Below are 57508 nucleotides of genomic sequence, written 5' to 3'. Positions count from 1 at the left end.
GGGTCACCGGCCACCCCGAGTGGGAGGGGGTCCCGCTGCGGGACGAGCTCACGCGGCGGCTCGGGCTGCCGGTCGAACTCGACAAGGACACCAACGCCGCCGCCCTCGGGCTCGCCCTCCGCGCCCCGGTCGCCGACTCGTTCGCGTACCTCCACCTCGGTACGGGGCTGGGTGCCGGCCTCGTCCTGGGCGGCGCGCTCCACCGGGGGGCCAGGACCGGAGCCGGGGAGTTCGGGCACCAGACCGTCCAGCTCGACGGGCCGCCCTGCGAGTGCGGCGGGCGCGGCTGCCTGGAGGTCCTCTGCCTGGCGGCCGTGGCCCGCGGCGACCTCCCCGAGGCGGCCCGGATCCTCGGCGCCGGTGCCGTGAACCTCGTACGGCTCCTCGACATCGACCGGGTCGTCCTCGGCGGCCGGGCCGTCAGCGCGGCGCCCGAGGTCTTCGCGCACGGCGTCGGCACGGTCCTCGCCGGGGCGGGCATGGGCACCCCGGTCGCGGGCACCCCCACCCCGCACGCCGTCGCGGAGGGAGCGGCGCAGCTGATCCTCGCTCCGGTCTTCGGAAAATAGGGTCGTCGGACCATGGGCTGATCGGGCGGAACGTGCGGCCCGTCCAGGGGCATGCGCCGCGTCGCTCCCCGGCTCCGCCGGGCCCGCGTGGCAGCGTCGCGGCGTCCCGTACGCCCGCGAGCAGCAAAGGCACCCGCCCATGCGACTGCGCAACGCCCTCGCCCTCGGTGTGACCGCGGCGACGACCGGAACCGCCGTCCTCGCGCTCGCCGTCGCCCCCTCGGCGGCGGAGCCCGGTTCCGGCTCCGGCGCGACCTCCGGCCCGAGCACCGCCCCCAGCTCCGGCCCGAGCACCGCCCCCAGCTCCGGCCCGACCCTCGCCCCCAGCTCCGGTCCCAGCACCGGCCCGGGCCGCGGATCCGGTGTGGACCCCGATGCCGACTCCCGTGCCGACTCCCGTGTCGACTCAGGATCCGAACGCCGGGGAAAGCCGCCCACCTGCGGCAAGGCGACCGACCCGGACTTCCCCCTCGACACCCGGATCCACGGCGGCCCGAACACCTACGTCCCCGGCGGCGACTTCCGCACCTTCGATCTCGACCTCACCAACACCACCGCCGGGCCCTGCCACGGCGTCCACCCGGTCCTGGTCCTCACGGACCGCGAGCGGGCCCTCCGGCCCGACCAGATCCGGCTCGACTTCTACGACTCCGAGGCGAAGCGCTGGCGGCCGGTCGCGTTCGAGGAGACGGAGGAGGACGAGAACATCGGGGTGTTCACCGGGTTTCCCGGCTTCGCCGTCCCCGCCGGCCGCACGGTCACGGTCGGCGTCCGCCTCGCGTTCCGTGCCGGCACCGGCCCCAACGAGGTCGTCGCCAACGCGGCGATCGTGCAGCGCCGGGGCGACGACGGTGACTGGGTCGGCGAGTCGGGCGACCACCGTCTGACCATCGCGCCGGAAGGTACGGAGACCGGCGGGGACACCGAGGACATCGAGGACACGGACAGCGGGACGGACACGTTCCCGGACACGTTCCCGGACCCGGACGCGTCCCCGTCCCCGGTCCCGCCGAAGGGCGAGACGGGCCGCCCGCCCGTCCCCGGCCGTCCCGAACTCGCCCTGACGGGCCCCGGGTCCACCTCCGTCCTCACCCCCGCCTCCGGTGCGCTGCTCCTCGCGGGCGCGGCCCTGATCGTCCTCGCCCGCCGTCGGCGCCGACAGGACTGACCCCCCTGCGCGCCCCGTGCCTCCGCGCCACCCGCCGTACACCCTCCCGTTCATTCCCATCTGCGAGCATCGCCCCGTGGACTACCCGAACGACCAGGCACCTGGCGCCCCCATCCGCTCCGGCATCCCCGAGCACGGCCGTATCCCCAAGTACTACGCGGTGAAGGCGAAAGTCGCCGTGCTGATAGACGAGTTGGGGGAAGGCGGGCTCCTGCCCACCGAGCGGGATCTCGCCCTCCGGTACGAGGTCTCCCGGGAGACCGTCCGTCAGGCCCTGCGCGAGCTGTTGCTGGAGGGGCGGCTGCGCCGCCAGGGGCGGGGGACCGTCGTCGCCGGGCCCAAGCTGGAGCAGCCGCTCTCGCTCGCCAGTTACACCGAAGGCGTACGCCGCCAGGGCCGCCGCCCCGGCCGTACGCTCATCTCCCTCGACCGCTTCCCCTGCCCCGACGCCCTCGCGTCCGAGATCGGGGTCCAACGCGGTGAGACCGTCTGGCACATGGAGCGCGTGCTGCTCGCCGACGACGAGCGGGTCGGCCTGGAGAGCACGTACGTCTCCGAGGCCCGTGCCCCGCGCCTCGACAGCGACTTCGACCCCGACTCCTCCTTCTACGCCTATCTCCACGACAAGCTCGGCATCGCGTTCGGCGACGCGGACGAGCGGATCGAGACGGTCCTCGCCACGCCTCGCGAGGCCCTGCTCATCGGCACCCCGCCCGCGCTCCCGATGCTGCTGATCCACCGGATCTCCCGGGACGCCGCCGGCCGGCCCCTGGAGCGCGTCCGCACCCTCTACCGCGGCGACCGCTTCAGCTTCACCGCCCACCTGGGCGCGCGGGCCTGACCCGAACTCCCGTCGCCCGCCACGCAGATCACGATAAGGTAACGGGTCTAGGCCATCCTTGTCGGGCCGTTCACCGTCCCGTTGCCCGCCGGATCCGCCCGGGTCACCCACCGCCAGGACCGTGAACGGCATGAAGGTGATCGTCGTAGGAGCCGGCGTGGTGGGAACCATGCACGCCTGGCACGCAGTGGAACGCGGCCACGAGGTCGTACACATCGAGCGCGAGGCCGAGGCGCGCGGGGCCTCGCTCCGCAACTTCGGCCAGATATGGGTGAGCGGCCGCGCGGGCGGAGAGGAGCTGGACGCCGCGCTGCGCGCCCGCGAGCTCTGGGAGGGCATCGGCGGCCGCGTCCCCCGCCTCGGCTTCCGGGCGATCGGCTCGCTCACCCCCGTACGCAACGCGCTCGAACTCGCCGTCGCGGAGGCGGCCCTGGCCCGTCCCGACGCCGCCGCCCGCGGCTACAAGCTGCTGACCGCCGACGAGGCCCGGCACATCAACCCCGCCCTGCGCGGGGAGTTCACCGCCGCCCTCTTCTGCGAGCGGGACGCGGCGGTCGAGCCGCGCACCGCCCAACTCGCGCTGCGCGAGGCCCTCCTGGCCACGGGGAAGTACACCTTCCTGCCGAACCGCGAGGTGCGCGACGTCATCGGCGAGCACTCCGTACGCGACGACCGCGGCGAGCTCCACACCGGTGACGCCGTCGTGCTCTGCACCGGCGCCGCGCTCTCCGGCCTCGTCCGCGAGGTCGCCGGGGAGATCCCGGTCCGCCGCGTCCGGCTGCAGATGATGCAGACCGACCCGCTCGGCGAGCCGCTCACCACCTCCGTCGCCGACGCCGACTCCTTCCGTTACTACCCGGCGTACGCCTCCGAGGCGCTCGAAGCCCTCAACGCCGGGCAGGCGCAGGACCCGACCGCCGCCGCGCACAAGATGCAGCTCCTGATGGTGCAGCGCCTCGACGGCGGACTGACCATCGGCGACACCCACGAGTACGAGCACCCCTTCGCCTTCGACACGCTCGAAGACCCCTACGAGCACCTCACCCGGGTCGTCGAGTCCTTCCTCGGCCGCCCGCTGCCGACGATCCGGCGCCGCTGGGCGGGCGTGTACGCGCAGTGCACCGACACCAGCCGCGTCGTGCACCGCCAGCGGGTCCGCGAGGGCGTGTGGCTGGTGACCGGGCCCGGCGGACGCGGCATGACCTGCTCGCCCGCCATCGCCGAGACGACCGCGAACGAACTGGGCTGGTGACAACCGTGAGCGAACAGCAGCAGCACCTCGTCGTCCTGGACATGGCCGGCACCACCGTCGCCGACGGCGGCCTCGTCGAGCGGGCCTTCACCGCCGCCGCCGAGCGCCTCGGCGAGGACCCGGCCACGATGATCGACTACGTGCGCGCCACGATGGGCGAGTCCAAGATCTCCGTCTTCCGCCACCTCTTCGGCGGCGACGAGGCCCGCGCCCAGCAGGCCAACCTCGCCTTCGAGGAGGCGTACGGCGAGCTGGTCGCCGGCGGTCTCATCGCCCCGGTACCCGGCGCGGCGGAGGCGATCGCCGAACTGCGGGACCAGGGCCGTACGGTCGTCCTCACCACCGGGTTCGCCCGGGTCACGCAGGACGCCATCCTCGACGTGCTCGGCTGGCGGGACCTGGTCGAGCTCACCCTCTGCCCGGCGGACGCGGGAGGCCGGGGGCGCCCGTATCCGGACATGGTCCTCGCGGCCCTCCTCCGTACCGGTGCCGTGGACGACGTCCGGCGGCTCGTGGTCGCGGGCGACACCTCGTACGACATGCTCAGCGGCGTCCGGGCCGGGGCCGGGATCGTGGCGGGCGTCCTGACGGGCGCGCACGACCGGGCGGCGCTCACCGAGCACGGGGCCACGCACGTCCTCGCCTCGGTCGCGGAGCTGCCCGGACTGCTCGCCGGGGACGCGATATGACCAGCGGCATCCGCTTCGACGCCGTCGCCGTCACGTACGGGAGCAACACCGTCCTCGACGCGCTCGACCTGACCGTCGAGCCCGGCGAGGTGATGGCTCTCCTCGGGCCCTCCGGCTCCGGCAAGACGACCGCCCTGCGCGCCGTCGCCGGGTTTGTGCGGCCCGCTTCCGGGCGGGTGTTCATCGGCGACCGCGACGTCACCGGCCTCCCGCCGTACGAGCGGGGGATCGGGATGGTCGTCCAGCAGTACGCGCTCTTCCCGCACATGCGGGTCGAGGAGAACGTGGCCTTCGGCCTGAAGGCGCGGAAGGTTCCGAAGGGTGAGGTGGCTTGGCGGGTCGCCGAGGCGCTGGAGATGACCGGGATGGCGGCCTACGCGAAGCGCCATCCGCGCGAGCTGTCCGGCGGGCAGCAGCAGCGCGTCGCCATCGCCCGGGCGCTGGCCATCAGGCCGAACGTGCTGCTGCTCGACGAGCCGCTGTCCGCGCTGGACGCGCAGCTGCGCTCGGGCATGCTGGCGGAACTGGCGCGGCTGCACCGGGAGTTGCCGGACGTGTCGATCCTGTACGTCACCCACGACCAGGTCGAGGCGCTGACCCTCGCCGACCGGATCGCCGTCATGGACAGGGCCCGGCTCCAGGACTGCGGCACGCCGCAGGACCTGTACCGGCGGCCGCGTACGGAGTTCACGGCGTCGTTCGTCGGCAACGCGAACCTGCTGCCGGTGACGGTCGGAGCGGACGGGGTCTCCTTCGGGGGCGCCGCGCTCAAGGTCCCGGTCGCCGACGCGGCACCGGGCGCGAGCGCGACCCTGTGCGTCCGCCCGCACCTCGTCGGCCTCGGCGAGGGCCCGAACGCGCTGCGGGGCCGCATCGCCGAGGTGCAATGGCGGGGGTCGACGCATCGGCTGTACGTCGACATCGACGGCCATCGCGTCAAGGCGGACGTCCGCGAACTGCGGGAGACCCCGGCGCTCGGCGACGAGGTACTGCTGCACTTCGCGCCCGAGGACGCGGTGCTGCTGGGGGCAGGGGTGACCGATGGGTGACTCGTCCGCGCCGGTCATGGCAGCTGAGCGCCGTCGTGGCGGGGCGCCTGAGGCGGACGCGCCCGCTGGGGCGCCGTCCGTTGTGCCCACCCTCCCCCAGACTCCGTCCGGGGGTGCCCCCATCGCCCTGCGGGACGATTGCCCACAACGGGCAGTAAGGCGCACCACGCCCGCCTGGGTGTGGGCCCTTCCGCCCGGCCTTGCCCTCGGGCTCGTCTTTCTCTATCCCCTCGCCCTCGTCGTCCAGGAGTCCCTCGCTCCCGGCGCCTACGCCGACGTGTTCTCCTCCGGCGCCTTCCGCGAGGCCCTCCTCACCACCGTCTGGCTGGCCGTCGGGGCCACCGTCGGGTGTCTCGTCCTCGGGTTCGTGCTGGCCCTCGTCATCGCGTTCGTGCCGTTCCCCGGTGGGAAGGCGGTGTCGAAGTTCATCGACGTCTTCCTCTCCTTCCCCTCCTTCCTGATCACGCTCGCGCTGCTGTTCCTCTACGGCACCGTCGGCATGGCCAACGGAGTCTGGACGGACGTCACCGGCGCCGCCACCGGCCCCTTCCAGTTCCTGACCACCCCCTTGGGCGTCCTCCTCGCCGAGATCACGTACTTCACGCCCTTCGTGATGCGCCCCCTCCTCGCCGCGTTCTCGCAGATGGAGACCGCCCAGCTGGAGGCGGCCTCCTCCCTCGGCGCGAAGCCGCTCCGCATCGTCCGGCGGGTGATCCTGCCCGAGGCGCTGCCCGCGCTCGCCGCCGGCGGGAGCCTCGTGCTGGTCATGTGCCTCAACGAGTTCGGGATCGTCCTCTTCACCGGCGCCAAGGGCGTCACGACCCTCCCGATGCTCGTCTACGGCAAGGCCATCCTCGAGTCCGACTACGCCGCCGCCTGCGTCGTCGCCGTCGTCAACGTCGCGATCTCCGTCGGCCTCTACGGCCTCTACCGGGTGGTGAGCCGTCGTGTTGGTGCATAGCCGTACGGGCAGGTGGACGGCCTGGACCCTGTTCGCCGTCCTCTTCGTGCCGCTCTTCGCCCTGCCCCTCCTCGTCATCCTCGCCGCCTCGTTCTCCACCAACTGGTCCGGCGCCTTCCCCTCCGGGCCGACCGCCGAGCACTACACGGCCGCCGTACGAGGAGAGTCCCTCCAGGCGCTGACCACCAGCCTGGTCACCGCCGTCACCGCGAGCCTCCTCGCCCTGACCCTCGGCACCTGGGCCGCCCTCGCCGCCGCCGCGCTGGGCAAGCGGGGCCGCAGGCTCCTCGACGCGCTGTTCATGCTGCCGGTCGCCGTGCCCTCGGTCGTCGTCGGCCTCGCCGTCCTGGTGGCCTTCTCGCAGCCGCCCGTGCTCCTCAACGGCACGCGCTGGATCGTGATCCTCGCGCACACCATTCTTGTCACGGCGTTCGCCCACCAGTCGGTTTCGGCCGCCATCCTCCGGCTCGACCCGGTGTACGAGCAGGCGGCGGCCAGCCTCGGCGCCCGCCCCTCGTACGTCCTGCTCCGGGTGAAGCTGCCGCTCCTGCTGCCGTCCCTGAACGCGGCCGCCGGGCTCTGCTTCGCCCTGTCCATGGGCGAGCTGAGCGCCACGATGATGCTCTACCCGCCGGACTGGCTGCCGCTCCCGGTGCTGATCTTCACGGCCACCGACCGCGGCTCCCTCTTCACCGGCTCGGCGCTCGCCGTGGTCCTCATGGCCGCGACCCTGCTCGTCCTGCTCGCCGTCTCCCGTATCCGTACCAAGGCTTCCTTCCGCTAGGAGAAAACGACGTTATGCGTACGTATGCCAAGCCGCTCGCCGCCGCCACCGGCAGCCTCGCTCTCGCCGCCTCCCTCACCGCCTGCGGCGGCTCCTCCGCCGCCTCCGACGAGAAGATCGTCACCGTCTACAGCGCCGACGGCCTCAAGGGTGAGAAGGGCGACGGCTGGTACGACAAGGTCTTCGCCGACTTCGAGAAGCAGACCGGCATCAAGGTCAAGTACGTCGAGGGCGGCTCCGGCGAGATGGTGCAGCGCGCCGTCCGCGAGAAGAACAACACGCAGGCCGACGTCATCGTCACCCTGCCGCCCTTCATCCAGCAGGCCGACTCCAAGGGCCTGCTCCAGGCGTACCGGCCCAGGGGTGCCGACCAGGTCGACGGAGCCGACAGGTCCGGCGACGGCACGTGGACCTCGGTGGTCAACAACTACTTCGGCTTCATCCACAACAAGCAGCAGCTGAAGGAGGCCCCGAAGACCTGGGAGGAGCTCCTCGACGCGACGTACAAGAACAAGCTCCAGTACTCCACCCCTGGGGTCGCGGGCGACGGCACCGCCGTGGTCATCAAGGCGATGCACGACTTCGGTGGCCAGGAGCCGGCGATGGAGTACCTGAAGAAGCTCCAGGCCAACAACGTCGGCCCGTCCTCCTCCACGTCCAAGCTCGCGCCCAAGGTCGACAAGGGTGAGATCCTCGTCGCCAACGGCGACGTCCAGATGAACTTCGCCCAGTCCAAGTCCATGCCGAACCTCGGCATCTGGTTCCCGGCCAAGGACGGCGGGAAGCCCACCAGCTTCGCCCTGCCGTACGCCGCCGGCCTGGTGAACAAGGCCCCGCACAGCGAGAACGGCAAGAAGCTGCTCGACTTCATGCTGAGCGAGGGGGCCCAGCGCGAGGTCAGCGCGATCGGCGGCGGCTTCCCGGCCCGCAAGGACATCAAGGCGACCGACGCCAACGCCATCGAGCTCGCCAAGCTGATGGAGGGCGTCGAGATCTTCGAGCCGGACTGGGCCGACATCGACAAGAACCTGAAGACGTACATCGACGCGTGGAAGACCGCCACCGGAAGCTAACCGCGCGCAGCCCAAGAGTTCACCGCACGGCCCTGGCGACCCGCGGATGATAGCGGAAAGATAACGGGTACGGACCAACGCCCCTGGAAAGTCAGGGGCGTTGGCGTGCCGCCGCCCCCATCCACGGAGGAAACGAAGATGCCGATCAACGGCATGTCCCGCCGCACCGTGCTCGCCGCCGCTGGTGCCACCGCCGCCGTCGCCGCCACGGGCGCCGTCGTCGCGCCCGCCGCCCGGGCCGCGTCCCCCACGCTCCCCAACGGCACCAGCAAGGACAAGGTGCTCGTCGTCGGCATGGACGGCCTGCGGTACGACAGGATCGACGCGGCCAAGGCGCCGACCCTCAAGTCCCTGATCGCCAACGGCACGTACGGCCTCTCGCTGCTCTACGCCAACCCGATGGCCGCCACCTCCTCCGGCCCCGGCTGGTCCACCATCTCCACCGGTGTCTGGCCCGACAAGCACGGGGTGAGGGACAACGGCTTCGCCGGCAAGAACTACGCCAAGTACCCGGGATTCCTCGCCCGCTTGCACCAGATCCGTCCCGAACTCTCGCTCTTCGCGGCCGTCGACTGGCCCGAGCTCGACACACACGGCACGATCACCCCGGGCGCCGACGCCAAGATCGTCTACAACAACAACTACGTGGTCAACGACAAGGTGATCACCGACACCACCGAGGACATCCTCCGCAACCAGAACCCGGACGTCCTCTTCGTCTACTTCGGCGAGACCGACGAGATCGGGCACAACTACGGCGCGGCGAGCCAGAAGTACCTCGACGCCATCGACGTCCAGGACGGCTACCTCGGCCGGCTCCTCGCCGCGATCAAGGCCCGCCCCTCCTACGCCACCGAGCGCTGGACGGTCATCGTCACCACCGACCACGGCCATGTCGACGCCGGCGGCCACGGCGGGTCCGCCATCGAGGAGCGCCGTACCTTCGTCCTCGCGCAGGGACCCGGCATCGCCGCCGGCGCCCGCCCCATCGACACCCGTCTCGTCGACGTCGCCGCCACCGTCTACCACCAGCTCGGCATCACACCCGACCCCTCCTGGGGACTGGACGGCAAGCCGATCCAGCAGCGCTCCACCGACCCCTTCGACGCCCTGTCCGGTTCGCTCACCGGCCGCGTCGACGAGACCGGCATCCCCGCCGGCGTCCTCGGCTTCACCCACACCGCGCCCAGCGGCTGGTCCGTCATCAACAACGCCATGGGCACCGGCGGCATGACCGAGTGGCGCGGCTGGGCCTTCGCCACCGACGAGTTCTGGTCCCGGACCCAGCGCGACCAGTCCCGCGAGCTCAACGTCCGCTCCCGTGGCGTCTTCGCCGTCGCCGACTCCGACGAGTGGGCCGACAAGACCTTCTCCGGTACGTACGACTCGACCCTGGTCACCCCCGCGTACAGCGTCTCCGGCGCGTCGCGGGTCACCCTCGACTTCACCACCTTCTACCGCCAGGAGGGCAGCCAGACCGCCCAGGTCCTGGCCTCCTTCAACGGCGGCACGCCGACGGTCGTCAAGAGCTACACCGCCGACGTGATCTCCCAGCCCCAGTCGCTCACCGTGAGCGTCCCCGCCGGGGCGTCCAGCGTGAGCTTCCGCTTCCGCTACACGGGGTCCAACAACTGGTACTGGGTGATCGACGGGGTCAAGGTCACCACTTCCTGATTAGGGTGGGGGCGTCGCCACAGCGCTGTCGCGGCGCCCCCCAGCACACCGCACGTTGTTTGTACGGCAGGAGTCCCCGCACATGGCAGAGCGCAAGCCGATCGAATCCTGGCTCACCGACATGGACGGCGTCCTCATCCACGAGGGTGTCCCGATCCCCGGCGCCGACGCGTTCATCAAGAAGCTGCGGGACACCGAGAAGCCGTTCCTGGTCCTCACGAACAACTCGATGTACACCGCCCGCGACCTGCACGCCCGGCTCGCGCGCATGGGCCTGGACGTGCCCGTGGAGAACATCTGGACCTCGGCGCTCGCCACCGCCCGGTTCCTCGACGACCAGCGCCCCGGCGGCACCGCGTACGTCATCGGCGAGGCCGGCCTGACCACCGCGCTGCACGACATCGGCTACGTCCTGACCGACCACGCCCCCGACTACGTGGTCCTCGGCGAGACCCGGACGTACTCCTTCGAGGCCATGACCAAGGCCGTACGGCTCATCAACGCCGGCGCCCGGTTCATCTGCACCAACCCCGACGAGACCGGCCCCTCCCTCGAAGGCCCCCTCCCGGCCACCGGCTCGGTCGCCGCGCTGATCACCAAGGCCACCGGCAAGGACCCGTACTTCGCGGGCAAGCCCAACCCGCTGATGATGCGCACCGGCCTCAACGCGATCGGTGCCCACTCCGAGACCAGCGCCATGATCGGTGACCGGATGGACACCGACATCCTGGCCGGTCTCGAGGCGGGGATGCAGACCTTCCTGGTGCTCACCGGTCTGACGACGCAGGCGGAAGTGGACCGCTTCCCCTTCCGCCCCTCCACGATCGTCGACTCGATCGCCGACATTGTGGACCGCGTCTAGACGCCAGGTCCCGGCCTCAGGTCAGGACACCGGCCGGGCGTCGCGTGCGCCCGGCCGGACCCCTGCGGATGCGAAACGAGCGGAACCGGGTGACCCTGCCACTACCAGGAGGTCACGATGCGTTCAGGTCCCATTGCTCTCCGTGCCGCAGGGGCGGCCGTCATCCTGGTACTGGCACCCACGGCCGGTACCGCCTTCGCCGGTGACGGCGTCAAGGCCACCGTCACCCCGTCCACCGCGAAGCCCGGCGCCGATGTCGACATCCGCGTCCAGGGCTGCAAGGGCCCCACCGGCGCCGCCTCGTCCCGGGCGTTCGTCGCCGACGCCGCGCTCACCAGCCGTGACGGGGTCGCCTCTCCCCTCTTCGGCGACACCACGATCACGTCGGGCGTCGAGCGGGGTACGTACAAGGTCAGCGTGACCTGCGACGGCCGTGAGCACCGCGACGTCGGAGTGGTCCACGTCGAGAAGCACAAGCCCGGGCCGACCCACGAGCCGACCCACCGGCCCACGCATCAGCCGACGCACAAGCCGACGCACAAGCCGACCCACCACCCGAGCCCCGTCGCCCCGGTCCGCGCCGGCGGTGGCGGCGCGGCCCTGGCGGTCCCGGCCGTACCCGCCGCACCCGGTGTCGCGCAGACCACGACCGAGAGCGGCCTCGGCACCCCGTACACCCTCGTCGGTCTCGGACTGGCCGCGATCGCCGCGGTGGCCGTCGCCTTCCGCAGCGCACGCTCGTCCGGCCGCCGCCGTACGGGCGACTGAGGTGTCCTCCGGCTCCGGCAACGGGCGCATGCTGACCGGCGTGGCCTGGGCGGTCCTGGTCCTGTGTCTCTGGCTCTGGGGTCGCGGGACCACCGACGGGCCGGGCGGCAGCTCGGCCCCGACCACCGGCGACATAGCCGCGGTCGGCCGCCCCCTCGGCGTCCCGCTGCCCCCGGCGCACCGCCCCCTCCACCCCGCCGAGCCGCGCCGGGTGGAGATCCCGTCCCTCGGCATCACGGCGCCGGTCGTCGGGCGCGGCCTGGACGGCACGGGCGCGGTCGACCCCCCGCCGTTCGAGATGCCGCACTCCGTCGGCTGGTTCCGTACCGGCACCCCGCCCGGTGCCGAGGGCGCCGCCCTCTTCGTCGGCCATGTCGACACCGAGACCAGGCCCGCCGTCTTCTACGGACTGAGCGCGGCCCGCCCCGGCGCCACGATCAAGGTCACCCGGGACGACGGCTCGGTCGCCGAGTTCACGGTCGACGACGTCCAGATCTTTCCCCGGGAGAGCTTCGACGCCCGGAAGGTGTACGGGCAGCGCCAGGCCGATCGGGCCGAGCTGCGCCTGATCACCTGCGGCGGCACCTTCGACCGCAAGGCCGGTGCGTACACGGCGAACGTGGTCGTCTCCGCGTACCTGACGGGAACGGGCAGGGCGTGATCGAACGACCGAGGCCCCCTCACCGATGGTGAGGGGGCCTCGACTCTGCGTGCGCCGCCAGGGACTCGAACCCCGGACCCGCTGATTAAGAGTCAGCTGCTCTAACCAACTGAGCTAGCGGCGCCTGCTGACCTGCATAACTCTACCCGACGTCCGGGGGTCCTCCGGACCATTACCGGCCCCTTCCGGCCTGTCGGATGGTCGTATCAGGCCTTCGATCCGTCAAAATGCGATTTGTCCAGACAGTTGAGACACTGACGCCCATGCACAGCGCCAAAAGATCTTGACGAGTGTGGAGGGGAATCGCATGAGTGTGCCGGTATTCGAGGAGTTCGAGCCCGCGGCCGACTGCGGCTGCGCGGGCTGCGCCCAGCAGCGGCGCGATCATGCCCTTGGCCTGCCCGTACGGGCGGGCGGTCACCCGGCGGCGCACGGAGCGCGCCGCGCGCTGGTCCTGGTGACCACGGCGGGCGTGGTGCTCGGCGGCGGGGGAGCGAGCGCGCTCGCCCGGCCCGCCGCCCCGGCGGCGCCCGTCACTCCGGCGGACCTCGTGACGGAGACGGTGGCCGGCCCCGGGCCCGACAACCCCCAGGGCGGTGCGGGTCCGCTGCACGGAGCCCCCGGCCCGGGCTCCGGCCCGCACCCGGCGCCGGGTGCGACCCCGACGACCAGTCAGATCACCCCCCAGTCCCTGCGGAAGACCACCCGCACCGAGATCATCAACCGCGCCAAGCGGTGGGTGCACGCCCAGGTCCCGTACTCGATGGAGAAGTTCTGGACCGACGGGTACCGCCAGGACTGCTCCGGCTACATCTCGATGGCGTGGAACCTGCGCGGCAACGAGTGGACCGGCAGCCTGGACCGCTTCGGCGAGCGCATCGACCGTACGGAGCTCCAGCCCGGCGACATCCTGCTCTTCCACAACCCGGCGAATCCGACCAGGGGCTCGCACGTCACGATCTTCGGCGGCTGGACGGACTACACCCACACGTCCTACATCGCGTACGAGCAGGCCAAGCCGCGCGCCCGCCGACAGGCCACGCCCCTCGCGTACTGGAACAACGCGGACCGCTATGTGGCCTACCGCTACAAGGGCGTCGTGCGGGGAGGCAGCGGTGCCGGCGGCGGCAGCGGTGGCGGCTCGGCCGCGACCGGAGCCCCCTATCCGGGCGCGTCGCGGTTCGGCCCCGGCGCGAACAACGCGCACGTCACCCAGCTCGGGCGGCTGCTGGTCGAGCGCGGCGGCAAGAAGTTCTACAGCCGGGGCCCCGGTCCGCGCTGGGGCGAGGCGGACCGCCGGGCGACCCAGGCGTTCCAGCGGGCGCAGGGCTGGAAGGGCAGGGAGGCGGACGGTCTCCCCGGGCCGCAGACCTGGCGCCTCCTGGCGAGCGGCCAGGGCAGGAGCATCGGCGGTTCGAGTGGTTCGGGCGGCCCGAGCGCGAATGTGCCGGGGTTCCCCGGGCGTGGCTACTTCCGTCCGGGCCAATCCAGCGCATATGTGGAGAAGCTGGGCAAACAGCTGGTGAAGCGGGGCTACGGCAAGCACTACCTGTCGGGTCCTGGTCCGCGCTGGAGCGAGGCGGACCGTCGCAATGTCGAGGCGTTCCAGCGGGCACAGGGATGGCGCGGCGGCGCGGCCGACGGCTACCCGGGCCCGGAGACCTGGCGGCGCCTGTTCCGATGACCCCGAGAACATGAGGTGGACCCCATGACCCGTTCGACCCCAACCCCCGACTCGGGCGCGGCGGCGAGCCGTGACGCGGCCCGGTCGGCGATCCGCCTGACGGACGAGACGCGCACGCCGAGAACGAGGCCCCCGCGAACCCCCGACACCTCGCGGCCGACCCCGGCTGCCGCCGGGGTCGAGGGTGGAGGAGCCCCGTCGACCGCCTCGGCGCCGGGCCCGGCTGCCGCCGGGGTCGAGGGCGGGGGAGCCCCGCCGACCGCCTCGGCGCCGACCACGGGCGACCCGGGCGCGGCGGCCCCGGCTCCGGCCGGGGTTGGTCCGTCGGCCGCCTCGGACGCGGCGGCTCCGGCTCCGGCCGGGGGTGGGGGCGGGGTCTCGCCGCTGGGAGCGGACCCGCTCCTTGCGCGGTCCGCGGGGGTGTCGCCTCCGGCGGGGGGCGTTGCCGCCCCCGGCTCGACGGGTGCGACACCCCCACTCGCGCAGAGCGCGTCTCCCTCCTCAGCGCCGGGTGAGCGGGTCGGCGATCCCGGGTCGGTCGCTCCGGCCGAGGGTGCGGGCCGGGAAGGTTTGTCGGCCGCCTCGGCAGCGGGTGAACGGGCAGGCGATCTCGGGTCGGTTGCTCCGGCTTCGGACGGGAGCGCGGCCGGGGTGTCGCCGTCACCTGGCGCAGGTCCGGAGGGTTCGGTCTCGCCGCTGGGAACGGACCCGCTCTCGGCGCGGTCCGCGCCGGTCGCCGCGGGGGTCTCGCCTCCGGGCGAGGGCGTAGCCGCCCCCGGCTCGACGGGCGCCACGCCCCCGCTCGCACAGAGCGCGTCTCCCTCCTCGCCGCCGGCACAGGTCGGTGATGGTGGCCGGGCGGCCGTCGGCACCGACTCCGCCTCGGGCGAGCGACAGAAGGATGACCGGCCGGGCCAGGCGGGCGCGGCCGGGTCCGCCCCCGCGGCGGGCCGCCCCGGTTCGGCTTCCGCGCCGAGTCCGGCCGCGCCGGGCGGTGACGACGGCACCGACTCCGCCTCCCGCGAGGGACGGAAGGGCGACCAGCCCGGACAGGCGGGCGCGGTCGGTTCCGGCCTCGCGGCGACGCCCGCTCAGGGTGCTGGTCCGACCGGCTCCGAGGCGCCCCCGGCCGGGGGCGCCTCAGCCGTCGCGGCTCCCGGGCGAGCGGAAGCCGCCATCGGCGCGCAGCCCGCCCCGGGCGGTGCGCCGACGGCGCCGGTCGGTTCGGCACCCCCCTCGGCCACGGCAACCGTCCCCGGCGGTGCGCCGACCGCGCCGGCCGGTTCGGCAACTCCCTCCACCGCACCGACCACCCCGGCCGGTTCGGCGCCCCCCTCCACCGCGCCGACCACCCCGGCCGGTTCGGCAACTCCCTCCACCGCGCCGACCACCCCGGCCGGTTCGGCAACTGCCTCCACCGCGCCGACCACCCCGGCCGGTTCGGCACCCCCCTCCACCGCACCAACCGCCCCCGGCAGCGCAGGCGGCCACCCCCGCGAGTCGGCCGACGTGGCCCGGCAAGAGGCGTCGGACATGTCCGGTGGGGCGGGGGGTCCCGCAGTCGGCCGGGTGGACGATCTTCGGCCGGGCAGTGGGGTGCGCGTCGGGGTCATCGCCGTGCCCGTGGCCGCCGAGGCACCCGCGCAAGCCCAGGACCAGGCCCACCCCCAGCCCTCGCGTGTCGCCGTGCGGCGGAGGACCGTGATCGGGAACGAGACCACCGGGTCCATCCCCGTACACCTGCTCTTCCGTGACGAGCCCGAGCCGGCCGACGACGACGGCGGGCCCGCCACGATCGCCATGGCGCCGCCCGTCCCCGCCAAGGCCGTCATCCCCGCCCCCACCCGCTCCGAGCCCTCCCGCCCCGCCCCCACCGCCGACCCCAAGCTCGTCGAGCGCCCCGCCCCCGCCCTCCCCGGGTGGATCGGAGTCGTCGGCGGCGTCCTCGCGCTCGCGGGGTGCGCGGCGGTCCTGTGGTGGACCGGGGCCGTGCCCGAGGCCGCGGCCCGGATGCTGCGGCTGCCCCCGCGGCCGTACCACGGCATCCACCTCGGCCAGTGGGCCCTGCTCGCCCTCGGCGTGCTGGCCACCCTCTTCGCCTTCGGCGGCCTCGGTCGCGGCCGCGTCGGTTACGCCTGGGTCCTCACCCTCTTCGGCGACTACCGCGGCACCGTCCGCCGTACCGGTCTCCTCTGGGTCAGCCCCCTCCTCCTGCGCCGCCGCGTCGACATCCGCCTCCGCCACTGGCGCAGCGAACCGCTCTCCGCGGTGGACGCCAAGGGCACGGCCCTCGACGTCGTCGTCCTCGTCGTCTGGCGCATCCGGGACACCGTCCGTGCCGCGCTCGGTGTCGACGGCCACGAGGAGTACCTCCGCGAGCAGGTCGAGGCGGCGATGGCCCGGGTCCTGTCCCAGCTCCCGGCCGACGCCTTCCACGAGGACGCCCCGACCCTGCGCGACGCCGAGGCGGTCGGCGAGGCGCTGACCCGGATGCTCTCCGCGGAGTGCGCCCCGGTGGGGATCGAGGTGTTCTCGGCGCAGCCGACCCGTATCGAGTACGCCCCCGAGATCGCGGCGGCGATGCGGCGCCGCAGGATCGCCGCGATCGACGCCAAGCACCGGGACAGTGTGCTGACCGCCGTCGTGGACGCGGTGGACGACGTGGTCCACCGGCTGACCACGCGTGGTCTGGTCGAGCTGGACGACTACGAGCGCAAGTCGCTGGTCAAGGACCTGACGGTGGCGTTCTACACCGGCCGCAACGGTCCCGTGGAAGGCGCGTGACCGGTATGGACATGCTCAACTTCCCGCCCTACCGTGATACTTGGTCTAGACCGGAATAAGTACCACCGCACGCGTGCGGCACAGCTCACCGAACTCCCCCACGTTCACCTGGAGCGACAGCATGCGCAAAAAGATAGGCGTGGCGGCGGTGGCGCTCGGCGTCGCCGGCGCCTCCCTCTTCGCCACGAGCAGTGCCAGCAGTCACGGTTACACCGACTCCCCGATCAGCCGCCAGAAGCTCTGCGCCAACGGCACCGTGACGAACTGCGGATCCATCCAGTGGGAGCCGCAGTCCGTCGAGGGCCTCAAGGGCTTCCCCGCCGCCGGACCCGCCGACGGAAAGATCTGTTCCGCCGGTCTCACACAGTTCGCCCAGCTCGACGACCCGAGGGGTGGCGCCTGGCCCACCACGAGGGTCACGGCGGGCCAGAGCTACAGCTTCCGCTGGCAGTTCACCGCCCGTCACCGCACCACCGACTTCCGGTACTACATCACCAAGAACGGCTGGAACGGCACCCAGAAGCTCACGCGGGCCGCCCTCGATCCGCAGCCCTTCCTCACCGTTCCGTACAACAGCCAGCAACCGCCGGCCACGCTCTCGCACTCCGGGACCATCCCGGCGGGCAAGACCGGTCGGCACCTGATCCTGGCGGTGTGGACGATCGCGGACACCGCGAACGCCTTCTACGCCTGCTCGGACGTTCAGTTCTGACGAACGGTCAGCTATCTTCCGCCGTATGACCGTGGCGGAGCTCGTGCAGCGTCAGTGGGGCGATCACCGGGTCGGGCTGAGGAGCCACAGGGCCGTCCTCACCCATCACGAGGTCGCCGCGGGAGCCGCCGCACGGGCCGCACTGCTCGTCGATCTGCTGCCCCGGGGTGCCGAGCCGCACCTCGGGGTGCTCCTCGACAACACGCCGGAGTTCCCGCTCTGGCTGAGCGCGGCGGCCCTCGCCGGGGCCGCCGTCGCCGGCATCAACCCCACCCGCCGCGGCGCCGAACTGGCCCGCGACATCGTCCACACCGACTGCCGTGTCCTGGTCACCCAGCGCGCGTACCTTCCCCTGCTCGACGGGCTCCCCCTGCCGGGCGTACGGGTGCTGGTGACCGACACCGACGCGTACCGGACACTCCTGGCCCCCTTCGAGGGCGCGAAGCCGGGCGAGTCCGTGGCCCGCCCGGTGCGCCCCGACAGCCGGCTGCTCCTCTACTTCACCTCCGGCTCGACCGGCGCGCCCAAGGCGGCGATCTGCAGTCAGGGCCGCCTCGCGGCCGCGGGCGCCTCGCTCGTCGCCCACTTCGGGATACGGCCCGAGGATGTGCACTACGTCTGCATGCCGATGTTCCACGGCAACGCGGTCATCGCGGACTGGGCCCCGGCGCTCGCCGCCGGGGCGGGCGTGGCGCTGCGCGACCGGTTCTCGGCCTCCCGCTTCCTGCCGGACGTACGGGAGTTCGGCGCGACGTACTTCACCTACGTGGGACGGGCGGTGCAGTACCTGCTCGCCACACCGTCGCGACCCGACGACCGCGAGCACCGGCTGCGCCTCGGCTTCGGTACGGAGGCGGGGGCGGTGGACGCGGCCCGCTTCGAGGAGCGGTTCGGGGTCCGGCTCGTGGAGGGATACGGCTCCTCCGAGGGCGGCGCCGCGATCCGGCGGACACCGGACACCCCGACCGGGGCCATCGGGCGGGCCGCACCGGGGGACGACCTCGCGGTGGTGGACCCGGCGACCGGCGAGGAGTGCGCGCGCGCCGTCCTCGCGCCCTCCGGCCGGCTGCTCAACGCCTCCGCGGCGATCGGCGAACTGGTCAACCGCGGCCGTAACCCCTTCGAGGGCTACTGGCGCAACCCCGAGGCGGAGGCCGCGCGGCTGCGGGGAGGCTGGTACTGGACCGGCGACCTCTTCTACCGGGACGCCGACGGCTTCCTGTACTTCGCGGGGCGCGACGACGACCGGCTGCGGGTCGACAGCGAGAACCTCGCCGCCGCCGTGATCGAGCGGATCCTGTCCCGCTGGGACCGTGCGGCGGGTGTCGCCGTCTACGCGATACCCGACCCGGCCGCGGGGGACCAGGTGATGACGGCGATCGCCCTGCGCGAGAGCGCCGCCTTCGACCCGGCCGCCTTCGAGGACTTCCTCGCCGCGCAGCCCGACCTCGGGACGAAGATGCCCCCGCGTTTCGTCCGCCTGGTCCCGGAACTCCCTCTGACGGCCACGAACAAGATCCACCGCGCCGCCCTGCGCGGGGAGTCCTTCCTCTGCGAGGACCCGGTCTGGTGGCGCCCGTCCCCGGGAGCCCCGTACGAGCGTCTGACCCTCCAGGGCCTGTCGGCTCTGCGCGATCAGTACGCCGCACACGGCCGTCCATGGCCGCCCTCCGCCACCGTCGGGGGAAGCGCCGCCACGCCGAGAACCTAGGTTTTCGGGCGCTCTTCGGCTCGTAACGTTCGGTTAACCCTGCAAACGACTTTGCCGAGTTATCGTCATCCTTGACTGTTCGTTGACCAACTGTTGGTCTGCGCCAGGGATTCTGAATCGCGGGAGGGAGGCGCATGCACCGAGGTGCGACGGCCGGAACCGTGTTCCCGCTCCTCGCCGCCCTCCTGGTCGCCTTCCAGCTTCTTGTGTCCACGGCGCCCTTCGCATATGCGCATACGGCACGTCATGCCGTGGCCAAGGCTCAACCCGCCGTCGAGCCCACGGCCGAGGCGTCGCGCGACGAGATCGTCACCTGCCGCGACGCCGGCCGGCCAGGGGACCCGACCGGCCCCCTGCGCGCCCGCGACCGGTCGCGGGCCACCGACAGCCCCGGGATATCCGAGCGGCCTTCGCCGGCGTACGACACCTCCGTAGCGCCCGCGTCCGCCGCTTCCGGCTCCCCGCACCCCCGCACGTCGAGATCCTTCAGAGCACACGCTCCGGCCGTGCTCCAGGTGTTCCGCTGCTGATCGGTGGAGCAGCCCCCCACACAGCACATCTGCCCCACAGAAACCGACGCGTCCCCACGACGCGCCAGGAGGAATCACCACGCCATGCAGCCCCTCATCGACAACGCCCGCATGTTCGGACAGCGCCCTGAGGAGTTCGCCAAGCTGGCCGAAGGCCAGTCCCCCGAGGTCCTCTTCATCACCTGCGCCGACTCCAGGGTCGTACCCGCCCTGATCACCGGCGCCCGCCCCGGCCAGCTCTTCGAGCTGCGCACCGCGGGCAACATCGTCCCGCCGTACGGCTCCGGCACCCCCACCGGAGAGGCGGCCACCATCGAGTACGCCGTGGAGGTCCTCGGTGTCGAGCACATCGTGGTCTGCGGCCACTCGCACTGCGGCGCCGTGGGCGCGGTGGTGCGCGGCGACGACCTGAACACCGTCCCGGCCGTACGCGACTGGCTCGCGCACGCCGCCGAGGCGCCCAAGTGCTCCGACCCGGCCGACCCGACGGTCGCGGAGGCCGTGCAGCACCACGTCCTCACGCAGCTGCTGCGGCTGCGCTCGTACCCCTGCGTCGAGAAGCGGCTGGAATCCGGCCGACTCCGGCTGCACGGCTGGTACTACGAGGTCCACACCGGCGCCGTGCGCGAGCACCGCGCGGACACCGACACCTTCGAAGCGCTGTGAGGGAGGGAAGCATGAGTAAGTTCCCTCACCTCAGGCAGGACTTCGCCGCCTCGCTCGTGGTCTTCCTGGTCGCCCTGCCGCTGTGCGTGGGCGTCGCCGTCGCCTCCGGTGTCCCCGCCGAACTCGGCCTGGTCACCGGCATCGTGGGCGGCATCGTCACCGGTCTGATGCCGGGCAGCAGCCTTCAGGTGTCCGGACCGGCCGCCGGTCTGACCGTGCTGGTCTTCGAGGCGGTCACCGAGTTCGGGCTCCCCGCCCTCGGGGTGATCGTCCTTGCCGCCGGACTGCTCCAGCTCCTCATGGGCGCCCTGAAGCTGGGGCGCTGGTTCCGCGCGATCTCCGTCTCGGTCGTCGAGGGAATGCTCGCCGGCATCGGCCTGGTGATCATCGCCGGTCAGCTGTACGCGGCGGCCGGGCTGAAGGCTCCCGCCTCCGGGATCGACAAGATCCTGGGTCTGCCGGGGGCCGCCGTCGACGCGATCGGCAGCCCCGGGGCGCTGGCGTCGCTGGCGATAGGCGCGGGAACCATCGCCGTGATGCTGGGGTGGACCAAGCTGCCGAAGAAGGTCCGGACCGTGCCGGGCGCGCTCGTCGCGGTGATAGTGGCGACGGTGGTCACCTGGGCGTTCGGCCTGCCGGTGGCCACCGTCGAAGTGAACGGTCTGATCGACTCCCTGCAGCTGCCCGGCGCCGACGCCCTCGGTGGCCTGGGCTCCCCGGCCCTCATCGGCACGATCCTCGCCTTCACCCTGATCGCCTCCGCCGAGAGCCTGTTCAGCGCGGCCGCCGTGGACCGTCTGCACGACGGCCCGCGCACCCGGTACGACAAGGAACTCATGGCGCAGGGCGCGGGCAACGCGCTCTGCGGTGTCCTCGGCGCCCTGCCGATGACCGCGGTCATCGTCCGCAGCTCCGCCAACGTGGCGGCGGGCGCCAGGACCAAGGCGTCCCGGGTCCTGCACGGCGTGTGGCTGCTGCTGTTCGCGGCGCTGCTCCCCGCGGCCCTCGCGCTGATCCCGCTGCCCGCGCTCGCCGGAATCCTGGTCCACGCGGGCTGGAAGCTGATCCCGTTCCGAGGGGTCACCTCGCTGTGGCGGGCGCACCGCGGCGAGGCGCTGATCCTGGTCGTCACCGCCGTGGCGATCGTCGTGGTCAACATGTTCGAAGGCGTGCTGATCGGTCTGGCCCTGTCCGTCATCAAGACGGCCTGGGAGACGTCGCACATCAAGCTGGAGGTCATCGACAAGGGCGCCGGCCCCGTCCAGGCGCATCTGTCGGGCAACGCGACCTTCCTGCGGCTGCCGAAAATACTCGACAGCCTGGAGGCGCTGCCTCAGGACCGGCCGATCGAGCTGGACACGTCCGGCCTGCACCACCTCGACCACGCCTGCCGTACGGCCCTGGATTCCTGGGCCGCACGGCACAGCTCGGCCGACACGGAACCCGTGAAGGTCACCGCGCTGGTGAAGACCGCGGCCACCGAGTCGGTCTGAACGCCACGCTGCCGCGGAGCCCCTGACGACCCGTGAAACAGGTGTCCGCCCGGCCGGAGGCCCGACCCGAGCGTCCGGCCGGACGTGCGGCCCTCGTCCCGGGCCGGCGATACGGCCTGAGCCTCCGGCGGGCGGCACGGCCCGAGCCTCGGGCAGACGTACGACCCGGGCCTCCGGTCGGAGGCCCGCCCCGAGCCTCCGACCGGACGTGCGGCCTGAGCCTCGGCGGCACACCCTGCCTCCCGACCGGCACGCGTCGACACCCCCCGACGCATGACCGCTTCCCCCGCCCCGAAGGTAGGCCCAGCCCTACCTTCGGGACGCCCCCCACCACGATGGCCCCGCCCACCGACCGCCGCCTACCGTGAGGCACATGCAGCCGCCTCGAACCCCCTGGCAGGCCCTGACCCGGCCCCGATTCCTCCGTACCGCCTGGCCCTGGCGGTCCGCCGGATATCTGGCGAGCGGGGTCGTCACCGGCGCCCCCGCCCTCCTCGTGCTGCTCCTGCTCGTCGTGTTCTCCTTCGTACTCGTCGGGCTCCCGCTCCTCCTCCTCGCCGGGATCGCCCTCGGCGGCATCGAGCGCCGCCGGCTCCGGCTCGTCGACCTCGACCCCGCCGCCGATCCGCACCGTGTCCCCGACGCCCCCGGCCTGGCCGCCTGGCTCCGCGTACGGGCCCGGGAACAGGCCACCTGGCGGGAGCTCGCGTACGCCGTCCTGCACGCCACCGTTCTGTGGCCGCTCGACCTGATCGTCCTCGCGGTCGCCCTCGGCCTGCCCGCCCTTCTGATGGCCGCCCCCGTCCAGCTGGCCCTGGACGGCGAGGAGGTCCGGGTCGCCAAGGGGCCGCTGGTCACGACGTATCCGGCGGCCTTCGCGGCCGCCGCCCTCGGTGTCGTCCTGCTCCTCGCCCTCCTCCACCCCCTCGCCGCCCTCGCTGGCGCCCGCGCCGCGCTCACCCGGGCGCTCCTCGCTCCCCGCGAGGCCGAGCTCCGGGACCGGATCGGCGAGGTCACCGCTTCCCGCGCCCGGCTCGTCGACGCCTTCGAGGCCGAGCGCCGCCGGATCGAGCGCGACCTTCACGACGGCGCCCAGCAGCGCCTGGTCGCCCTCACCATGGCCCTGGGGATCGCCCGGCTCGACGCCCCGTCCGGGGCGCTCGCCGACCAGCTGACCCAGGCCCACGCCGAGGCCGGTCGCGTCCTCACCGAGCTGCGCGAGCTCATCCACGGCATCCATCCGCAGGTCCTCGCCGACTACGGCCTCGGTGCCGCGCTCGCCGACGCCGCCGACCGCTCCGCCGTCCCCGTCGCCACCGACCTCGACCTGCCACGCCTCCCCGCGGCCGTGGAGAGCGCCGGCTACTTCGTCGTCTGCGAGGCCCTCGCCAACATCGGCAAGCACAGCGGCGCCACCCAGGCCCGGATCACCGCCCGGTGCGAGAACCGGACACTGCGGATCGAGGTGTACGACAACGGCGGCGGCGGCGCCGACCCGGCCGCCGGCTCCGGTCTGACCGGACTGGCCGACCGGATCGCCGTGCTCGATGGCACACTGACGATCATCAGCCCGACGGGTGGGCCGACCGTCCTACGAGTGGAGATCCCGTGCCGACCGCTGCCCGCCCCCTCCGCGTCGTCCTCGCCGAGGACAGCGTCCTCCTCCGCGAAGGGCTGATCGGGCTCCTCGCCCGCTTCGGCCACGAGGTCGTCGCCGCGGTCGGCGACGCCGACGGCCTGCGCGCGGCCGTCACCGAGCACGACCCGGACATCGTCGTCACCGACGTCCGGATGCCTCCCGGCTTCCAGGACGAGGGGCTGCGCGCCGCGGTCGCCCTGCGCGCCGACCGCCCCCGGCTGCCGGTCCTCGTCCTGAGCCAGTACGTGCAGCGGACCTACGCCGCCGACCTGCTGGACGCGGGCGACGGCACCGGGGTGGGCTACCTCCTCAAGGACCGGGTCGGCCAGGTCGAGGAGTTCCTCGACGCCCTCACCCGGGTCGCGGACGGCGGCACGGTCGTGGACCCCGAGGTCGTACGGCAGCTGCTGCGCCGCCGTCGCGACCCGCTGGAGGCGCTGACCCCCCGCGAGCGCGAGGTCCTGGCGCTGGTCGCCGAGGGGCATTCGAACGGGGAGATCGCCCGCCGGCTGGTCGTCACCGAGGCGGCCGTCGGCAAGCACATCGGCAACATCCTGGGAAAGCTGGACCTGCCGCCCGCCGAGGACACCCACCGCCGCGTCCTCGCGGTTCTCACCTACCTGCGCGCCTGATGGGGGCAGTCGAGGAAGCACGAAGAAGCCCCCCGCCTGCGCGAGGGGCTTCTTCCGTCTGTGCGCCGCCAGGGACTCGAACCCCGGACCCGCTGATTAAGAGTCAGCTGCTCTAACCAACTGAGCTAGCGGCGCCTGCTGACAGAGAAAATACTACCTGGTCCTCGGGGGTGCTTCCGACCACCGCCCCAGAGGGCCGGATCACACCCCTGACCAGCTCAGATCGCCAGCGAGAGCACCACCGGCGCGGCCCTGCGGTTGAGCGTGTCGGCCGCCGAGCGCAGTCGGTGGGCGTGCTCGATCGGGAGGGAGAGCGCCAGGCAGCCCACGGCCGCGCCGGCCGTCAGCGGCACCGCCGCGCAGACCGTGCCCACGGCGTACTCCTGCAGGTCGAGCACCGGGACGGTCGGCGGCTGGCTGTCCAGCTTGGAGAAGAGCACCTTCTCGTTGGTGATCGTCCGGGACGTCAGCCGGGCGATCTTGTGGCGCGAGAGGTGGTCCCGGCGGCCGTTCTGGTCCAGCTGGGTCAGCAGGCACTTGCCGACCGCGCTGGCGTGGGCGGCCGAGCGGAAGTCCACCCACTCGTTGACCTTGGGCGTGCGCGGGCCGTCGGCGAACTGGGTGATCTTCACCTCGCCGTCGATGTACCGGCTGATGTAGACCGCCGCGCCGACGGAGTCGCGCAGCTCGGTGAGCGTCTCCTGGAGCTTGCCCTCCAGAGCTTCGCGGCGGGTCAGACCGGAGCCGAGGAGGATCAGGGAGTCGCCGATCACATAGGCGCCGTCGGCGACCTGCTCGACGTACCCCTCGCGGCGGAGCATCAGCAGCAGAGAGGACAGGTGGGCGACGGGCAGACCGGTCTCACGCGCGATCTGGACGTCCGTCACCCCGCCACCGTGCCGTGAGACCGTCTCGAGGACGCGCAGGGCGTATTGCACCGAGTGGAACGGCGCGGTGGGCTCGGGCTTCAGCGCCACGGTTTCCCCCTACCAGGTTGTGACCGCAAGCTTCCGTACCACGATAGCCGTCAAACTCCCTTTTCGGGGCGGCTGTTGGCGAGAATGATGCGGCGCCCCAGCGGCGTACGCTGGGGCGCACCACCCTGGCATATGCCAAGGTCACAACTCCCTCGTAGAGCCTGAGGTCAGAGGACCGCTCCCAGGAACTCGCGCGTACGCGGATGCTCGGCGGCCGAGAAGATTTTTTCCGGAGAACCGGACTCGATCACCTTACCCGCGTCGAACATCAGGACCTTGTCCGAGATGTCCCGGGCGAAGTTCATCTCGTGCGTCACACAGATCATGGTGATGTCCGTCGTCCTGGCGATCTCCCGCAGCAGATCCAGCACTCCCGCCACCAGCTCCGGGTCGAGCGCCGAGGTCACCTCGTCCAGCAGCAGCACCTTCGGCTCCATCGCCAGCGCCCGCGCGATGGCCACCCGCTGCTGCTGTCCGCCGGACAGCTGTGCCGGTCTGGCCTCGTACTTGTCGGCCAGACCGACCATGTCGAGCAGCTCGCGACCGCGCGCCTCGGCCTCCTCGCGGCTCTTCCCGAGGACCCGTATCGGCGCCTCGGTGATGTTGCGCAGGACGGACATGTGGGGGAAGAGGTTGAAGTGCTGGAAGACCATCCCGATCTTCTTGCGGACCTCACGCCGGTGCTTCTCGTCCGCCGGGTGCAGCTTTCCGCCGTTGACGCTGATGGTCCCCGCGTCCGGCTTCTCCAAGGTCATAAGGAGCCGCAGGATCGTCGTCTTGCCGGAACCGGAGGGTCCGATCAGAGTGACGTGCTGCCCCGCGCGCACCGAGAAGCAGAGATCGTCGAGGACGGTGTTGGCCCCGAAGCGCTTGGTGACGTTCTCGAATCGGATCAGTTCTTCAGACAAGGCGGCGCTCCAGGGAACGGACGAGCAGGGAAGCGGGATAGGCGATCAGGACGAAGGCCACACCGACCACGGTGAGCGGCTCGGTGTACTGGAAGGTGGCCGCCGACTCCAGCCGGGACTGCTGGAGGAGCTCCAGCACACTGATTCCGGCCAACAGCGGGGTGTCCTTCAGCATCGCGATGACGTAGTTGCCGAGCGCGGGCGCGATCCGGCGCAGGGCCTGCGGCAGGATCACCGTCAGCCAGGTCCGGTGGCGCGGCAGGCTGAGCGCCGTCGCCGCCTCCCACTGTCCCGCCGGTACGGCGTCGATGCCCGCCCGGTAGACCTGCGCGGTGTACGTCGAGTAGTGCAGGCCGATCGCGAGCGTGCCGGTGGTCAGGGCGGAGAACTGCACGCCCCACTCCGGCAGGACGAAGAAGAGGAAGAAGAGCTGCACGAGCAGCGGAGTCGTACGGACGAACTCGGTGACGGCGTGCACCGGCCACCGGACGAAGCGGCTCGGGGCGCGGAAGCCCAGCGCCCACACCAGACCCAGCGTGAAGGAGAGCAGGGAGCCGAGCACCAGCACCTGAAGGGTGACGAGGAGCCCGTCCCAGAAGCGCGGCATGAAGTCCACCACCGCGGACCAGTCCCAGTTCACTTGGCCACCACCCCCAGGTTCGCCTTGCCGCGGCGCTCCAGCGCCTTCATCGAGCGGGTGATCACCAGGGCGATCAGGAAGTAGACGACCAGCGTCACGGTGTAGATCGCCCCGCTCTCCTGGGTCGCGAGCCGCACCAGGTACGCGGCGAAGGACACGTCGCCGACGCCCAGCAGCGAGACCAGCGCGGTGCCCTTGAGTAGCTCGATCAGGAGGTTGCAGAAGGACGGGATCATCTCGGGCACGGCCTGCGGGAGCAGCACGAGCCGCAGCCGCTGCCAGGGCGTGAGGCTGAGCGCGACCCCCGCCTCGCGCTGCGCCTTCGGTACGGCGTTCAGGCCGCCGCGCACGATCTCGGCGCCGTACGCGCCGTAGGAGAGGCCAAGCGCGAGGATCGCCGCCCACATCGGGACGAGCTGCCAGCCCACCAGGGCCGGCAGGACGAAGAAGAGCCAGAACATGAGGATCAGCGCGGAGGTGCCGCGGAAGACCTCGGTGTAGAACCCGGCCAGGAAGCGGACGGCGCGGGAGCGGTGGGTACGGGCGGTGCCGACGGTGAAGGCGACCAGGGCGGCGAGCGCGGTGGAGGCGATCAGGAGCTGGATGGTGATCCAGATGCCGGGCAGGACCCAGTTCTGCCAGAGTCCCGCGGTCATCGGCACAGCTCCTCGGCGGTCAGCGTGGTCATCTCGGCCTCGGTGAAGCCGAAGCGCCGCATGATCCGGAAGAGCTCGCCGCTCTTCTTCATCCTGTGCAGCTCGGTGTTGAAGGCGTCCCGCAGCGCGGTGTCGGTGGGACGGAAGGCGAAGGCGCCGCCGTCGATCGTCTTCTCGCCGTCGACGACGGCGGCGAACGGCTCGGTGGCCTCGGTCCTGGGGGACTTGCGGACGACCGCGCGCGCGGTCAGGGCGGTGCCGGCGAAGACGTCGACGCGGCCGGACTCGACCGCGTTCAACCCGGCGACCTGGTCCTGGAGGACCACGATGTCCTTCTCCGGGTAGCCGGCGGCCACGGCGTGACCCAGCTGGGCCCATCCGCCGCCGGTCGCGAAGCGGGCCTTCGTCCGCACCACGTCCTCGTACGAGCGGAGCTTCTTCGGGTTCCCCTTGCGGACGATGAAGGAGTCCAGCATCTGGTACTCGGGGTCGGCGAAGAGGACCTGCGCGCAGCGCTCCTTGTTGATGTACATCCCGGCCGAGACGACGTCGAACTGCTGGGAGTTCAGGCCGGGGATGAGCGAGGCGAAGTCGGTGGCCACGGGCTGGACGTTCTCGATGCCGAGGCGCCCGAAGATCACCCGCGCGAGCTCGGGCGCCTCACCGGTGAAGGCGCCCTGCTCGTCGACGTAGCCGTACGGCACCTCGCCCGCGATGCCGAGGCGGACGGTGCCCTGGGATCTGAGACGGCCGAGCGCGTCGCCCGAGGCGACGCGGGCGCAGCCGGCCGCGCCGGCCGCCGCGGCGGCCGTCCCCCACAGCAGCGTCCGCCGCCGTATCTGTTGCGTTGTTCGAGGCATGGGCGCCCGGCTACCCGAAGCCGACCAGGTCATTCCTCCGACTTCGCGGAATAACCGGAGACACCCTCCTGTTCTACCGCTCCGTACGTACGTCTGCGGGCAGAAGGGTCATCAACGGTGAGCGACGCGATTCGGGGCACGGCACACGGGGACTCGCCCGTACCGCTGTCGGTACTGGACCTGGTGACCGTCGGCAGCGGCAGGACCGCCAGCCAGGCGCTGGCCACCAGCGTCGAGATCAGCAAGCTCGCCGAACGGCGCGGCTACCACCGCCACTGGGTGGCCGAGCACCACTCCATGCCCGGTGTCGCCTCCTCCTCGCCGGCTGTGATCCTGGCCCACCTCGCCGCCCACACCCGCCGCATCCGGCTCGGCTCGGGCGGTGTCATGCTGCCCAACCACGCCCCGCTGGTCATCGCCGAGCAGTTCGGCACGCTGGAGGCGTTCGCTCCGGGCCGGGTCGACCTCGGACTCGGCCGCGCGCCCGGCACGGACGGCGCCACGGCCGCCGCCCTGCGCCGGACGCAGACGCTGGGAGAGGGCGCGGACGACTTCCCCCAGCAGCTCACCGAGCTGATCCGTTTCCTCGACGACGACTTCCCGGACGGCCATCCGTACGCGCGGATCCACGCCGTGCCCGGTCCGGTCCAGGGGCCTTCCGCCAGGCCGCCGATCTGGCTGCTCGGCTCCTCCGGCTTCAGCGCACGCCTGGCCGGGATGCTCGGCCTGCCGTTCGCCTTCGCGCACCACTTCTCGGCGCAGAACACGATCCCCGCGCTCGACCTCTACCGGGACTCCTTCCGCCCCTCGCGGGTCCTCGACGCGCCCTACGCGCTCATCGGCGTGGCGGCGCTCGCCCACGAGGACCCGAAGGAGGCCCGCCGCCAGGTCCTCACGGGCGCGCTGTCGATGCTCCGCCTGCGCACCGGCCGGCCGGGTCTGATCCCGACCCCGGAGGAGGCGGAGGCGTACCCCTTCAGCCCGACGGAGCGGGACTTCGTCGACAGCTGGCTGGCGAACATCCAGTACGGCACGGCGGACGAGGTACGGACAGGTCTGGACGATCTCCGCAAGCGGACCGGCGCCGACGAGCTGATGATCACGGCCAACGCCCACGGCGGCGATGCCCGGCTGCGGAGCTACGCGTTGATCGCGGACGCGTACGGGATGCCGGACGAGGTCGTTCCGGCGGAGTAGAACCTCGGTTTCGGGGGGCGGTTGGTTCGGCCCGGAAGGACCGCCTCCGTCATCCCTAAGTGAACCTTAAACCGCTCGTCACCTGTGGTGGCGGGCGGTTCCGTTTGCCGGCGCACGCTTCTGACAAGGGCTTTCCCGCTCGAATTGGTCTAGTCCTCAATCTGGTTCAGACCATTGACGCGCTGTTCACGCGGCGGCTATCACTGCTCCAACTGCTGTACCGCGCACCCCTCGTACCCCCTCGGAGGCCGCACCGTGCACCCCCGCAAGCCCTTGATCGCCGCGCTCGTCAGCTCGGCCCTCGCCGCCGGCGCGCTCGCCGCGACCGTCGGCCTCGGCTCCGCCCAGGCGGCCGGCGCCGCCACCACCGCCTCGACCGGCGGCGTCAAGATCGCGTACTACGACCAGTGGAGCGTGTACGGGAACGCCTTCTACCCCAAGCACCTCGACACGCGGGGCATCGCGGCCAAACTGGACGTCATCAACTACTCGTTCGGGAACATCCACCCGACCGAGCTCACCTGCTTCGAGGCCAACAAGGCGGCCGGTGACGACGCGAACCCGAACGCCGGTGACGGCGCGGGCGATTCGTACGCCGACTACCAGCGCTCCTTCTCCGCCGCGGACAGCGTCGACGGCGTGGCCGACAAGTGGGACCAGCCGATCGTGGGCGTCTTCAACCAGTTCAAGGAGCTGAAGGCGAAGCACCCCCACCTGAAGATCAACATCTCGCTCGGCGGCTGGACCTACTCGAAGTACTTCCACGACGCGGCCAAGACGGACGCCAGCCGCAAGAAGTTCGTGGCGTCCTGCGTCAAGCAGTACATCGCCGGCGACCTGCCGGTCGAGGGCGGTTACGGCGGTCCGGGCACGGCGGCCGGGATCTTCGACGGCATCGACATCGACTGGGAGTACCCGGGCTCGCCCGACGGCCACCTCGGCAACCACTACGGCCCCGAGGACAAGGCCAACTTCACGCTGCTCCTCGCCGAGTTCCGCAAGCAGCTCGACGCGTACGGCGCGGCGAACGGCGGCAAGAAGTACCTGCTCACCGCGGCCCTCCCGGCCGGCCAGGACAAGATCAAGCACATCGAGACGGACAAGATCGGCGCGTACCTCGACTACGCGAACATCATGACGTACGACATGCACGGCGCCTGGGACGGCGACGGGCCGACGTACCACCAGTCCCCGCTGTACTCCGGCGCCGACGACCCGACCGACCCGATCAAGCCGGGCACCGAGAAGTACTCGATCGACAACGCGATCGACGCCTGGATCGACGGCAAGCCGGCCTACGGCATCGCGGGCGGCTTCCCGGCGAACAAGCTGACGCTGGGCTACGAGTTCTACTACCGCGGCTGGAAGGGCGTTCCGGCGGGGACGAAGAACGGCCTCGCACAGCCGGCCACCGGCGCGTCGGCGGCCCGCCCGGTCAGCCAGCAGGCGGGCATCGCGCACTACAAGGAGCTCGGCGGCATCGTCGACAACCCGGCCACGACCTTCTGGGACGACCAGGCGAAGTCGGCCTACTTCTACAAGGACGGCGAGTTCTTCACCGGCCTCGACCAGCGGACCATCCAGGCCCGCGCCGACTACGCCCACCAGCGCGGCCTGGCCGGCGCGATGATGTACTCGCTCCTCGGTCTGGACACCAACACCACGCTCTTCAACCAGATCGTGACCGCGGTCGGTTCTTCCCCGACCCAGCCCACGCCCACGCCGACGGCCACCACGCCGACCACGGGCCCGACGCCGACGCCGACGCCGACCCAGACCACGACGCCGCCCACCGGCTGCACCACCCCGGCGTACGTGGCCGGCTCGGTCTACACCGGCGGCTCGCTCGTCTCCCACAAGGGCCGTACCTGGAAGGCCCAGTGGTGGACCCAGAACGAGGAGCCCGGCACGACCGGCGAGTGGGGCGTCTGGAAGGACCAGGGCGCCTGCTGATCCCTCACCGACCCCTCGCGGATCCCCGCTGACATGACCACTGCCCCCGCCCGGGATGTCCCTCCCGGCCGGGGGCAGTTCCATGCCGTCACGTACGGCTTCAGACGGGCAGCGGCGCGGACCCGATCAGCTCCGCGATGCGGTCCGGGGCCACCGCGCGCGAGTACAGCCAGCCCTGGCCCGTGTCGCAGCCGATGCGCCGCAGCCGGGTCGCCTGGCCCGAGGTCTCCACGCACTCGGCGGTGACCGTCAGGCCCAGCCGGTGGGCGAGCTGCACCAGGGCCTCCACGATCAGCTCGTCCGCCGGGTTGGCGTGCGCCTCGTCCTGGAAGCCGCGGACGAACGAGCCGTCCAGCTTGAGGACCGAGACGGGCAGCCGGCTCAGATACGCCAGGTTCGAATAGCCCGTACCGAAGTCGTCGATCGCGATCCGCACGCCCATGTCGCTCAGCGCCTGGAGCGCCTGGAGCGGCCGGCCCGCCGAGCCCATCACCGCGGACTCGGTCAGCTCCAGCTGGAGCAGATGCGGCGCGAGGCCGGTCTCCGCCAGGATGCCCGCCACGTCCGCGACCAGGTCCGAGTCCCAGACCTGTCGTACGGCCACGTTGACGCTCACGAACAGCGGACGCTCGCGCGGATGGTCCTGCTGCCACTGCCGGGCCTGCCGGCATGCCGTGCGCAGCACCCACCGCCCGAGGTCGACGATCGAGCCGTCCTCCTCGGCGATACCGATGAACCGATTCGGCGCGAGCGTGCCGAACTGCGGGTGGTTCCAGCGCACCAGCGCCTCGACGCCGTGCACCGCCCCGTCCGCGAGCCCCACCAACGGCTGGTACTCCAGCGCGAACTCGCCGCGCTCCACTGCCGGCCGGAGCGTGGAGGAGAGCGCCTGCCGTGTCATCCGGTGGGCGTTGCGCTCGGGGTCGAACAGGGTCCAGCGTGCCTTGCCGTCGGCCTTCGCCCAGTACAGCGTGGTGTCCGCGGCCTGCATCAGCCCCGTGGCGGTCGTCCCGCGGGCGCCGCGCTCCACGACCCCGATCGAGGCCGAGACCGAGAGCCGCTGTCCCGCCAGGTCGAAGGGCCGCTGGAGCGCGCAGAGGACGGACTGCGCCAGGTCCGCGAGCTGCTCGGTCCCCGTGGAGTCCTCGACGAGGATCGCGAACTCGTCGCCGCCGAGCCGCGCCACCAGGTGTCCGCCGCTCCTGGTGTACCCGTCGCTGTCCGCACACTCCGTCAGGCGGGCGGCCACGGCGGCGAGAAGCCTGTCCCCGATCCGGTGCCCCAGCGTGTCGTTGACCGCCTTGAAGCCGTCGAGATCGAGGTAGCAGAGACCGATCCGCCCTGTTCCGCCATGCCCGTACGACTCGTACGACTCGTAGGACGATCGGATGTCCGGGCTCTCCTCCTCCTGCGAGGCCGTCTCCAGGGCCGCTGAGAGCCGCTCGAAGAACAGCGTGCGGTTGGGCAGCCGGGTCACCGGATCGTGCATCTGGAGGTGGCGGAGCCGCGCCTGCAGTTCGCGCCGGTCGCTGATGTCCGCGATCGAGAGGAGGACGCGGCGGCTGCCGGGCACGGGGGAGACGGTGACCTCGGCCCAGAGCGAGCGCCCGTCGGGGTGCTTGAGCCGGCGCGTGCAGCGGAAGCGGGAGCGCCGACCGCGCAGCACCTCGCGGTACGCGTGCCGGGTGCGGCCGTCGGAGGTGAGGTCGACGAGGTCGGCGGCGGCCTGCTCGGTGAGCGCGCCGGACTCGGTGCCGAGGAGGGTGCCGAGCGCGTCGTTGGCGGAGACGACCAGGCCGTTCTGGTCCACCACGGCCATGGCGAGCTGGGAGGCCCGGAAGGCGGCCCGGTAGTCGCGGAGTTCGGCGTCGACCGCGAGGTCGTGATCACGCTCCGTGATCGGGGGCACGGGCTCCCGTGCGGGCGAGAGCTGGGCGTGCACCGGTCCTTCGGGGGTTCCGCTCACCGCTCGCTCCCGTAGTGCAGTTGGGCCGTACAGATGTGGTCGGGATGGGTCGGGATGGGGTCGGCCAAGGAAAGTGTGCCGATCATAGGGGCTGCCCCGGGGGTCATTCCAGCTTCATGGGCGCCCTCCCGCTCCGCGGAGCCTTGAGGCGCGCCGCCGCGCCCATCCGGCCGATCGTTTCTGCGCGGGTCTGACGCGGGACGGCGGCGGCCTGACCGATTGTGACGTTCCGTGAGCCGTTGCGCGCTCGTGTCGCGTCGACCCCGTGTCGCGGGCTCACCCGACTGGGGCAGCGGAAAAGTGCGAAACACCTCAAACCGTCACAAGGTGGGTGGGGTATCCCGCAATCCGGAGCCGGAGGTCTACGTGAGGGGTCAGCAGACACCCGACGGAGTGGAACGTCCGCGGCTGCGCGCCTCCGCGGCGGCCTTCACCTCCCTCGTGGCGCTCGCCGCGACCGGGCTCGTGGCGGGCCCCGCCGTGGGCGCGCCCGCGGCCGGTCCCTGCGCCCTGCCGCGTACCGCCGCCCATCACTCCCTGGGCCTGGACACCTGGAACGGCTCCTACCCGAAGCCCTCCCGCTCCCTGAACGCGGTCATGATCTTCCTGTCCTTCCCCGACTCCCCTCCGCTGATCGGCACCGACGAGCTGGCCGCCGACCACTTCCCCGCCACGAGCGACTTCTTCCGGCGCGCCTCGTACGGCCGCTTCACGCTGCGCCCGGACATGCGGCGCGAGTGGATCCGGATGCCGCGGACGTCCACCGCGTACGCCATACAGCGCGACTGGGACGCGGGGAAGCGCACGGCGTATCTGCGGGACGCGCTCGCCGCGGCGGACGACACGGTCGACTTCTCGCGGTACGACATCGTCTATCTGGTCGCCGACCCGGACGCGCCGGGCGTGGACTCCGACGCCACGAAGGTCGTCAACCTGGAGCATCCGCTCACGGTGGACGGCACGGACATCAAGCGGGTCGTGACCGTCTTCGAGCGGCATCCGCCGGACCGCAACGTGCTGGCCCACGAGACCGGCCACGTCTTCGACCTGCCCGACCTCTACCACCGGCCGACGGACGGCAAGGGCGACTGGGACACCCATGTGGGGGACTGGGACGTCATGGGCAGCCAGTTCGGCCTCGCCCCGGACCTCTTCGGCTGGCACAAGTGGAAGCTCGGCTGGCTGGACCGGAACCAGGTGACCTGCGTGCAGGGCCCGGGCAGCCGGCTGTTCAGCCTGGAGCCGCTGGCGGCGGCGCCGGTGCCCGGCGGCACGGTCGGGAACCGGCTCGCGGTCGTACGGACCGGACCGGGCACCGCGCTCGCGATCGAGGCCCGCGGCTCGACGGGCAACGACCAGGACACCTGTACGGAGGGGGTGCTGATCTACCGCGTACGGAACGAGGCGGCGTCCGGGGACGGCCCGGTCGAGGTCGTGGACACCCATCCGCGGACCGAGGCCTGCTGGGACCGCTCGGTGTACCCGCCGCTGGCCGACGCGCCGCTGAGGGTGGGCGAGACGTTCACGGTGCCGGGGGAGGGCACCCGGGTGGAGGTGGCGGACCGGACGCGAGCGGGTGCCTGGACGGTGAAGGTGACCCTGCCGGAGAAGCGCTGAGGCGCGCACACGGCGCGCCCCGTGCGTGCACACGAAGAAGCCCCCCGCTTGCGCGAGGGGCTTCTTCCGTCTGTGCGCCGCCAGGGACTCGAACCCCGGACCCGCTGATTAAGAGTCAGCTGCTCTAACCAACTGAGCTAGCGGCGCCTGCTGACGTCGTAGACCTTAGCACCCTGATCGGCGGGAGGAAAAATCGATATCCGCACGTCGGCGGCGGAGGCGGCCCGGACCGCCCGGACGCAGGCCCAGAGCATGACCTCGGGGCCCGGCAGCCACGGGTGGCGGGTGTCGGGTGCGACGACCCAGCGGGGGTCGGCGGGCTCCCGCCGGGTCAGCGGGGGGATGGTCACGGCGTCGCCGGTGCCGTGACAGAGCGGCGGCGGGACGGCGTCACCCCATTCCTCCCAGTCGAGGAGCGACGGTAACCGCTGCGCGGTGCCGGGCGCGGCGAACAGCAGCATCCGGCCCCGGTACACGGCGACGGGTCCGGTGCCCGGCCCCTCGGTCCAGAGCCGGTCGAGCATCCGGCGCCCGAAGATCGTGTCCACGTTCACGACGTCGAAGACCGTGCCGCAGGGGAGTACGGCGGGGGCCGTGGGCCGGGCCTCCCACAGGGCCAGCGTGGAGCGCGGGAAGGCGGCGGCGGAGGCGAGCCAGTCGGCCCCGGCGGAGGTGACGTGCGCGGTGTGATGCCGGCCCTCGTCCTGCTCCCGCAGGAACCGGAAGATGTCGGTCCGGCCCGTGCGCCGCTCGTCGGTGTCGCTCTGGGCCGGGCTCAGGGGGGTCTCGTCTCGCAGCCATGCACTCATGGAGTCAGATCTACCGGGAGTGACGACTCCGTTTCCGAGAGTTGGCGGAAACCCGGACAGGGCGGGTGTCGGAGGAGTATCTTTCGCCCCGGCATATGCCAGGCGGGGAACGCCCGGGGCGGGTGCCCTGCGGTCGTGCCGGGACCGGTTCAGTCGTCCTGGGGCGTGCCGCCCGTACGGATCAGGTCGCGGCCGAACTCGATCATCCGGCGCGCGTAGTCCTCGGTCCACTCCGCTCGCTCGGCGACGTCCGCGGGCGTCAGCCGGTCGAAGCGGCGGGGATCGGCGAGCTGCGCCGCCGCCATCGCCTGGAACTCGATCGCCCGGTCCGTCGCCGCCCGGAAGGCGAGCGTCAGCTCCGTCGCGCGGGCCAGCAGCTCGCGCGGATCGTCGATCGACTCCAGGTCGAAGAAGTGCTCCGGGTCGGCGGTCGCCTCGGCAGGCTCGAAGATCAGCGGTGCGGGCCGGAGCCGCCGCTGCCCGTTCCGCTCCGCGGATTCCGCCATCGTCCTTCTCCTCCTCGCACACACGCGGCCCGGAGACCCGGGCCTTCTTCCATTGTCCAGCCTCGCGCAAGGGGGCGGGGAGGGGTCAGTCGCCGAGGCCGCGCAGATACACCGCGAGCCCGCCGAAGAACTCCCGTTCCGCGTCGATGCCCGGGGCGTGCCGGGCGGCCTCCGTCATGTACGGGAAGCGGTCGGCCGGCAGCTCCGCGATGGCGGTCGTGCCCGCGCCGGCGAGGGACCCGAGGTGTTCGAGCTGGATCGCCCCGACGACGTAACCGATGAGGCCGCGCAGGGCGACGACCCGCTGCTCGCCGTCGATGCCCGCCTCGGCCAGGAGTCCGAGAACCGACTCCGACCAGCGCAGCAGCCCGGGCAGCCGGTGCCGGTGGGTGACGGTCAGCGGGACGGCGGCGGGGTGGGCGGCCACGCTGTCGCGCAGCCGGCGGACCATGACCTCGATCCGGTCCCGCCAGGGCGTGCCGGCGGCGGGCGGGGTGGGGTCGACGGTGCTCAGGACGCGCTCGACGACCAGCCCTTCCAGCTCGTCGCGGTCGGCCACGTACCGGTAGAGCCCCATGGTGCTCATGCCGAGTTCCTTGGCGACGCTGCGCATCGACAGGCCGGTGAGGCCGTCGCGGTCGATGACGGCGAGGGCGGCGGTGGCCAGTTGGTCCTGGCTGAGGGAGCGGGGGCGTGGCACGGGTTGACAGCGTACGCCATACGCCTACAGTCATAGGAGTACACCGTACGCCTACGTGGAGGTGTTCCATGGCCCTGCCCGGACAACAGCTGCGCCCCGGCTCTCCGGCCCCCGTCCTCTGGCTCGACCCGCTCCTCGGCCCGCCGGTCGACATCCCGGACCCCGAACGCCTCGTCCACCTGCAGTTCCGGCGCTTCGCCGGCTGCCCCGTCTGTCATCTGCACCTGCGGTCCGTGGCGCGACGGCACGAGGAGATCGAGGCGGTCGGCATCCGCGAGGTCGCCGTCTTCCACTCGCCGCCCGAGGAACTGGCCCCGCACCTGGACGGCCTGCCGTTTCCGGTCGTCGCCGATCCGGACAAGCGGCTCTACAGGGCGTTCAGTGTCGAGTCCTCGCCGAGGGCGCTGCTCACCCCCCGGGCGTGGGGGCCGATGCTCCGGGCGGTGACCGTCGGCACCTGGGAGATGCTGCACGGCCGCGCCCGCCCGCCGGTGCTCCGCCCGCGGGGCGGACGGCTGGGACTGCCGGGCGACTTCCTGATCGGGACCGACGGCCGGATCGTCGCCGCGAAGTACGGCGAACACCTCGACGACCAGTGGACGGTCGACGAACTCCTCACCCTGGCCGCCCGCACCCCGCGCCCGGCGCCTCCCGTCACCCCGGCGACCAGCTGACGCGGTGCTCCGCGAGGTGGGAGAGGACCGCGTGGTTCGCCTCCCAGCCGTCGGGGAACTTCACTGTGACTCCCAGCTGGACCGGTTCCGTCGACGGGTGGTCGTCCAGGAGGTCCGCCACGCCCGCGCGGCAGACCACGATGCAGGCGTGGCGGTGGCGGGAGGTCAGGACGCACAGGCGGCCCGTCTCCAGGTGGAAGGCCGTGGCGTCCGGGCGGCCCGAGAGGGGGTGGAGGACCACCGTCACGTCGTACTCACGGCCCTGGAGGCGGTTCGCGGTGTCCACCGTCACGCCCGAGACGCCCAGCTCCGCGAGCGCCGCGCGGACCGCCGCCGCCTGGTCGCGGTGGGCCGTGCCGACCGCGATCCGGTCGGAGGTCAGCGGGACCGGGTCGGGCGAACGCTCCGAGACGGCCGCCCCGCCCCGGTCCAGCAGGCGGCGCACCACCAGCGCGACGGCGCCGACCGCCTCGGGATCCGTGCGCGGGGTGTGGCGGGCCGGCAGTTCGAGCAGCCCCCACCCCGACTCGGCGGCCTCGTCCAGGACCCGGTCGGGACCCGAGCCGTCCGACGCCACCCCGAAGGCCAGCCGCCGGTCGCCGTGGCCGGTGCCGCTGCGGAAGCGGGTGTACGGATAGAACGCGTCGGACACCAGCGGCGCGGCCGAGGCCGGCAGCCGCCAGGACACCGGCAACCGGTGCTGAGGCAGGTCAGGATTGTGGGCGAGCAGCGTCGAGACCGCGCTCGCCGACGGGTCGTACGAAAGACCCGCCCACTGCTCCGCGCCGACCACCGAGAACGGGTCCAACTGCCCCGGGTCGCCCACGAACAGCGCCCGCTCGAAGAGCCCCGCCACCGCGAGCAGCGCGTCCGAGCGCATCTGGTACGCCTCGTCCACGATCGCGTGCGCCCACGGCTCGACGTTCTTCACGTGCGCCCACTTCGCGGCCGTCGAGATCGTCACCGGCAGCCCGGCCAGATCGCCCGCCTTCGACGACTTCCGTACGTGCTCCAGATCGTCGAGCGCCTTGTCGTACGGATCGCTGTCGTTGGAGTGCAGCCGGCCCACCGGAAGGTCCGGTTCCTTCTCCGCGAGCCGCAGGACCAGGTCGTCCACCTGTGCGTTCGTCTGCGCCACGACCATCAAGGGCCGCCCCGCCGCCGCCAGTTCGAGCGCCGCCCGCACGACGAGCGTCGACTTGCCGGCGCCGGGCGGGGAGTCGACGACGACGCCGCGGGCGTCACCGTGCAGGGTGTCGGCCAGGATGCCGGCCGTCGCGCGGGCGGCCTCCGCTCCGGGATCGAAGCTCACAGCAGGTCCTCCGTGGTCACGGCATCGGGCAGCTCGGCGGCGTCGGAGCGTGGGGGTCCGCCGTGCGTCCAGGGTGTCTCCTCCGGGTCCGGCAGCTTCGCGCCCACCCGCTGGTCGTGCTCGAACAGCGTCCAGGCGATCCGCTCGCCCTTCTCCGGCACCGAGCCCTCCGCGGGCTCCTTGGACCGGCCCATCTTGTCCATGACCCGCAGCACGAGGGAGCCGTCCTCCTCGTACCGTACGAACTCCGCGGTCTGCGGCTTGCCCTCCAGCGAGCGGTACACCTTCACGCCCCGGCCCAGGTGCGGCCGGTCGTCCGTCCGGACCGTGAGCAGCGGGCGTGGCGCGGGCCGCTTCGACTCCGACCAGGCCATCGTCACCTCCACCACCTCCGCGACGAACGCCTCGCCCGCGAGCCGCCGCCCCGCGAGCACCAGCGGATCGTCGAGGGCCTCCTGGGCGTCCAGCTGCCCCTGCGCGGACTCGCGTGCCGCCAGCTTCTGCGCCGCCGTCACCGCGTCGTCACGGCGCGGCTGCGGCGGTTCGCCGGCCACGACCCGGTCGCGGTGGCCGGTGAACGACCAGCGGTCGCGGGTCCAGCGGTCCGCCACCCGGGCGCCCTCCGGCAGCTCCCGCAGCAGGTCGAGCGAGCGCCACACCGCCTCCCAGGTCGGCTTCAGCTGCGAGACGATCAGCCGGCGGATCTCCCGCTCGGCCCGGTGCAGTTCGCCGAGCCGCTCGTCGGCGCTCTCGCCGTCCTCCGCCGCTGCCAGCGCCTGCCGGGCCCGGTCGAAGCGCTCGATCGCGGGCGCGAGCAGCCGGTTGTCGAAGGCCGGGTCGGTCGCCGGACCGGCGGGCGGGCAGAGCAGCTGCCCGTCGCGGTCCCGGCCGAGCTCGGCCCGCAGCGCCGCCTCGGCCCCCGACTCTCCGTCATAGGGGTCGATCCAGGCCAGCAGCGCGCCCAGGTGCTGGTCCTCCAGGGAGGACTGGCCCGTCGCCCAGTGCCGGTTCAGGAGGTCGGTCGCGGAGAGCAGGAGGGAGGAGCCCGGCACGCGCGCCCGCTCGCCGAAGTGCGTCAGCCAGCGCCCGAGGAGCGGTACGCGCGGCGGCGCCGGGAACGGTGTCTCCGGGTCCTGCTCCACCGTCCGCCGGAACCGCATCGAGCGCCCGAGGAGCCGTACGTACTCGATGCCCGCCCGGCTCGGCACGATCACCTGCGGGGCGTCGGCGCACAGGTCGACCTCGACCTTGACTTTCTTGCCGGTCTCCGGGTCGGTCTCGTTCTTCTCGGCGGCCTCGACCGCGTCGGTGAACGAGTCGATGTACGGCAGGACCTCCTCGGCCAGGTCGGCGAGGAACGCGAACCGCAGGTCCCGGTCGCGCGGTTGCGCGACGACGAGGAGCCGAGGCTCCTCGGGATCGGTCCCGACCAGGGCGCCGAGCGGGGCGCCCGCCTCGCCGGCCGTGGTCAGCGGCACGAGCACGAGCGGCCGGTCCGACAGATGCCGGTGCCGGACCGTGGCCAGCGGCTGCGCCCGCCCGGACTCGACGGCCTCGAGCCGGGCGAGGGTGGAGATCAGCGACATGAGAGCCCCCTTCGACGACGTCCCGTGCCCGTGGGCCTGGCGCCCGCTGTGCCTGCGGCGGGGCTGACCGAGGCCGGTCGGCCTGTGGCCGACCTGCCCGTGCCCAGGCCGTCCGTGGCCCGGGCGCCCGACGAGGGCGCGTCCATGGTCCGGGCGCCCGACGAGGGCGCGTCCATGGTCCGGGCGCCACGCGGGCCCGGCGTGAGGCGCCCGCCGCGCCGCGTCGGCTCGGGCTGTCGGCTCAGCACGCGAACACCTCCTGTCCGGGCCGGAGGGGCACGGCCACCGAGCGTGTGGTCAGCGGGCGCATTCGACGACCTCCTTCGGAGCCCTGGCAGGCGCGTCCGCCAAGGCCTCGGCGCGGAGCGCCTGGGCACGGCGCAGGGCCTCCACCGTCGGGTCCTCCGCGTCGCCCGCCTCGCCGCGTGCCGCCGCCAGGACCGCGCCGATCGTCGTCAGGCCGCCCAGCTCGCCGCGTACCGACCGGCCCAGCGCCTCCACCGCGCCCGCGAGCCGTGCCCGCTCCCGGCAGTGGAAGGCGAGCTCGCAGGCGGACAGGCACTCCGGCGCGTACGCGTGCGGAACCGTCTCCACCGCCGAGGCCAGCTCCTCCGCCGAGCACGTCTCCACATCGAAGGTGACGCCCTCCGGCAGCGCGGCGGCGATGTCCTCGATCCGGGTCAGCCGGGCCAGCTGCCGACGGGTCACGGACAGCTGCTTGCGGACGTCGACGACCGAGGCCGTCGGCAGGTTGGAGAAGTCCTTCGGGCAGACGAGGAGCACCGAGTGCGCCACCGTCGCGCCCTCCGTCCGGGCCGCGACCCGCTCCAGGGCCAGGACGTACACCGCCGCCTGGCGGGCCGCCGCGCCCACCTTGGAGGCGTCCGCCGAACCGTCGATCATCGGGAAGGACTTGATCTCCACGACCGTCCACCGGCCGTCGGGGTGCACCACCACCACGTCGGGCTCCAGATAGGCGGGGGAGCCCGCCACCTCCAGGGCCAGCATCGGATGGCCGAGCAGCGTCCACTGCCCGGCGGCGGTCGCCTCGCGCAGCGCGAGGGCGGTGCGGGCCGTCCGGCCCTCGGGCCCGGCGGCGGCCAGATCCGGGACCTGTACCGTCCCGGGCTCCTCGATGCCGAGCAGGCGGAGCAGCTCGCGTCCGCCGTCCGCCGTGACCTTCGCCTCGAAGGCGTTGCCCCGCATGAACGCGAACTGCGACTGTCCGAACGCCGCCGGCGAGCCCAGCTTCGAGGCGAGCGCGGCCTTGTCGACCCCGGCGCCGTCGAGCAGCGCGCGCCGTCGGCAGCCGGGGTTGGCGGCCAGCGCCGCCAGCGCCCGCGCGTCCAGCGGATGCGGCGCCACGGCCGGTCCGCGCAGCTCAGCGAGCCGGTGCCGGAGTGTCGTCTGCGGAGTTGGAGGAGCTCCGCTGCCCAGGGATTCGCTCACCCGCGGAAGTCTCCCATCCGCCACTGACAAGCGGGGGCCTCGCGGGGCGCAGGGTGGTGCGCACTCGGTGCGCGAGGCGCAGCGCGGGCGCGGTGAGCAGCAGTCCGAGCCCCATCACGGCTGCTCCCGCGACCGCGTCGAGGAAGTAGTGGTTCGCCGTGCCCATGACGATGATGGTGGTGAGCAGCGGGTAGGCGACGCCGAGGGCCTTCAGCAGCGGCGTACGCCCGTACCGCCACAGCATCACCCCGCACCACAGCGCCCAGCCCACGTGCAGGCTCGGCATGGCCGCGTACTGGTTGGTCATCGCCCCCATCCCGCGCGGCGCGCTGGCCTCGGCGCCCCACCAGCCGTACGAGCTGAACTGCGCCATCGTGTCGACGAAGCCGTGGCGGGCGTCGAGGAGCCGGGGCGGGCAGGTGGGCAGCAGGGTGAAGCCGATCAGGCCGAGGAGGGTGGAGACCATCAGCCAGGTGCGGGCGGCGCGGTAGCGGCCGGGGCGGCGGCGGAAGAGCCAGACCAGGACGGCCGGCGTGACGAGGTAGTGCAGGGAGGCGTACGCGAAGTCGGCGGGGATCCCCAGGGCGGGCGTCTCGGTGAAGAGCCGGTTGAGCGGGTGCTCGGCGTTCAGGTGGAGGGACTTCTCCAGGTCAAGGATGGCCAGGCCGTGATCGACGGCGCCGCGCACATCGCCGCGGGCGAGCAGCCGGCCGCCGGAGTACGCGGCGTACACGACGCCGATGAGTATCAGTTCCGCCCACCAGCGCGGTCTGTCCACCCTGCCCATGCCTGGTCCCCCCTTGTTCCGGCCGAGGGGAGGGACGCCGGAAAGGGGACGGGGGTTGCCCGGGCGTCGCCGCGAATTCACGTGCGCGATGATGGGAGGGCATCCGATACGTGAACCTCTGGAGCCCCTTCATGGCACCGCGCATCCTGCTCGCCCGGCACGGCCAGACCGAATGGTCGCTGCTCGGCCGTCACACCGGCAGGACGGACATCCCCCTGCTCGACGAGGGCCGGCGCGGCGCCAAGCTGCTCGGCGAGCGGCTGCACCGGGCGCCCTGGAACGGGCTGCCGGATCTGGAGATCCGTACGAGTCCGCTGGTACGCGCGCGTGAGACCTGCGAGATCGCCGGCTTCGGGGAGCGGGCCCAGGAATGGGACGCGCTGATGGAGTGGGACTACGGGGCGTACGAGGGGCTGACCCCGGCCCAGATCCAGGAGCTCCGTCCGGGCTGGCTGCTGTGGCGCGACGCCGTGCCGCAGGGCGAGACTCTGGCGCAGGTCTCGGCGCGGGCGGACGAGGTCGTCGAGTGGGCGCGGTCGGCGGACCGGGACGTGCTGGTCTTCGCGCACGGCCACATCCTGCGGACGATAGCCGCGCGCTGGCTGGGTGAGGACATCTCCTTCGGCGCCCGCGTCCGCCTCGACCCGACGAGCCTGTCGGCCCTGGGCTGGGCGTACGGCGCTCCGGCGCTCGAGCGCTGGAACGACACGGGCCACTTGGAGTGACCCGAGTGACGCGGGCCGGCCGCTGCCCGCGCGGCCGGTGGGCCGGCACCGAGGCTCAGTGAGCCGCCAGGACCCGGCGGGTCTCCGTCAGGAGGGTGCGGACACGGGAGGACTGGACGCCGTCCAGTGAGTCGACCACCCGGCGGGCCTCCGCCGCCGCCTCGTCCGGGCGGCCCGCGTGGGCCAGGTCGCTCGCCAGCTGGGCGCGGTAGAGCGCGAGGTTCCGGGCGAAGTGCGGGTTCTGGAGGACCGTCGCCCGGTGGGCGTGGCGGACCGCGCGGCTCCAGTCGCCCAGCGTCGACCAGCACTGGGCCTCCAGGGCCTCCAGTTCCGGCTCCCCGAAGAACGACATCCACTCCGGGTCGCTGTCGCCCTGGCCCCGCGCGAAGTAGGTGTGCGCGCGGCCGAGGGCCTGCTCGCAGGCGGCCCGGTCGGCGAGCCCGGCCCAGGCGCCCGCCTCGCGCAGACAGAGCAGGGACAGCAGCCGGGCGGAGGAGAGCGGCTGCGCCGCCCGCAGACCGGCCTGGGCCGCCCGGACCGCCTCCCGGTACCGTCCGGCGTCCCTGGCCAGGAACGACGTGTTGCAGAAGGCGTGCGCCTCCAGGGCCGGATCGCCGGCCACGCGCGCGGTGGCGAGGGCCTCCGCGTAGTGCGAGCGGGCGTCGTCGAAGCGGCCGGAGTCATGGGCCAGCCAGCCGACGGAGATGGCCAGCTCGCCGGCGCCCGCGTGCAGCCGGTCCTCGGTGGAGCGCCGGGCCGCCGTGCCCGCGTCGAGCAGGGCGTACGCCGCCCGCAGCGGCTGAGCGGCCGACTTGTACAGCCCGTCGGCGCCGTGCCGGTCGTCGAGCAGCCGGATCTGCCGTACGGCCTCCTCGACGGCCCGGACCTCGGCCTCGCCGATCCGGTGGGCTCCCCGAGGGGAAGGGATCGCCGCGGCGGTGCCGCCGAATCCCAGTGACGCGGCCGCCACGGTGGCGGTGCCGCTCGTCATGAATGCGCGACGCAGCACGTCGCTCTCCTCATCGTTCCGGGTCGTGACGGCGGGTGGGGGCGGTGCCCCGGCCGAGGCGGCGGGCCGTCGGCCGCGTACCGCCTCCCGCGCCGAGAAGCCCAGGTCCGCCAGGCCGAGACCGGGGAACATGTGCAGGAACACCCGCTCGTACGCGTAGTTGGGGCAGCGGATCTCGCCCGCCTCCACGCGTCCGATGTAGCGGGCGTCGCAGGCGACCTGCTCGCCGATCTCCCGCGCCGCCCGGCGGACCGCCGCGGCGAACTCCGCCGGCGAGTGCTGTCCGCGGAGCCGGCGGAAGGCGAGATTGGGAACTGCCCGTGACATCGCCATGGCCGAGCCCTCTCCTGGTGCTGCCGGTGTTCCGGCGGGGCAAGAACGTACCTGCTGTGACCGGTCGCGTACGCAGAGTTTGGCTACAAATCGGATATCTCGCGCGCGATCTGCCATGAACTGCCATCCTTTGCGGCGGCGTGCCGCCGTAGCCGTTGACGCGTACGGGCGTTGAACCATGCGGAGAGACGGAACGTGTCTTCTCAGGAGCAAGGAGGGGTCCCTTGTTGGAGATCGGATCGCAGTCGACCGCACGCCACGTACCCACCCCCGATGCAAGCGCCCCGCACGGCACCCCCTGCGACCTGGTGACCGTTCCGGTCCGGCAGGGCCTGGAGGCCGTGGACATCCTGCGCCGCGGCGGGGCCCCCGTCGTCGGCCCGGTGCTGCACGACGGCGCCTGCGACACCCTCGGCTTCCTCGTCCCGCCCGGCACGGCGGAGGGCTGGGACATGCCGGGCAGCGCCTGTACGCAGACCTCGGGGCGCGGCCTGCGCATCCCGGAACTGCCGGAGCTTCCCGAGCCGGCCGGGGACACGCCCCGCCCCGCCGGCTGGCTGCTGCCGCCCGGGGACACCGGCCAGGTCACCGACCCCGCGGTGCTGCGCGAGGCCCTCGGCCAGGCGGCCCGCCTGATCGAGGCGGCCGACGGCTGCCGCTAGCCCTGCCGGGCGGGTTCTCCCTGACCGAGAGCAGGGCGCAGGCGCGAGCGAGAGGGCTCGTCGGGCAGCGTGCCGACGCGAGCGCCGATAATGGGGCTCGTGGCCAGGAACAGAACGCGTGAGAGGACGGCAGCCGCCGTCGCCGTCGTCGAGACCGTCGACGGCGGACTCGCGGAGCTCATACCCGACCGGGAGCGGCCCCGCGGCTGGACGCTGCTCATCGACGGCGCCCCGCAGTCGCACGTGGACCTCGACGACCCGGCCCATCTCTCCTTCGAGTACCAGCGACGCCTCGGCCACATCGCCGACCTCGCCGCCCCGCCGAACCGGCCCCTCCAGGTCGTCCATCTCGGCGGAGGAGCCTTCACCCTCGCCCGCTACATCGCCGCCACCCGGCCCCGCTCCACGCAGCAGATCGTGGAACTCGACGGGCCGCTGGTCCAGCTCGTCCGCCGCGAGCTGCCCCTCGACACGGCCGCCCGCATCCGGGTCCGGTCCACCGACGCCCGCGCGGGGCTCGCCAAGGTCCAGGACGGCTGGGCGGACCTGATCATCGCCGATGTCTTCAGCGGGGCGCGGACACCAGCGCATCTGACCAGCACCGAGTTCCTCGGCGAGGTCCGCAGGGCGCTGAGGCCCGGCGGGTTCTACGCCGCCAACCTGGCCGACGGCCCGCCGCTGACCCATCTGCGCGGCCAGATCGCGACCGCGGCCGCCGTCTTCTCCGAGCTGGCGCTGGCGGCCGACCCGACCGTGCTGCGCGGCCGCCGCTTCGGCAACGCCGTGCTGCTCGCCTCCGACCGGGAGCTGCCCGTCGCCGAGCTGACCCGCCGGGTGGCGACGGACCCGCACGCCGGCCGGGTGGAGCACGGCCGGTCGCTCGCCGACTTCACCGGGGGAGCGACCCCGGTCACCGACGCCAGCGCCAGGCCCTCGCCCGTACCGCCGGCATCGGTGTTCAGGTAGAGCGGTCCTCGATCTCCACGCGGGGCGCGGTGTCGTGCCAGACGCAGAACACCGACAGTTCGCGGCCGTCCTTGGTGAACGTGACCCGGATCCAGGTGGGCTGCTTCCAGACCTGCATCTGCCAGCCCGAGGACGGGGTCGCCGAGACCAGCTCCGCCGAGGTCTTCCCGAGGTCGAAGACCACCCGGCCGCCGTCGACGGCGTAGCTCTTCACGGTGCCGCCGTCGCTGTCGGGCGGCGGCTTCGTGGCGGTCGGCCTGCGCGAGGGCGTGGGGGAGGGCGAGGAGGCGGTGGGGGTGTCGTTCGCGGCGGGCTCGGTCGACGGGGTGGACGTCGGGGTCTTCGGCCGCTGCGTGGAGGAGGACAGCGGATCGCCGCCGGTGGCCGCCGGTCCGTCGGTGGTGCCGGCCGGGATGGGCAGCGCCCGCGGCGGGTCGTAGACCGTGCCGGCCAGCACCGTGTGCACACCCCACCACGAGAGCGTGACCGCCGCGCCCGTGGCGAGCGACCACGCCATGGCGTGAACAAGTCCTCTCCGCATCCGGGCCATACTGCACCACCGCCCGCGGAGGCGTCCCCCAGGGTCCGCGTTCCCCCGTATGGCGTACGGTGCGGGCCATGGCAAGTGTGCTCGTGGTCGAGGACGACCAGTTCGTGCGCTCGGCCCTCATCCGGCATCTGACCGACGCCTCCCACACCGTACGGAGCGTCGGCACGGCCCTGGAGGCGCTGCGCGAGGTCGCCCATCTCCGTTTCGACGTGGTCATCCTGGACCTCGGACTGCCCGATCTGGACGGGTCGGAGGCGCTGAAGATGCTGCGCGGCATCACCGACGTACCGGTGATCATCGCGACCGCGCGGGACGACGAGACGGAGATCGTCCGGCTCCTCAACGACGGCGCGGACGACTACCTCACCAAGCCCTTCTCCGTGGAGCACCTGTCGGCGCGGATGGCCGCCGTGCTGCGGCGCTCGCGGACCGCCGCCGGGGAGGCGCCGCCGCCGCGGGTCATCCAGGTCGGCGGTCTGTCGATCGACCCCCTGCGGCGCCAGGCGGAGCTCGACGGGACCCGGCTCGACCTGACCCGCCGGGAGTTCGACCTGCTGGCCTTCCTCGCCGGGCGACCGGGGGTGGTCGTGCCGCGCAAGGAGCTGCTCGCCGAGGTGTGGCAGCAGTCCTACGGGGACGATCAGACCATCGACGTCCATCTGTCGTGGCTGCGGCGCAAGTTGGGTGAGACGGCCGCCCGCCCCCGCTATCTGCACACCCTGCGCGGGGTGGGCGTGAAGCTGGAGCCGCCGCGGGAGCCGCAGCCGTGAGATGGGCTCTGGTCAAGGTGTCGCTGGCCGTCACCGCCATGGTCGTCGTCGCCTTCGCCGTACCGCTCGGCCTCGTCGTCAAGGAGATGGCGCGCGACCGGGCCTTCTCCAACGCCGAGCGGCGCGCCGCCGGGCTCGCGCCTGTCCTCGCGATCACCACCGACCGCGAGGAGCTGGACCGCGCCGTCGCGACCACCGAGGACGGCGCCGAGGGGCGGATGGCCGTCCATGTCCCGGCGGCCGACGAGCCGGGCGGGAAGGCCCTGGAGATCGGCACCCGCCGGGCCGACGAGAAGGACCTGCGGACCACCCGGGAGCTGGGGCGGGCCACCATCGCCGAGGTGGAGGGCGGCTCGGTGCTGCTCCAGCCCACCGCGCTCGGCTCCGGACAGGTCGCCGTCGTCGAACTCTTCGTCCCCGAGGGCGAGGTCAGCAACGGGGTCGCCACCGCCTGGCTGGTCCTGGCCGGCGTGGGCATCGCGCTGATCATCGGCTCCGTCGCCGTCGCCGACCGGCTCGGCGTCCGGATGGTCCAGCCCGCCCAGCGGCTCGCGGGCGCCGCCCACGACCTGGGCGAGGGCAAGCTCGGCGCGCGGGTCCCCGAGGAGGGGCCGCCGGAGCTCAAGTCGGCGGCGATCGCCTTCAACTCGATGGCCGACCAGGTCGTCCAGCTCCTCGCCAACGAGCGGGAACTGGCCGCGGACCTCTCCCACCGGCTGCGCACCCCGCTGACCGTGCTCCGGCTCAACGCGGCCTCGCTCGGCTCCGGCCCGGCGGCCGAGCAGACCCGGGCCGCCGTCGAGCAGCTGGAGCGCGAGGTCGACACCATCATCCGTACGGCGCGGGAGGCCAAGCCGCAGACGCAGGGCCCCGGTCCGGGCGCCGGCTGCGACGCCTCCGAGGTCGTACGGGAGCGGATGGACTTCTGGTCCGCGCTGGCCGAGGACGAGGGCCGCAAGGTACGGGTGGCGGGCATCGAGCGCCCGGTACGCATCCCGGTCGCCCGCCCCGAACTGGTCGCCGCGCTCGACGCCCTGCTCGGCAACGTCTTCCGCCACACCCCCGAGGGGACGGCCTTCTCGGTGGACGTCCACAACGGCGACGACGCCGTCATCGTCCTCGTCTCCGACGCCGGGCCCGGCATCGCCGACCCGGCCGCGGCGCTGGCCCGAGGCAACAGCGGCCACCGCGACGGTTCCACCGGCCTCGGTCTCGACATCGTGCGGCAGATGGCCGAGTCGACGGGCGGAGACGTACGCATCGGGCACTCGGTGCTCGGCGGCACGGAGGTCCGCGTCTGGATCGGCCTGGACGGCCGCCGCTCCGGCGGGGCGGGGCTCCGCCACGGCCGGCGGGGGCGCCGCAAGCGCGGCGGCCAGGGCGCCCGGCGGGCCGCGGAGCTCTGAACCTTTCCTCGGTCCGATGGCTGCCTTAAGCGGAGCCTAAGAATCCTCAACCAGGGCCCCCTCATAGGCATTTGTCCGTTTCCCGCTCGCTAGCGTGCTGCCCGCACCCCACTCCACCCCCGGCACGCAGAGGCAGGCACGCGATGGGACCCCGTTCGCACCGGCGCAGGACGAGCGCCAGGACCAAGGTCGTCGGCATGGTCGTCGCGGCGGCGGTGACCGGGGGTGTGGCGTTCGCGCTCACGGGGACCGCCCAGGCGGCGGCTGTCGGCGCCGCGTACACCAGGACCAGCTCCTGGGACGGCGGCTACACCGGGCAGTACGTCGTCACCAATGAGACCTCCAGCGTCCAGTCGGGGGGCTGGACGCTGGAGTTCGACCTGCCCGCCGGGACGACCATCGGCTCCCTGTGGAACGGCGAGCACACCGTCTCCGGCCGGCACGTCACCGTGAGGCCCGCGAGCTGGAACAAGGAGCTCGCCCCCGGCCAGTCCGTCACCGTCGGCTTCGTGACCTCGGCGTCCGGTGAGGCGGGCGACCCGGCCAACTGCCTGATCAACAAGGCGGCCTGCTCCGTCGGCGGTGCGACCCCGATGCCGAGCGGCCGCCCCACCGGCCGGCCCACCGCCACGGCCACCCCGTCGGCCTCCGCGACGCCCACCGTGAAGCCGACCGCGACCGCCACCGTGACGGCGACCGCCTCCCCGAAGCCCACCGCGACCGCCACCGGTGCCCCCGGCACCCCGGGCGCCGCCGCGACGTTCGCGCCCTACGTCGACACCTCCCTCCACCCGTCGTACGACATGCTCGCGACCGCCGACGCCACCGGTGTGAAGGAGTTCAACCTCGCCTTCATCACCTCCGGCGGCGCCTGCGCCCCGCTGTGGGGCGGTGTCACCGACCTCGCCAGTGACAAGGTGGCCTCCCAGATCGGCGCCCTGCGCGCCAAGGGCGGCGATGTCCGGGTCTCCTTCGGCGGCGCCGCCGGTCACGAACTGGCCCTGAACTGTTCGTCCTCCGCCGACCTCGCCGCCGCGTACGGCAAGGTCGTCGACCAGTACAAGCTCACCAAGGTCGACTTCGACATCGAGGGCGCGGCCCTGCCGGACACCGCCGCGAACACCCGCCGCTCGCAGGCCATCGCCCAGCTCCAGAAGTCCCACCCCGGCCTGAACGTCTCCTTCACGCTGCCGGTCATGCCGGAGGGCCTGACCCAGCCGGGCGTGGACCTGCTCGCCGACGCGAAGAAGAACGGTGTCCGCGTCGACGCCGTCAACATCATGGCGATGGACTACGGGCCGGCCTACAGCGGCGACATGGGCCAGTACGCGATCCAGGCCGCGACCGCCACCCAGGCCCAGATCAAGGGCGTGCTCGGCCTCTCCGACGCGGCCGCCTGGAAGGCCGTCGCCGTCACCCCGATGATCGGCGTCAACGACGTGACGACCGAGATCTTCCGCGTCGACGACGCCACCCAGCTGGTCGACTTCGCGCGGTCCAAGGGCATCGGCTGGCTGTCGATGTGGTCCTCGACCCGCGACAAGCAGTGCGCGGCCGGCGCGGTGAACCACGCGGACGCCACCTGCTCCTCGATCCTCCAGCAGCCGCTGGCCTTCACCAAGGCGTTCTCCGCCTACCGGTAGGCCCCCAGGTCCCCCCACACCGCGCGCTCCGGCCGGCACCCCACCCCCGGCCGGAGCGCGCCTCTCTCATGCCTTCGAGGCCTTCCACTCCTCCGCGTAGTCGGTGAAGATCTCCCTCAGGTGGTGGCCGATCTTCAGATAGTCCAGGTCGTCCAGGTTCGCCAGCGACACCCGGACCGACCACTGCGGCCCGTCGAAGCCCCCGCCGTTCAGGAGCACCACACTCGTCTGCTCGGCCAGCCGGAACAGCGGGTCCACCGGCTCGTAGTTCTTCTCCAGGAAGGACGCGAAGTCCTTGCCGTGCACGCGCTCGGCCTCCGCGAGCAGGTCGAGCTCGATGTAGTACCCGGCCCGCTGCGCGTCCTGCGAGATCTTCATCCGCGCGCCCTCCAGGAGCAGGCCGAGGCGCCGGGACACGATGCCGCGGACCCTCTCCTTGTACGCCTGCCCCTCCTCCACCATGTCGAAGAGGGAGAAGAGCGCCATCATGACCTGCTGCGGCAGCGAGAGCCCCGCCGTGTGATGGAGCGCCACCTGCCGCGAGTCCGCGACCAGCCGGTCGATGAACCGGATCTTCTCCGGGTCCAGCGACAGCGTCCCGTACCGTCGGTTCAGCCGCTCCTTCTCCGCCGGCGGCAGTTCGGCGATCATCCGGTCGATGACGTTCTCGTCGTGGAGCCCGATCACGCCGAGCCGCCAGCCCGTGGCGCCGTAGTGCTTCGAGTACGAGTACACCAGCACCGTGTTGTGCGGCAGGTCGGCGGCGATCGAGCGGAAGCCCGGCACGAACGTCCCGTACACGTCGTCCGTCACGATCAGCAGGTTCGGGTTCTTCGTCGCGACGATGTCCTTGATCTGGCCCGCCACCCGCTCGCTCAGCGCCAGCGACGGCGGGTTGGAGGGGTTCACCATGCAGACCAGCTTGACCGACGGGTCCTCCAGCTTGGCGACCTCCTCGGCCGGATAGCGCCACTCGCGCACCCCCGTCTCCGCGAAGAGGCTCGCCTCGACCAGCACGACGTCGAACTCGTACGTGTCCAGCTCGGGGATCTCGATGTACGGCGTGAAGACCGGCACCATCAGCGCGATCCGGTCGCCCTTCTTCAGGATCCCGTTCTTCATCAGGGAGTCGAAGACGTAGCACATCGCCGCCGTGCCGCCCTCGGTCGCGAACAGCGACAGGTTCCCGGCCGGCGGCTTCCCGTCGAACATCTCGTCGTTCAGGTAGCCGCGCACGATCTGCTCGGTGTGCGTCAGCATCCGGTCCGGCACCGGGTAGTTGTCCCCGATCGAGCTGTCCGTCAGCTCGTGCACGAACGCGTCCTTGTCGAAGCCGAACCGCTCGACGGCGTACGCGACGCACTTCGCCAGCAGATCGATGCCGGGCAGGTCCGGGTGCCGCCGTACGAAGGTGTCGAAGCGCTCGCCCGACCCGGCCCGCTCCGGCATTCCGCCGAGGTCGTCGGCCGTCCACACCCGGCGCGACTCCGCGAGGGCGAAGTAGCCCAGCGCGTGGAAGGCCTCGCGCGGGCCGGTGGCGACCCAGTTCGGGTTGCCGCGCCCCGCGTTGAGCATCTGCGTCTGCGACTTCTCCTTCTGGCCGGGGTCGCCGGCCTGGGCCGTCTGCGCGATCCGGATGAACGTGTCCTTCAGCTCGAAGGGCGAGAGCTGGGCGAAGGACCGGATCTCCTCGCGGGTGAACGTGGTCTTCGGCACGGTGGCACCTGTTCCTTGTGTCGGTCGGTCGGTGTCGGTCAGTGGTGGAGGATGACGATCACGGCGCGCCTCTCACGCCCCCAGAACACCGACGAGGAAGGGGCCCGTCAGCGGGAGCAGGAAGTTCGAGGGGGTGTACGTGATCGTGTAACCGAGCATGGGCACCGAGCTCTGGGCCACCTGGGTGACCGAGGTGATCGCGGGCGTCGAGCACTGCTGGCCCGCGATGGCCCCGATCAGGAGCGGTTTCTCGATGTTCAGCAGCTTGACGCCGACGATCAGCGAGAGGGTCGCCGGGACGAGCACCATCGCGACCCCGGCGAACGGCAGCAGCACCCCGTACTCCTTGAGCAGCGGCCAGGCCTGCGGCCCCGACACCAGTCCCGTACAGGCGATGAAGACCGCGAGGCCCATGTCCTTGAGGGTGGCGGCGGCCTGGGGCGGGAACGCGCCGAAGGTCTGCCGCCGGGAGCGGAACCAGCCGAAGAGGAGGCCCGAGATCAGACAGCCGCCGCCGGTCCCCAGTGACATCGGCACATCGCCGAAGGTGACCACGAGCTGGCCGAGCAGCGAGCCGCAGGCGATGCCCAGGCCCAGGTAGACGAAGTCGGTGGCGTCGTTCTTCACGACGGCGCCGATCCTCGACACCAGCTTGCCCAGCCCGGAGCGGGCGCCGACGAGGGTGAGGACGTCACCCCGGTGGACGACCGTGTCGGGGGAGGCCGGCAGCGTCTGGTCGTTGCGGACGACATCCGTGACGTACACCCCGCCGGAGGCGAACTCCGGGTGCTCCTTCTGCAGGGAGTCGATGGTCCGTCCCTCGACGGCCCGGTCGGTGAGCGCGACCTGGGAGGTGGCGAGGGGGGTGTCGAGGCCGGGGACGGCCGGGGTCTCGGGACCGATGAGCCGGCCCGCCTCGATGATGTTGGCCCGCCGCCCGACCATCAGGACCAGGTCGGAGAGGGTCAGTTCGAAGTCGGGCGGGGGCGGGGTGAGGACCCTGCTGCCCCGCTTCACCGCCTCGACCGTGACCCGGCTGCCGTTCGACCGCTCCAGGGAGGAGACGGTGCTGCCGTCGGCGTGGGTCACCAGGAACGTACGGCCGACCATGCCCGGCAGCGCCTCGCGCTCGTCGGACTCCAGGCCGCCGGAGGCGCCGCGCATCCGCTCCCACAGCTCGCGCGAGGCGTCCCGCAGGTTGATGCGCAGCAGCATCGGCATGATCTGGCTGGTGTAGATGACGATGGTGACGAGGCCGAAGAGGTAGCAGACGGTGTACGCGGTGGCCACATGGCCCTGGTACTGGGTGATCTGCGCCTGCGTCAGCCCGTCGAGCTTGCCGATCGCCTCGGTGGCCGTGCCCACGACGGCCGACTCCGTGGCGGCGCCCGCCAGGATGCCGGAGGCCGTGCCGACGTCGAGGTCGAAGGCCTTGGCGAGCCCGTACGCGATGCCGACCACACAGACGAGCTCGATGAAGCAGAGGGTGAAGAAGCGCAGGCTCTTCTTGTTGAGGTTGGCGAAGAACTGCGGGCCTGCCATATAGCCGAGCGAGAAGATGAAGAGCGCGAAGAAGATCGTCTTGACGTCGTCGGAGATCGTGATCTTCGCCCAGGCGCCGAGCAGCAGCGAGACGATCAGCGTGCCGCAGATGCCGCCGAGCGTGATGGGTCCGACGCGGAGCTTGCCGACGAGATAGCCGGCCGCCAGGCAGAGGAAGAGGGCCAGTTCGGGGTGGTCACGCAGGACTCCCATCGGGCCTCACCGCGCCCGAGGGCGGACGAATCTGAAGATTACGGACATGGCGCGACGCTAACAGCGCCGCTCGTGCGTCAGCCCGGCCGAGCTGCCGAACGGGTGACCTGGGGAACCGGCGTTCGGGACAGGCTCAGCCCTTCACCGCCCCCCGGGGGCGGCCGAGCCCACCCGCTCAGTCGAACGTCTTCGACTCGGCACGCGTCTTGACCGTGATCCGACAAGGATTGAAGAGTGGGAGCGCTCCCATAGTCACCCACAGGAGAACTCCATGCGCGCAAGACGCCCTCTGCTGGCCGGGCTCGCCCTGGCCGTCGGCCTGCTCACCGGTGCCCTGCCACCGACCTCCCGGGCGGAGGCGGCACCGACGCCGTCCCCGGCCGCCACCGACACGTACACCTGGAAGAACGCCCGGATCGACGGCGGCGGCTTCGTCCCCGGCATCGTCTTCAATCGGTCCGAGAAGAACCTCGCCTACGCCCGCACCGACATCGGCGGCGCCTACCGCTGGGACCAGGCCACGAAGTCCTGGACCCCGCTCCTCGACGCCGTCGGCTGGGACCACTGGGGCCACACCGGCGTGATCGGCCTCGCCTCCGACTCCGTCGACCCCGACCGGGTCTACGCGGCGGTCGGGACGTACACCAACGACTGGGACCCGGGCAACGGTGCCGTCCTGCGCTCCGCCGACCGGGGCGCGACCTGGCAGAAGGCCGATCTGCCGTTCAAGCTCGGCGGCAACATGCCCGGCCGGGGGATGGGCGAGCGGCTCGCGATCGACCCGCACAGGAACAGCGTGCTGTACCTCGGCGCGCCCAGCGGCAAGGGCCTGTGGCGCTCCACCGACTCCGGCGCCACCTGGTCGCAGGTCACCGCCTTCCCCAACCCGGGGAACTTCCGGCAGGACCCGACAGACACCAGCGGCTACAACTCCGACAACCAGGGCATCGTCTGGGTCACCTTCGACGAGTCCACCGGCACGCCCGGCACGGCGACCCGGACGATCTACGTCGGCGTCGCCGACACGGAGAACGCCGTCTACCGCTCCACGGACGCGGGCGCCACCTGGACCCGGCTGCCCGGCCAGCCCACCGGACACCTCGCCCACAAGGGCGTCCTCGACGCGGCGAACGGCTACCTCTACCTCGCGTACAGCGACCGGGCCGGACCCTACGACGGCGCCAAGGGCACGGTCTGGCGGTACGCCACGGCCACCGGCACCTGGACGAACATCAGCCCCGTCGCCGAAGCCGACACCCACTACGGCTTCAGCGGGCTCACCGTCGACCGGCGGAAGCCCGGCACCGTCATGGTCGCCGCGTACAGCTCCTGGTGGCCCGACACCCAGATCTTCCGCTCGACCGACAACGGCGCGCACTGGACCAGGGCCTGGGACTACACCTCGTACCCGAACCGCGCCAACCGCTACACCATGGACGTCTCCTCCGTCCCGTGGCTGACCTGGGGCGCGAACCCCGCGCCGCCCGAACAGGCCCCGAAGCTGGGGTGGATGACCGAGGCGCTGGAGATCGACCCGTTCGACTCGAACCGGATGATGTACGGGACGGGCGCCACCGTCTACGGCACCGAGGACCTGACGAAGTGGGACAGCGGCGCGACCTTCACCATCAGGCCGATGGTGAAGGGGTTGGAGGAGACCGCCGTCAACGACCTCGCCTCCCCGCCCGCCGGCGCCCCGCTGCTCAGCGCCCTCGGTGACATCGGCGGTTTCCGCCACACCGACCTGACCGCCGTGCCGCCGATGATGTACACCGGGCCGAACTTCACCTCGACCACCAGCCTGGACTTCGCCGAGACCGCCCCCGCGCGGGTCGTCCGGGCCGGGCACGCGGAGAGCGGACCGCACATCGCCTTCTCCTCCGACAACGGCGCCACCTGGTCCCCGGGCACCGACCCGGCGGGCGTCACGGGCGGCGGCACGGTCGCGGCGGCGGCCGACGGCGGCCGCTACGTCTGGAGCCCGGACGGCGCGGGCGTACACACCGGGACCGGAGGCGCCTGGACGGCCTCCACCGGCATCCCGGCGGGCGCGCTCGTCGAGTCGGACCGGGTGGACCCCCGGCGCTTCTACGGTTTCAAGGACGGGACGTTCTACGTGAGTACGGACGGGGGCGCGTCCTTCACCGCGAAGGCCACCGGCCTCCCGGCCAAGGGGAACGTCCGCTTCAAGGCGGTCCCGGGCACGGCCGGCGACCTCTGGCTCGCCGGCGGCTCCCCGGACTCCGCCTACGGCCTGTGGCACTCCACCGACGGGGGCGCGAACTGGACCCGGACCGGCGGCGTCGAACAGGCGGACACCATCGGCTTCGGCAAGGCCGCGCCCGGCGCCACGTACCAGACCCTCTACACCAGCGCGAAGATCGGCGGCGTACGCGGCATCTTCCGCTCCACGGACGCCGGCGCGAGCTGGATCCGGATCAACGACGACGCCCACCAGTGGGGCTGGACGGGCGCGGCGATCACGGGTGACCCGCGCGTGTACGGACGGGTGTACGTGTCCACCAACGGCCGGGGCGTCATCTACGGCGACACGGCGGGCCAGACGGGCCCCACCGACCCGCCGCCCCCGCCGGGGACCTGCTCGACCACCTACAAGGTCACCAACCAATGGTCCGGCGGCTTCCAGGCGGACGTGACCCTCACCAACACCGGCACGGCCGCCTGGAACGGCTGGTCCCTCGCCTGGACCTTCCCCGACGGCCAGCGGGTCACCCAGATGTGGAACGCCACGCACACCCGGTCCGGCACGGCGGACACCGCCTCCAGCCTCGGCTGGAACGCGGCGGTGCGGCCCGGCGGCTCCGTCTCCTTCGGCTTCACCGGGTCCTGGTCGGGGACGAACGGCGTCCCGACCGCCTTCACCCAGGGAGGTGCGTCGTGTTCCGTCTCCTGACCGGTGCGCTGCTCGCGACGACGATGGGCGTCCTTCCGCTCGCCGACGGACCGGTCCTGCGCGACCTCGCGGACGCCCGGGGCATCACCTACGGCACGGCCGTCACCGCCTCCAAGCTGACGGGCACGTACGGCGAACTGGCCGGGGCGCAGTTCGGCTCGGTCACCCCCGGCAACGAGATGAAGTGGGCGTCGGTCGAGCCCACCCGGGGCTCCTACTCCTGGTCCGGCGCGGACCGGGTCGTCGACTTCGCGGCGGCG

At 72.4% G+C, this 57508-nt stretch carries 51 protein-coding genes and 3 tRNA genes (2 of these 54 only partly in view); 34 read left to right on the top strand and 20 right to left on the bottom strand.

Annotation, left to right across the window (positions count from 1 at the left end; translation table 11 throughout):
- The 13 genes from ACFYV5_RS21775 to ACFYV5_RS21715 all read left to right on the top strand — a co-directional run.
- Positions 1-569, top strand: partial view of an ROK family protein gene (locus ACFYV5_RS21775; RefSeq protein WP_389170798.1) — the end only. Its footprint begins 637 nt before the window's first position; only the last 569 of its 1206 coding nucleotides appear in the window; its start codon lies beyond the left edge, outside the window; its stop codon occupies positions 567-569.
- 139 nt (positions 570-708) lie between these two features.
- The gene (locus ACFYV5_RS21770; RefSeq protein ID WP_389170795.1) at positions 709-1737 is read left to right on the top strand and encodes an LPXTG cell wall anchor domain-containing protein; all 1029 of its coding nucleotides are present in this window, start codon (positions 709-711) and stop codon (positions 1735-1737) included.
- Between the two features lie 76 nt (positions 1738-1813).
- The gene (locus ACFYV5_RS21765) at positions 1814-2578 is read left to right on the top strand and encodes a GntR family transcriptional regulator (RefSeq protein ID WP_389170792.1); all 765 of its coding nucleotides are present in this window, start codon (positions 1814-1816) and stop codon (positions 2576-2578) included.
- Positions 2579-2708: 130 nt separating this feature from the next.
- Positions 2709-3830: a TIGR03364 family FAD-dependent oxidoreductase gene (locus ACFYV5_RS21760; protein WP_389170789.1), complete on the top strand. Its 1122-nt coding sequence runs from the start codon at positions 2709-2711 to the stop codon at positions 3828-3830.
- A complete protein-coding gene (locus ACFYV5_RS21755; protein ID WP_389170786.1) occupies positions 3827-4519 on the top strand; it encodes a phosphonatase-like hydrolase in 693 nt (230 codons plus the stop codon). The genes ACFYV5_RS21760 and ACFYV5_RS21755 overlap by 4 nt, the downstream gene beginning before the upstream one ends.
- The gene (locus ACFYV5_RS21750) at positions 4516-5568 is read left to right on the top strand and encodes an ABC transporter ATP-binding protein (RefSeq protein WP_389170783.1); all 1053 of its coding nucleotides are present in this window, start codon (positions 4516-4518) and stop codon (positions 5566-5568) included. Before ACFYV5_RS21755 ends, ACFYV5_RS21750 begins: the two co-directional genes overlap by 4 nt.
- Positions 5569-5584: 16 nt before the next feature.
- A complete protein-coding gene (locus ACFYV5_RS21745) occupies positions 5585-6529 on the top strand; it encodes a 2-aminoethylphosphonate ABC transporter permease subunit (protein WP_389171110.1) in 945 nt (314 codons plus the stop codon).
- Complete coding sequence (locus ACFYV5_RS21740) at positions 6516-7313, top strand: ABC transporter permease (protein WP_389170779.1); 798 nt, start codon at positions 6516-6518, stop codon at positions 7311-7313. Before ACFYV5_RS21745 ends, ACFYV5_RS21740 begins: the two co-directional genes overlap by 14 nt.
- 14 nt (positions 7314-7327) lie before the next feature.
- Complete coding sequence (locus ACFYV5_RS21735; protein ID WP_389170776.1) at positions 7328-8386, top strand: 2-aminoethylphosphonate ABC transporter substrate-binding protein; 1059 nt, start codon at positions 7328-7330, stop codon at positions 8384-8386.
- Between the two features lie 138 nt (positions 8387-8524).
- Entirely contained in the window at positions 8525-10060 is a 1536-nt protein-coding gene (locus ACFYV5_RS21730) for an alkaline phosphatase family protein (RefSeq protein ID WP_389170773.1), read from the top strand.
- 82 nt (positions 10061-10142) lie between these two features.
- Positions 10143-10922 (top strand): HAD-IIA family hydrolase, encoded by a 780-nt coding sequence (locus tag ACFYV5_RS21725; RefSeq protein WP_355112314.1) that lies wholly within the window; start codon positions 10143-10145, stop codon positions 10920-10922.
- 117 nt (positions 10923-11039) lie between these two features.
- A complete protein-coding gene (locus tag ACFYV5_RS21720; protein ID WP_389170770.1) occupies positions 11040-11690 on the top strand; it encodes a hypothetical protein in 651 nt (216 codons plus the stop codon).
- Positions 11691-11718: 28 nt separating this feature from the next.
- Positions 11719-12351, top strand: a complete 633-nt coding sequence (locus tag ACFYV5_RS21715; protein WP_389171107.1) for a class F sortase — start codon at positions 11719-11721, stop codon at positions 12349-12351.
- A 50-nt stretch (positions 12352-12401) separates the two neighbouring features.
- Here the strand turns inward: ACFYV5_RS21715 and ACFYV5_RS21710 are convergent.
- Positions 12402-12475: transfer RNA gene (locus ACFYV5_RS21710), tRNA-Lys, on the bottom strand.
- Positions 12476-12658: 183 nt separating this feature from the next.
- Between ACFYV5_RS21710 and ACFYV5_RS21705 the strand changes: the two genes are divergently transcribed.
- From ACFYV5_RS21705 to ACFYV5_RS21665, 9 genes are all read left to right on the top strand, one after another.
- The gene (locus ACFYV5_RS21705; protein ID WP_389170767.1) at positions 12659-14035 is read left to right on the top strand and encodes a peptidoglycan-binding protein; all 1377 of its coding nucleotides are present in this window, start codon (positions 12659-12661) and stop codon (positions 14033-14035) included.
- 651 nt (positions 14036-14686) lie between these two features.
- On the top strand, positions 14687-16819 hold the full coding sequence (locus ACFYV5_RS21700) for an SPFH domain-containing protein (protein ID WP_389170764.1): 2133 nt from the start codon (positions 14687-14689) through the stop codon (positions 16817-16819).
- A gap of 121 nt (positions 16820-16940) precedes the next feature.
- Entirely contained in the window at positions 16941-17531 is a 591-nt protein-coding gene (locus ACFYV5_RS21695) for a lytic polysaccharide monooxygenase (protein ID WP_389170761.1), read from the top strand.
- Between the two features lie 25 nt (positions 17532-17556).
- A complete protein-coding gene (locus ACFYV5_RS21690) occupies positions 17557-19242 on the top strand; it encodes an AMP-binding protein (RefSeq protein ID WP_389170758.1) in 1686 nt (561 codons plus the stop codon).
- Between the two features lie 134 nt (positions 19243-19376).
- Positions 19377-19772, top strand: coding sequence for a hypothetical protein (locus ACFYV5_RS21685; RefSeq protein ID WP_389170755.1), 396 nt, complete (start codon positions 19377-19379; stop codon positions 19770-19772).
- Positions 19773-19856: 84 nt separating this feature from the next.
- Entirely contained in the window at positions 19857-20438 is a 582-nt protein-coding gene (locus ACFYV5_RS21680; RefSeq protein WP_389170752.1) for a carbonic anhydrase, read from the top strand.
- Positions 20439-20449: 11 nt separating this feature from the next.
- On the top strand, positions 20450-21931 hold the full coding sequence (locus ACFYV5_RS21675) for a SulP family inorganic anion transporter (RefSeq protein WP_389170749.1): 1482 nt from the start codon (positions 20450-20452) through the stop codon (positions 21929-21931).
- A gap of 373 nt (positions 21932-22304) precedes the next feature.
- A complete protein-coding gene (locus ACFYV5_RS21670; protein WP_389170747.1) occupies positions 22305-23609 on the top strand; it encodes a sensor domain-containing protein in 1305 nt (434 codons plus the stop codon).
- Entirely contained in the window at positions 23540-24202 is a 663-nt protein-coding gene (locus ACFYV5_RS21665; protein WP_355112297.1) for a response regulator transcription factor, read from the top strand. Before ACFYV5_RS21670 ends, ACFYV5_RS21665 begins: the two co-directional genes overlap by 70 nt.
- A 61-nt stretch (positions 24203-24263) precedes the next feature.
- Here the strand turns inward: ACFYV5_RS21665 and ACFYV5_RS21660 are convergent.
- The 6 genes from ACFYV5_RS21660 to ehuB all read right to left on the bottom strand — a co-directional run bounded on the left by ACFYV5_RS21660 (position 24264) and on the right by ehuB (position 28243).
- Positions 24264-24337: transfer RNA gene (locus ACFYV5_RS21660), tRNA-Lys, on the bottom strand.
- 83 nt (positions 24338-24420) lie between these two features.
- Positions 24421-25179 carry an IclR family transcriptional regulator C-terminal domain-containing protein gene (locus ACFYV5_RS21655; protein WP_355112295.1) on the bottom strand — a complete coding sequence of 253 codons (759 nt, stop codon included), beginning with the start codon at positions 25177-25179 and terminating at the stop codon, positions 24421-24423.
- A gap of 167 nt (positions 25180-25346) precedes the next feature.
- A complete protein-coding gene (gene ehuA / locus ACFYV5_RS21650) occupies positions 25347-26087 on the bottom strand; it encodes an ectoine/hydroxyectoine ABC transporter ATP-binding protein EhuA (protein ID WP_355112293.1) in 741 nt (246 codons plus the stop codon).
- Positions 26080-26727 (bottom strand): ectoine/hydroxyectoine ABC transporter permease subunit EhuD, encoded by a 648-nt coding sequence (gene ehuD / locus ACFYV5_RS21645; RefSeq protein ID WP_389170742.1) that lies wholly within the window; start codon positions 26725-26727, stop codon positions 26080-26082. Before ehuD ends, ehuA begins: the two co-directional genes overlap by 8 nt.
- Positions 26724-27383: an ectoine/hydroxyectoine ABC transporter permease subunit EhuC gene (gene ehuC, locus ACFYV5_RS21640; protein ID WP_355112290.1), complete on the bottom strand. Its 660-nt coding sequence runs from the start codon at positions 27381-27383 to the stop codon at positions 26724-26726. The genes ehuD and ehuC overlap by 4 nt, the downstream gene beginning before the upstream one ends.
- Complete coding sequence (ehuB, locus tag ACFYV5_RS21635; RefSeq protein WP_389170739.1) at positions 27380-28243, bottom strand: ectoine/hydroxyectoine ABC transporter substrate-binding protein EhuB; 864 nt, start codon at positions 28241-28243, stop codon at positions 27380-27382. Before ehuB ends, ehuC begins: the two co-directional genes overlap by 4 nt.
- A gap of 117 nt (positions 28244-28360) precedes the next feature.
- On the opposite strand from ehuB, the gene ACFYV5_RS21630 reads away from it, so the two are divergent.
- Both ACFYV5_RS21630 and ACFYV5_RS21625 read left to right on the top strand, forming a co-directional pair.
- Positions 28361-29440 carry an LLM class flavin-dependent oxidoreductase gene (locus ACFYV5_RS21630; protein WP_389170736.1) on the top strand — a complete coding sequence of 360 codons (1080 nt, stop codon included), beginning with the start codon at positions 28361-28363 and terminating at the stop codon, positions 29438-29440.
- A 255-nt stretch (positions 29441-29695) separates the two neighbouring features.
- Entirely contained in the window at positions 29696-31393 is a 1698-nt protein-coding gene (locus ACFYV5_RS21625; protein ID WP_355112284.1) for a glycosyl hydrolase family 18 protein, read from the top strand.
- A 100-nt stretch (positions 31394-31493) separates the two neighbouring features.
- Here the strand turns inward: ACFYV5_RS21625 and ACFYV5_RS21620 are convergent, their stop codons facing one another.
- Positions 31494-33302 carry a putative bifunctional diguanylate cyclase/phosphodiesterase gene (locus tag ACFYV5_RS21620; protein WP_389171105.1) on the bottom strand — a complete coding sequence of 603 codons (1809 nt, stop codon included), beginning with the start codon at positions 33300-33302 and terminating at the stop codon, positions 31494-31496.
- A 423-nt stretch (positions 33303-33725) separates the two neighbouring features.
- Here ACFYV5_RS21620 and ACFYV5_RS21615 point away from each other — a divergent pair, with 423 nt between their 5' ends.
- Positions 33726-34976, top strand: a complete 1251-nt coding sequence (locus tag ACFYV5_RS21615) for a M6 family metalloprotease domain-containing protein (RefSeq protein WP_389171103.1) — start codon at positions 33726-33728, stop codon at positions 34974-34976.
- A gap of 73 nt (positions 34977-35049) precedes the next feature.
- Here ACFYV5_RS21615 and ACFYV5_RS21610 read toward each other — a convergent pair.
- The 4 genes from ACFYV5_RS21610 to ACFYV5_RS21595 form a co-directional block, all read right to left on the bottom strand.
- Positions 35050-35123: transfer RNA gene (locus ACFYV5_RS21610), tRNA-Lys, on the bottom strand.
- Positions 35114-35785 carry a bifunctional DNA primase/polymerase gene (locus ACFYV5_RS21605; RefSeq protein WP_355112282.1) on the bottom strand — a complete coding sequence of 224 codons (672 nt, stop codon included), beginning with the start codon at positions 35783-35785 and terminating at the stop codon, positions 35114-35116. The genes ACFYV5_RS21610 and ACFYV5_RS21605 overlap by 10 nt, the downstream gene beginning before the upstream one ends.
- A 149-nt stretch (positions 35786-35934) precedes the next feature.
- Positions 35935-36291 carry a hypothetical protein gene (locus tag ACFYV5_RS21600; RefSeq protein ID WP_355112281.1) on the bottom strand — a complete coding sequence of 119 codons (357 nt, stop codon included), beginning with the start codon at positions 36289-36291 and terminating at the stop codon, positions 35935-35937.
- A gap of 85 nt (positions 36292-36376) precedes the next feature.
- Positions 36377-36991, bottom strand: a complete 615-nt coding sequence (locus tag ACFYV5_RS21595) for a TetR/AcrR family transcriptional regulator (RefSeq protein ID WP_389170731.1) — start codon at positions 36989-36991, stop codon at positions 36377-36379.
- Between the two features lie 68 nt (positions 36992-37059).
- On the opposite strand from ACFYV5_RS21595, the gene ACFYV5_RS21590 reads away from it, so the two are divergent.
- Positions 37060-37665 (top strand): peroxiredoxin-like family protein, encoded by a 606-nt coding sequence (locus ACFYV5_RS21590; protein ID WP_389170728.1) that lies wholly within the window; start codon positions 37060-37062, stop codon positions 37663-37665.
- On the opposite strand, the gene ACFYV5_RS21585 is transcribed toward ACFYV5_RS21590, so the two are convergent.
- From ACFYV5_RS21585 to ACFYV5_RS21570, 4 genes are all read right to left on the bottom strand, one after another.
- Positions 37646-38977, bottom strand: coding sequence for an AAA domain-containing protein (locus ACFYV5_RS21585; protein WP_389170725.1), 1332 nt, complete (start codon positions 38975-38977; stop codon positions 37646-37648). The genes ACFYV5_RS21590 and ACFYV5_RS21585 overlap by 20 nt on opposite strands.
- Positions 38974-40563 (bottom strand): hypothetical protein, encoded by a 1590-nt coding sequence (locus ACFYV5_RS21580; protein WP_389170722.1) that lies wholly within the window; start codon positions 40561-40563, stop codon positions 38974-38976. Before ACFYV5_RS21580 ends, ACFYV5_RS21585 begins: the two co-directional genes overlap by 4 nt.
- A gap of 297 nt (positions 40564-40860) precedes the next feature.
- Positions 40861-42012 carry a hypothetical protein gene (locus ACFYV5_RS21575; protein WP_389170719.1) on the bottom strand — a complete coding sequence of 384 codons (1152 nt, stop codon included), beginning with the start codon at positions 42010-42012 and terminating at the stop codon, positions 40861-40863.
- Positions 41945-42799, bottom strand: coding sequence for a phosphatase PAP2 family protein (locus tag ACFYV5_RS21570; RefSeq protein ID WP_355112269.1), 855 nt, complete (start codon positions 42797-42799; stop codon positions 41945-41947). The genes ACFYV5_RS21575 and ACFYV5_RS21570 overlap by 68 nt, the downstream gene beginning before the upstream one ends.
- 131 nt (positions 42800-42930) lie before the next feature.
- Here ACFYV5_RS21570 and ACFYV5_RS21565 point away from each other — a divergent pair, with 131 nt between their 5' ends.
- Positions 42931-43524 carry a histidine phosphatase family protein gene (locus ACFYV5_RS21565; protein ID WP_389170716.1) on the top strand — a complete coding sequence of 198 codons (594 nt, stop codon included), beginning with the start codon at positions 42931-42933 and terminating at the stop codon, positions 43522-43524.
- Positions 43525-43579: 55 nt separating this feature from the next.
- On the opposite strand, the gene ACFYV5_RS21560 is transcribed toward ACFYV5_RS21565, so the two are convergent.
- A complete protein-coding gene (locus ACFYV5_RS21560) occupies positions 43580-44866 on the bottom strand; it encodes a tetratricopeptide repeat protein (protein ID WP_389170713.1) in 1287 nt (428 codons plus the stop codon).
- Positions 44867-45090: 224 nt separating this feature from the next.
- Between ACFYV5_RS21560 and ACFYV5_RS21555 the strand changes: the two genes are divergently transcribed.
- Both ACFYV5_RS21555 and ACFYV5_RS21550 read left to right on the top strand, forming a co-directional pair.
- Positions 45091-45528, top strand: a complete 438-nt coding sequence (locus tag ACFYV5_RS21555; protein ID WP_355112264.1) for a hypothetical protein — start codon at positions 45091-45093, stop codon at positions 45526-45528.
- A 99-nt stretch (positions 45529-45627) separates the two neighbouring features.
- The gene (locus ACFYV5_RS21550) at positions 45628-46494 is read left to right on the top strand and encodes a spermidine synthase (RefSeq protein WP_389170710.1); all 867 of its coding nucleotides are present in this window, start codon (positions 45628-45630) and stop codon (positions 46492-46494) included.
- On the opposite strand, the gene ACFYV5_RS21545 is transcribed toward ACFYV5_RS21550, so the two are convergent.
- Complete coding sequence (locus ACFYV5_RS21545; RefSeq protein ID WP_355112262.1) at positions 46487-47044, bottom strand: hypothetical protein; 558 nt, start codon at positions 47042-47044, stop codon at positions 46487-46489. The two genes, ACFYV5_RS21550 and ACFYV5_RS21545, sit on opposite strands and share 8 nt — an antisense overlap.
- 68 nt (positions 47045-47112) lie before the next feature.
- Between ACFYV5_RS21545 and ACFYV5_RS21540 the strand changes: the two genes are divergently transcribed.
- From ACFYV5_RS21540 to ACFYV5_RS21530, 3 genes are all read left to right on the top strand, one after another.
- Positions 47113-47814 (top strand): response regulator transcription factor, encoded by a 702-nt coding sequence (locus tag ACFYV5_RS21540; RefSeq protein WP_389170708.1) that lies wholly within the window; start codon positions 47113-47115, stop codon positions 47812-47814.
- A complete protein-coding gene (locus tag ACFYV5_RS21535) occupies positions 47811-49220 on the top strand; it encodes a HAMP domain-containing sensor histidine kinase (RefSeq protein WP_355112258.1) in 1410 nt (469 codons plus the stop codon). Before ACFYV5_RS21540 ends, ACFYV5_RS21535 begins: the two co-directional genes overlap by 4 nt.
- A 143-nt stretch (positions 49221-49363) precedes the next feature.
- The gene (locus tag ACFYV5_RS21530; RefSeq protein WP_389170705.1) at positions 49364-50863 is read left to right on the top strand and encodes a cellulose binding domain-containing protein; all 1500 of its coding nucleotides are present in this window, start codon (positions 49364-49366) and stop codon (positions 50861-50863) included.
- Between the two features lie 66 nt (positions 50864-50929).
- On the opposite strand, the gene ACFYV5_RS21525 is transcribed toward ACFYV5_RS21530, so the two are convergent.
- Positions 50930-52579: a bifunctional aspartate transaminase/aspartate 4-decarboxylase gene (locus tag ACFYV5_RS21525; protein ID WP_389170702.1), complete on the bottom strand. Its 1650-nt coding sequence runs from the start codon at positions 52577-52579 to the stop codon at positions 50930-50932.
- A gap of 72 nt (positions 52580-52651) precedes the next feature.
- The gene (aspT, locus tag ACFYV5_RS21520; protein ID WP_389170699.1) at positions 52652-54334 is read right to left on the bottom strand and encodes an aspartate-alanine antiporter; all 1683 of its coding nucleotides are present in this window, start codon (positions 54332-54334) and stop codon (positions 52652-52654) included.
- A 271-nt stretch (positions 54335-54605) separates the two neighbouring features.
- On the opposite strand from aspT, the gene ACFYV5_RS21515 reads away from it, so the two are divergent.
- Both ACFYV5_RS21515 and ACFYV5_RS21510 read left to right on the top strand, forming a co-directional pair.
- Positions 54606-57248: a cellulose binding domain-containing protein gene (locus tag ACFYV5_RS21515; protein WP_389170697.1), complete on the top strand. Its 2643-nt coding sequence runs from the start codon at positions 54606-54608 to the stop codon at positions 57246-57248.
- A gap of 23 nt (positions 57249-57271) precedes the next feature.
- Positions 57272-57508 carry the 5' portion of an endo-1,4-beta-xylanase gene (locus tag ACFYV5_RS21510; RefSeq protein ID WP_389171100.1) on the top strand. Its footprint extends 1065 nt past the window's final position, so the window shows 237 of its 1302 coding nt (coding positions 1-237); its start codon is at positions 57272-57274; the stop codon falls past the right edge of the window.

The organism is Streptomyces sp. NPDC003035 (assembly GCF_042888285.1).
Classification (GTDB): domain Bacteria; phylum Actinomycetota; class Actinomycetes; order Streptomycetales; family Streptomycetaceae; genus Streptomyces.
Note: the sequence above shows the minus strand (reverse complement) of the source record. Positions and strands in the feature narration are given on the sequence as shown.

Bases quoted from the DNA above. Each gene is read 5' to 3' on its own strand.
- ACFYV5_RS21680 (WP_389170752.1), top strand. From the start codon at position 19,857: ATGCAGCCCCTCATCGACAACGCCCGCATGTTCGGACAGCGCCCTGAG.
- ACFYV5_RS21605 (WP_355112282.1), bottom strand. From the start codon at position 35,785: ATGAGTGCATGGCTGCGAGACGAGACCCCCCTGAGCCCGGCCCAGAGC.
- aspT (WP_389170699.1), bottom strand. From the start codon at position 54,334: ATGGGAGTCCTGCGTGACCACCCCGAACTGGCCCTCTTCCTCTGCCTG.
- ACFYV5_RS21580 (WP_389170722.1), bottom strand. From the start codon at position 40,563: ATGTCGCTGATCTCCACCCTCGCCCGGCTCGAGGCCGTCGAGTCCGGG.
- ACFYV5_RS21720 (WP_389170770.1), top strand. From the start codon at position 11,040: ATGCGTTCAGGTCCCATTGCTCTCCGTGCCGCAGGGGCGGCCGTCATC.
- ACFYV5_RS21705 (WP_389170767.1), top strand. From the start codon at position 12,659: ATGAGTGTGCCGGTATTCGAGGAGTTCGAGCCCGCGGCCGACTGCGGC.
- ACFYV5_RS21730 (WP_389170773.1), top strand. From the start codon at position 8,525: ATGCCGATCAACGGCATGTCCCGCCGCACCGTGCTCGCCGCCGCTGGT.
- ACFYV5_RS21670 (WP_389170747.1), top strand. From the start codon at position 22,305: ATGCAGCCGCCTCGAACCCCCTGGCAGGCCCTGACCCGGCCCCGATTC.
- ehuB (WP_389170739.1), bottom strand. From the start codon at position 28,243: ATGCCTCGAACAACGCAACAGATACGGCGGCGGACGCTGCTGTGGGGG.
- ACFYV5_RS21515 (WP_389170697.1), top strand. From the start codon at position 54,606: ATGCGCGCAAGACGCCCTCTGCTGGCCGGGCTCGCCCTGGCCGTCGGC.
- ACFYV5_RS21545 (WP_355112262.1), bottom strand. From the start codon at position 47,044: ATGGCCCGGATGCGGAGAGGACTTGTTCACGCCATGGCGTGGTCGCTC.
- ACFYV5_RS21690 (WP_389170758.1), top strand. From the start codon at position 17,557: ATGACCGTGGCGGAGCTCGTGCAGCGTCAGTGGGGCGATCACCGGGTC.
- ACFYV5_RS21540 (WP_389170708.1), top strand. From the start codon at position 47,113: ATGGCAAGTGTGCTCGTGGTCGAGGACGACCAGTTCGTGCGCTCGGCC.
- ACFYV5_RS21725 (WP_355112314.1), top strand. From the start codon at position 10,143: ATGGCAGAGCGCAAGCCGATCGAATCCTGGCTCACCGACATGGACGGC.
- ACFYV5_RS21715 (WP_389171107.1), top strand. From the start codon at position 11,719: ATGCTGACCGGCGTGGCCTGGGCGGTCCTGGTCCTGTGTCTCTGGCTC.
- ACFYV5_RS21745 (WP_389171110.1), top strand. From the start codon at position 5,585: ATGGCAGCTGAGCGCCGTCGTGGCGGGGCGCCTGAGGCGGACGCGCCC.
- ACFYV5_RS21735 (WP_389170776.1), top strand. From the start codon at position 7,328: ATGCGTACGTATGCCAAGCCGCTCGCCGCCGCCACCGGCAGCCTCGCT.
- ACFYV5_RS21560 (WP_389170713.1), bottom strand. From the start codon at position 44,866: ATGGCGATGTCACGGGCAGTTCCCAATCTCGCCTTCCGCCGGCTCCGC.
- ACFYV5_RS21685 (WP_389170755.1), top strand. From the start codon at position 19,377: ATGCACCGAGGTGCGACGGCCGGAACCGTGTTCCCGCTCCTCGCCGCC.
- ACFYV5_RS21675 (WP_389170749.1), top strand. From the start codon at position 20,450: ATGAGTAAGTTCCCTCACCTCAGGCAGGACTTCGCCGCCTCGCTCGTG.
- ACFYV5_RS21530 (WP_389170705.1), top strand. From the start codon at position 49,364: ATGGGACCCCGTTCGCACCGGCGCAGGACGAGCGCCAGGACCAAGGTC.
- ACFYV5_RS21760 (WP_389170789.1), top strand. From the start codon at position 2,709: ATGAAGGTGATCGTCGTAGGAGCCGGCGTGGTGGGAACCATGCACGCC.
- ACFYV5_RS21770 (WP_389170795.1), top strand. From the start codon at position 709: ATGCGACTGCGCAACGCCCTCGCCCTCGGTGTGACCGCGGCGACGACC.
- ACFYV5_RS21750 (WP_389170783.1), top strand. From the start codon at position 4,516: ATGACCAGCGGCATCCGCTTCGACGCCGTCGCCGTCACGTACGGGAGC.
- ACFYV5_RS21695 (WP_389170761.1), top strand. From the start codon at position 16,941: ATGCGCAAAAAGATAGGCGTGGCGGCGGTGGCGCTCGGCGTCGCCGGC.
- ACFYV5_RS21600 (WP_355112281.1), bottom strand. From the start codon at position 36,291: ATGGCGGAATCCGCGGAGCGGAACGGGCAGCGGCGGCTCCGGCCCGCA.
- ehuC (WP_355112290.1), bottom strand. From the start codon at position 27,383: ATGACCGCGGGACTCTGGCAGAACTGGGTCCTGCCCGGCATCTGGATC.
- ACFYV5_RS21590 (WP_389170728.1), top strand. From the start codon at position 37,060: ATGGCCCTGCCCGGACAACAGCTGCGCCCCGGCTCTCCGGCCCCCGTC.
- ACFYV5_RS21565 (WP_389170716.1), top strand. From the start codon at position 42,931: ATGGCACCGCGCATCCTGCTCGCCCGGCACGGCCAGACCGAATGGTCG.
- ACFYV5_RS21570 (WP_355112269.1), bottom strand. From the start codon at position 42,799: ATGGGCAGGGTGGACAGACCGCGCTGGTGGGCGGAACTGATACTCATC.